Annotated in this window: 58 protein-coding genes (1 of these 58 only partly in view); 26 read left to right on the top strand and 32 right to left on the bottom strand. The window is 68.6% G+C overall.

Translation table 11 applies throughout. From position 1 onward, the window contains the following. The 3 genes from ABZ717_RS05370 to ABZ717_RS05360 form a co-directional block, all read right to left on the bottom strand. Positions 1-917, bottom strand: partial view of a VWA domain-containing protein gene (locus tag ABZ717_RS05370; RefSeq protein ID WP_358505976.1) — the 5' portion only. The gene continues 31 nt to the left of window position 1, outside the view; 917 of the gene's 948 nt are visible here — the first part of the coding sequence; it begins with the start codon at positions 915-917; its stop codon lies beyond the left edge, outside the window. Positions 918-986: 69 nt separating this feature from the next. Next, the gene (locus tag ABZ717_RS05365) at positions 987-1,955 is read right to left on the bottom strand and encodes a DUF58 domain-containing protein (protein ID WP_358505973.1); all 969 of its coding nucleotides are present in this window, start codon (positions 1,953-1,955) and stop codon (positions 987-989) included. A gap of 13 nt (positions 1,956-1,968) precedes the next feature. Further along, on the bottom strand, positions 1,969-3,033 hold the full coding sequence (locus ABZ717_RS05360) for an AAA family ATPase (RefSeq protein WP_358505970.1): 1,065 nt from the start codon (positions 3,031-3,033) through the stop codon (positions 1,969-1,971). A gap of 172 nt (positions 3,034-3,205) precedes the next feature. Between ABZ717_RS05360 and ABZ717_RS05355 the strand changes: the two genes are divergently transcribed. The 5 genes from ABZ717_RS05355 to ABZ717_RS05335 all read left to right on the top strand — a co-directional run bounded on the left by ABZ717_RS05355 (position 3,206) and on the right by ABZ717_RS05335 (position 9,134). Beyond that, positions 3,206-3,910, top strand: coding sequence for a hypothetical protein (locus ABZ717_RS05355; protein WP_358505967.1), 705 nt, complete (start codon positions 3,206-3,208; stop codon positions 3,908-3,910). 473 nt (positions 3,911-4,383) lie between these two features. Beyond that, a complete protein-coding gene (locus ABZ717_RS05350; protein WP_358505964.1) occupies positions 4,384-5,151 on the top strand; it encodes a HipA family kinase in 768 nt (255 codons plus the stop codon). Beyond that, positions 5,148-5,594 carry a DUF3037 domain-containing protein gene (locus ABZ717_RS05345; protein WP_358505961.1) on the top strand — a complete coding sequence of 149 codons (447 nt, stop codon included), beginning with the start codon at positions 5,148-5,150 and terminating at the stop codon, positions 5,592-5,594. Before ABZ717_RS05350 ends, ABZ717_RS05345 begins: the two co-directional genes overlap by 4 nt. A gap of 128 nt (positions 5,595-5,722) precedes the next feature. Then, on the top strand, positions 5,723-6,973 hold the full coding sequence (locus ABZ717_RS05340; RefSeq protein ID WP_358505958.1) for a multidrug effflux MFS transporter: 1,251 nt from the start codon (positions 5,723-5,725) through the stop codon (positions 6,971-6,973). Between the two features lie 130 nt (positions 6,974-7,103). Beyond that, the gene (locus tag ABZ717_RS05335) at positions 7,104-9,134 is read left to right on the top strand and encodes an AMP-binding protein (protein ID WP_358505955.1); all 2,031 of its coding nucleotides are present in this window, start codon (positions 7,104-7,106) and stop codon (positions 9,132-9,134) included. A 76-nt stretch (positions 9,135-9,210) separates the two neighbouring features. On the opposite strand, the gene ABZ717_RS05330 is transcribed toward ABZ717_RS05335, so the two are convergent. Next, positions 9,211-9,870 (bottom strand): response regulator transcription factor, encoded by a 660-nt coding sequence (locus tag ABZ717_RS05330; protein ID WP_358505952.1) that lies wholly within the window; start codon positions 9,868-9,870, stop codon positions 9,211-9,213. Further along, complete coding sequence (locus ABZ717_RS05325; protein WP_358505949.1) at positions 9,819-11,087, bottom strand: sensor domain-containing protein; 1,269 nt, start codon at positions 11,085-11,087, stop codon at positions 9,819-9,821. The genes ABZ717_RS05330 and ABZ717_RS05325 overlap by 52 nt, the downstream gene beginning before the upstream one ends. 226 nt (positions 11,088-11,313) lie before the next feature. Between ABZ717_RS05325 and ABZ717_RS05320 the strand changes: the two genes are divergently transcribed. The 3 genes from ABZ717_RS05320 (at position 11,314) to rnhA (ending at position 13,306) form a co-directional block, all read left to right on the top strand. Beyond that, positions 11,314-11,757: an SMI1/KNR4 family protein gene (locus tag ABZ717_RS05320; RefSeq protein ID WP_067603760.1), complete on the top strand. Its 444-nt coding sequence runs from the start codon at positions 11,314-11,316 to the stop codon at positions 11,755-11,757. A 105-nt stretch (positions 11,758-11,862) separates the two neighbouring features. Further along, positions 11,863-12,528, top strand: a complete 666-nt coding sequence (gene def, locus ABZ717_RS05315; RefSeq protein ID WP_358505946.1) for a peptide deformylase — start codon at positions 11,863-11,865, stop codon at positions 12,526-12,528. Between the two features lie 304 nt (positions 12,529-12,832). Next, the gene (gene rnhA, locus ABZ717_RS05310; RefSeq protein WP_358505943.1) at positions 12,833-13,306 is read left to right on the top strand and encodes a ribonuclease HI; all 474 of its coding nucleotides are present in this window, start codon (positions 12,833-12,835) and stop codon (positions 13,304-13,306) included. A 348-nt stretch (positions 13,307-13,654) separates the two neighbouring features. Here the strand turns inward: rnhA and ABZ717_RS05305 are convergent, their stop codons facing one another. The 3 genes from ABZ717_RS05305 to ABZ717_RS05295 all read right to left on the bottom strand — a co-directional run bounded on the left by ABZ717_RS05305 (position 13,655) and on the right by ABZ717_RS05295 (position 15,464). Next, positions 13,655-14,038, bottom strand: a complete 384-nt coding sequence (locus ABZ717_RS05305) for an MmcQ/YjbR family DNA-binding protein (RefSeq protein ID WP_358505940.1) — start codon at positions 14,036-14,038, stop codon at positions 13,655-13,657. Between the two features lie 234 nt (positions 14,039-14,272). Next, on the bottom strand, positions 14,273-14,773 hold the full coding sequence (gene soxR, locus ABZ717_RS05300) for a redox-sensitive transcriptional activator SoxR (protein WP_358505937.1): 501 nt from the start codon (positions 14,771-14,773) through the stop codon (positions 14,273-14,275). A 10-nt stretch (positions 14,774-14,783) separates the two neighbouring features. Next, complete coding sequence (locus tag ABZ717_RS05295; RefSeq protein ID WP_358505934.1) at positions 14,784-15,464, bottom strand: ABC transporter ATP-binding protein; 681 nt, start codon at positions 15,462-15,464, stop codon at positions 14,784-14,786. Between the two features lie 202 nt (positions 15,465-15,666). On the opposite strand from ABZ717_RS05295, the gene ABZ717_RS05290 reads away from it, so the two are divergent. Continuing rightward, positions 15,667-16,662 carry a DJ-1/PfpI family protein gene (locus ABZ717_RS05290; protein ID WP_358505931.1) on the top strand — a complete coding sequence of 332 codons (996 nt, stop codon included), beginning with the start codon at positions 15,667-15,669 and terminating at the stop codon, positions 16,660-16,662. Between the two features lie 42 nt (positions 16,663-16,704). After that, entirely contained in the window at positions 16,705-17,661 is a 957-nt protein-coding gene (locus ABZ717_RS05285) for a DUF2332 domain-containing protein (protein ID WP_358505928.1), read from the top strand. 58 nt (positions 17,662-17,719) lie between these two features. Here the strand turns inward: ABZ717_RS05285 and ABZ717_RS05280 are convergent, their stop codons facing one another. Beyond that, a complete protein-coding gene (locus tag ABZ717_RS05280) occupies positions 17,720-18,706 on the bottom strand; it encodes an adenosine deaminase (RefSeq protein WP_358505925.1) in 987 nt (328 codons plus the stop codon). A gap of 162 nt (positions 18,707-18,868) precedes the next feature. After that, on the bottom strand, positions 18,869-19,171 hold the full coding sequence (locus ABZ717_RS05275) for an SHOCT domain-containing protein (RefSeq protein WP_358505923.1): 303 nt from the start codon (positions 19,169-19,171) through the stop codon (positions 18,869-18,871). A gap of 135 nt (positions 19,172-19,306) precedes the next feature. Between ABZ717_RS05275 and ABZ717_RS05270 the strand changes: the two genes are divergently transcribed. Together ABZ717_RS05270 and ABZ717_RS05265 are read left to right on the top strand one after the other, a co-directional pair. Continuing rightward, positions 19,307-20,500 carry a histidine kinase gene (locus tag ABZ717_RS05270; protein WP_358505921.1) on the top strand — a complete coding sequence of 398 codons (1,194 nt, stop codon included), beginning with the start codon at positions 19,307-19,309 and terminating at the stop codon, positions 20,498-20,500. Continuing rightward, a complete protein-coding gene (locus ABZ717_RS05265; protein WP_358505918.1) occupies positions 20,500-21,153 on the top strand; it encodes a response regulator transcription factor in 654 nt (217 codons plus the stop codon). The genes ABZ717_RS05270 and ABZ717_RS05265 overlap by 1 nt, the downstream gene beginning before the upstream one ends. A 43-nt stretch (positions 21,154-21,196) precedes the next feature. Here the strand turns inward: ABZ717_RS05265 and pip are convergent, their stop codons facing one another. Continuing rightward, complete coding sequence (gene pip / locus ABZ717_RS05260) at positions 21,197-22,147, bottom strand: prolyl aminopeptidase (protein ID WP_358505915.1); 951 nt, start codon at positions 22,145-22,147, stop codon at positions 21,197-21,199. Between the two features lie 174 nt (positions 22,148-22,321). Between pip and ABZ717_RS05255 the strand changes: the two genes are divergently transcribed. Next, positions 22,322-22,468 carry a hypothetical protein gene (locus ABZ717_RS05255; RefSeq protein ID WP_358505912.1) on the top strand — a complete coding sequence of 49 codons (147 nt, stop codon included), beginning with the start codon at positions 22,322-22,324 and terminating at the stop codon, positions 22,466-22,468. Positions 22,469-22,472: 4 nt separating this feature from the next. Beyond that, positions 22,473-22,658 (top strand): hypothetical protein, encoded by a 186-nt coding sequence (locus ABZ717_RS05250; protein WP_358505909.1) that lies wholly within the window; start codon positions 22,473-22,475, stop codon positions 22,656-22,658. 76 nt (positions 22,659-22,734) lie between these two features. Here ABZ717_RS05250 and ABZ717_RS05245 read toward each other — a convergent pair whose 3' ends face one another. Further along, positions 22,735-23,469: an SDR family oxidoreductase gene (locus ABZ717_RS05245; protein ID WP_358505906.1), complete on the bottom strand. Its 735-nt coding sequence runs from the start codon at positions 23,467-23,469 to the stop codon at positions 22,735-22,737. 505 nt (positions 23,470-23,974) lie between these two features. Next, complete coding sequence (locus ABZ717_RS05240) at positions 23,975-24,460, bottom strand: MarR family transcriptional regulator (protein ID WP_358505904.1); 486 nt, start codon at positions 24,458-24,460, stop codon at positions 23,975-23,977. A 59-nt stretch (positions 24,461-24,519) separates the two neighbouring features. Between ABZ717_RS05240 and ABZ717_RS05235 the strand changes: the two genes are divergently transcribed. Continuing rightward, positions 24,520-26,124: an FUSC family protein gene (locus ABZ717_RS05235; protein WP_358505901.1), complete on the top strand. Its 1,605-nt coding sequence runs from the start codon at positions 24,520-24,522 to the stop codon at positions 26,122-26,124. Positions 26,125-26,401: 277 nt separating this feature from the next. On the opposite strand, the gene ABZ717_RS05230 is transcribed toward ABZ717_RS05235, so the two are convergent. The 4 genes from ABZ717_RS05230 to ABZ717_RS05215 all read right to left on the bottom strand — a co-directional run bounded on the left by ABZ717_RS05230 (position 26,402) and on the right by ABZ717_RS05215 (position 30,484). After that, positions 26,402-27,277: an aminoglycoside phosphotransferase family protein gene (locus ABZ717_RS05230; RefSeq protein ID WP_358505898.1), complete on the bottom strand. Its 876-nt coding sequence runs from the start codon at positions 27,275-27,277 to the stop codon at positions 26,402-26,404. A gap of 183 nt (positions 27,278-27,460) precedes the next feature. Continuing rightward, positions 27,461-28,153, bottom strand: coding sequence for a class I SAM-dependent methyltransferase (locus ABZ717_RS05225; protein WP_358505895.1), 693 nt, complete (start codon positions 28,151-28,153; stop codon positions 27,461-27,463). A gap of 96 nt (positions 28,154-28,249) precedes the next feature. Next, the gene (locus ABZ717_RS05220; RefSeq protein ID WP_358505892.1) at positions 28,250-29,257 is read right to left on the bottom strand and encodes a MerR family transcriptional regulator; all 1,008 of its coding nucleotides are present in this window, start codon (positions 29,255-29,257) and stop codon (positions 28,250-28,252) included. 219 nt (positions 29,258-29,476) lie between these two features. Further along, positions 29,477-30,484, bottom strand: a complete 1,008-nt coding sequence (locus ABZ717_RS05215) for a MerR family transcriptional regulator (RefSeq protein ID WP_358505889.1) — start codon at positions 30,482-30,484, stop codon at positions 29,477-29,479. A 517-nt stretch (positions 30,485-31,001) separates the two neighbouring features. Between ABZ717_RS05215 and ABZ717_RS05210 the strand changes: the two genes are divergently transcribed. Beyond that, positions 31,002-31,541 carry an MOSC domain-containing protein gene (locus ABZ717_RS05210; RefSeq protein WP_358505886.1) on the top strand — a complete coding sequence of 180 codons (540 nt, stop codon included), beginning with the start codon at positions 31,002-31,004 and terminating at the stop codon, positions 31,539-31,541. Positions 31,542-31,587: 46 nt separating this feature from the next. Here the strand turns inward: ABZ717_RS05210 and ABZ717_RS05205 are convergent, their stop codons facing one another. Continuing rightward, positions 31,588-31,785 (bottom strand): tyrosine-type recombinase/integrase, encoded by a 198-nt coding sequence (locus ABZ717_RS05205; protein WP_358505883.1) that lies wholly within the window; start codon positions 31,783-31,785, stop codon positions 31,588-31,590. A 357-nt stretch (positions 31,786-32,142) separates the two neighbouring features. Here ABZ717_RS05205 and ABZ717_RS05200 point away from each other — a divergent pair, with 357 nt between their 5' ends. From ABZ717_RS05200 to ABZ717_RS05190, 3 genes are all read left to right on the top strand, one after another. After that, positions 32,143-32,550, top strand: coding sequence for a MerR family transcriptional regulator (locus tag ABZ717_RS05200; protein WP_358505880.1), 408 nt, complete (start codon positions 32,143-32,145; stop codon positions 32,548-32,550). Positions 32,551-32,707: 157 nt separating this feature from the next. Next, a complete protein-coding gene (locus ABZ717_RS05195) occupies positions 32,708-34,195 on the top strand; it encodes a SulP family inorganic anion transporter (protein ID WP_358505878.1) in 1,488 nt (495 codons plus the stop codon). A gap of 1,035 nt (positions 34,196-35,230) precedes the next feature. Then, positions 35,231-35,677 carry a hypothetical protein gene (locus ABZ717_RS05190; protein WP_358505875.1) on the top strand — a complete coding sequence of 149 codons (447 nt, stop codon included), beginning with the start codon at positions 35,231-35,233 and terminating at the stop codon, positions 35,675-35,677. An 85-nt stretch (positions 35,678-35,762) separates the two neighbouring features. Here ABZ717_RS05190 and ABZ717_RS05185 read toward each other — a convergent pair whose 3' ends face one another. From ABZ717_RS05185 to ABZ717_RS05170, 4 genes are all read right to left on the bottom strand, one after another. Further along, positions 35,763-36,173, bottom strand: a complete 411-nt coding sequence (locus tag ABZ717_RS05185; RefSeq protein ID WP_358505872.1) for a VOC family protein — start codon at positions 36,171-36,173, stop codon at positions 35,763-35,765. Positions 36,174-36,183: 10 nt separating this feature from the next. Next, a complete protein-coding gene (locus ABZ717_RS05180; protein WP_358506213.1) occupies positions 36,184-36,558 on the bottom strand; it encodes a helix-turn-helix transcriptional regulator in 375 nt (124 codons plus the stop codon). A 125-nt stretch (positions 36,559-36,683) separates the two neighbouring features. Further along, a complete protein-coding gene (locus ABZ717_RS05175; protein ID WP_358505869.1) occupies positions 36,684-37,493 on the bottom strand; it encodes a nucleotidyltransferase domain-containing protein in 810 nt (269 codons plus the stop codon). Then, a complete protein-coding gene (locus ABZ717_RS05170) occupies positions 37,490-38,236 on the bottom strand; it encodes a hypothetical protein (RefSeq protein WP_358505866.1) in 747 nt (248 codons plus the stop codon). Before ABZ717_RS05170 ends, ABZ717_RS05175 begins: the two co-directional genes overlap by 4 nt. A 205-nt stretch (positions 38,237-38,441) precedes the next feature. On the opposite strand from ABZ717_RS05170, the gene ABZ717_RS05165 reads away from it, so the two are divergent. Genes ABZ717_RS05165 through ABZ717_RS05155 form a run of 3 tightly spaced genes read left to right on the top strand, consistent with a single transcriptional unit; the run spans position 38,442 to position 41,100 of the window. Further along, the gene (locus ABZ717_RS05165; RefSeq protein WP_358505863.1) at positions 38,442-39,269 is read left to right on the top strand and encodes an alpha/beta hydrolase; all 828 of its coding nucleotides are present in this window, start codon (positions 38,442-38,444) and stop codon (positions 39,267-39,269) included. Next, the gene (locus ABZ717_RS05160) at positions 39,269-40,252 is read left to right on the top strand and encodes an ATP-binding cassette domain-containing protein (protein ID WP_358505860.1); all 984 of its coding nucleotides are present in this window, start codon (positions 39,269-39,271) and stop codon (positions 40,250-40,252) included. Before ABZ717_RS05165 ends, ABZ717_RS05160 begins: the two co-directional genes overlap by 1 nt. Positions 40,253-40,287: 35 nt before the next feature. Next, positions 40,288-41,100 carry an ABC transporter permease gene (locus tag ABZ717_RS05155; protein WP_358506210.1) on the top strand — a complete coding sequence of 271 codons (813 nt, stop codon included), beginning with the start codon at positions 40,288-40,290 and terminating at the stop codon, positions 41,098-41,100. 62 nt (positions 41,101-41,162) lie between these two features. Here the strand turns inward: ABZ717_RS05155 and ABZ717_RS05150 are convergent, their stop codons facing one another. Further along, on the bottom strand, positions 41,163-41,915 hold the full coding sequence (locus ABZ717_RS05150) for an NAD(P)H-binding protein (RefSeq protein ID WP_358505857.1): 753 nt from the start codon (positions 41,913-41,915) through the stop codon (positions 41,163-41,165). Positions 41,916-42,181: 266 nt separating this feature from the next. Here ABZ717_RS05150 and ABZ717_RS05145 point away from each other — a divergent pair, with 266 nt between their 5' ends. Continuing rightward, on the top strand, positions 42,182-43,558 hold the full coding sequence (locus ABZ717_RS05145) for an FAD-linked oxidase C-terminal domain-containing protein (protein ID WP_358505854.1): 1,377 nt from the start codon (positions 42,182-42,184) through the stop codon (positions 43,556-43,558). Positions 43,559-43,620: 62 nt separating this feature from the next. On the opposite strand, the gene ABZ717_RS05140 is transcribed toward ABZ717_RS05145, so the two are convergent. Beyond that, on the bottom strand, positions 43,621-44,331 hold the full coding sequence (locus ABZ717_RS05140) for a MerR family transcriptional regulator (protein WP_358505851.1): 711 nt from the start codon (positions 44,329-44,331) through the stop codon (positions 43,621-43,623). Between the two features lie 168 nt (positions 44,332-44,499). Here ABZ717_RS05140 and ABZ717_RS05135 point away from each other — a divergent pair, with 168 nt between their 5' ends. Continuing rightward, the gene (locus tag ABZ717_RS05135) at positions 44,500-45,168 is read left to right on the top strand and encodes a hypothetical protein (protein WP_358505848.1); all 669 of its coding nucleotides are present in this window, start codon (positions 44,500-44,502) and stop codon (positions 45,166-45,168) included. Between the two features lie 73 nt (positions 45,169-45,241). Here the strand turns inward: ABZ717_RS05135 and ABZ717_RS05130 are convergent, their stop codons facing one another. Further along, positions 45,242-45,850 carry a histidine phosphatase family protein gene (locus ABZ717_RS05130; RefSeq protein WP_358505845.1) on the bottom strand — a complete coding sequence of 203 codons (609 nt, stop codon included), beginning with the start codon at positions 45,848-45,850 and terminating at the stop codon, positions 45,242-45,244. Between the two features lie 174 nt (positions 45,851-46,024). Here ABZ717_RS05130 and ABZ717_RS05125 point away from each other — a divergent pair, with 174 nt between their 5' ends. Continuing rightward, the gene (locus tag ABZ717_RS05125; RefSeq protein ID WP_358505842.1) at positions 46,025-46,567 is read left to right on the top strand and encodes a type 1 glutamine amidotransferase domain-containing protein; all 543 of its coding nucleotides are present in this window, start codon (positions 46,025-46,027) and stop codon (positions 46,565-46,567) included. Positions 46,568-46,628: 61 nt separating this feature from the next. Here ABZ717_RS05125 and ABZ717_RS05120 read toward each other — a convergent pair whose 3' ends face one another. The 4 genes from ABZ717_RS05120 to ABZ717_RS05105 form a co-directional block, all read right to left on the bottom strand. Continuing rightward, entirely contained in the window at positions 46,629-46,742 is a 114-nt protein-coding gene (locus ABZ717_RS05120) for a methionine/alanine import family NSS transporter small subunit (protein WP_084392259.1), read from the bottom strand. Continuing rightward, the gene (locus ABZ717_RS05115; RefSeq protein WP_358505838.1) at positions 46,742-48,358 is read right to left on the bottom strand and encodes a sodium-dependent transporter; all 1,617 of its coding nucleotides are present in this window, start codon (positions 48,356-48,358) and stop codon (positions 46,742-46,744) included. The genes ABZ717_RS05120 and ABZ717_RS05115 overlap by 1 nt, the downstream gene beginning before the upstream one ends. Positions 48,359-48,619: 261 nt before the next feature. Next, positions 48,620-49,636 (bottom strand): DUF2804 domain-containing protein, encoded by a 1,017-nt coding sequence (locus tag ABZ717_RS05110; protein WP_358505835.1) that lies wholly within the window; start codon positions 49,634-49,636, stop codon positions 48,620-48,622. A gap of 93 nt (positions 49,637-49,729) precedes the next feature. Beyond that, positions 49,730-50,152, bottom strand: a complete 423-nt coding sequence (locus ABZ717_RS05105; protein ID WP_358505832.1) for a hypothetical protein — start codon at positions 50,150-50,152, stop codon at positions 49,730-49,732. 145 nt (positions 50,153-50,297) lie between these two features. On the opposite strand from ABZ717_RS05105, the gene ABZ717_RS05100 reads away from it, so the two are divergent. Next, positions 50,298-51,224, top strand: coding sequence for a ribonuclease Z (locus ABZ717_RS05100; RefSeq protein ID WP_358505829.1), 927 nt, complete (start codon positions 50,298-50,300; stop codon positions 51,222-51,224). Positions 51,225-51,285: 61 nt separating this feature from the next. Here the strand turns inward: ABZ717_RS05100 and ABZ717_RS05095 are convergent, their stop codons facing one another. The 3 genes from ABZ717_RS05095 to ABZ717_RS05085 form a co-directional block, all read right to left on the bottom strand. Next, the gene (locus tag ABZ717_RS05095) at positions 51,286-52,287 is read right to left on the bottom strand and encodes an EamA family transporter (protein ID WP_358505826.1); all 1,002 of its coding nucleotides are present in this window, start codon (positions 52,285-52,287) and stop codon (positions 51,286-51,288) included. A gap of 218 nt (positions 52,288-52,505) precedes the next feature. Next, complete coding sequence (locus tag ABZ717_RS05090; RefSeq protein ID WP_358505823.1) at positions 52,506-53,558, bottom strand: Gfo/Idh/MocA family oxidoreductase; 1,053 nt, start codon at positions 53,556-53,558, stop codon at positions 52,506-52,508. A gap of 107 nt (positions 53,559-53,665) precedes the next feature. Beyond that, on the bottom strand, positions 53,666-54,001 hold the full coding sequence (locus tag ABZ717_RS05085; RefSeq protein WP_358505820.1) for a hypothetical protein: 336 nt from the start codon (positions 53,999-54,001) through the stop codon (positions 53,666-53,668). Positions 54,002-54,162 lie beyond the last annotated feature (161 nt).

Here is a 54,162-nt window from a genome sequence, read left to right as displayed (position 1 = left end):
GTCAAAGCGGTGGCCATCGACAACAGGAGCGCGACCATGACGAAGCGCGTGACGATCTCCTCATGGACGTACTCGGTGCCCAACGAGGAACCGATGTCCTCGTAGACCTCGTCCAGTTCGGTTTCGCTCTCGGCCTCGTAGAAGTGACCGTCGGTGTCCTGGGCCAGACCCCGAAGGGCCTCCTTGTCGATGTCGGCCGGCACCTGGTAGCCGTCGATCTCGATCATCGCCGCGCCACTGCCGAAGGCGATCGTGGAGACGGGGACCTCCTGCTCGGCGGCGGCCGCGGAGGCCTGGGCGATGTCGCGGCCACTGGTGTTCTCACCGTCGGAGAGCAGCACGATGGCCGAGGGCGGAGGATCCTCCTCGGCGTCCTCGTCGAAGCCGCGGATGGCCTCCATCGAGGCGAAGACCCCCTCGCCGATGGCGGTGCCCGGGCCCAGGCGCAACCCCTCGATGGAACCGGTGACCGCGGAGTGGTCCTGGGTGGGCGGGGAGACCACGGTGGCGGTGGAGGAGAAGGAGACCAACCCGACGTTGAACCGGTCGGGCAGGGTCTCCACGAACCCGCGCGCCGACTCCTTGGCCGCGTACAGCCGGTCGGGTTCGATGTCGGTGGCGGCCATGGACAGCGACACGTCCACCGCCACGATGATCGTGGCCCGCTCACGCGGGGCCTCCACCGGCATCGCCGGGACCGCCATGGCCGCGATCAGGACCGCGACCGTCATGGCGAACAGGCCGGCCGGGACGTGTCGACGGACGTCGGGCCGGTGTGGGGCGACCTGGTCGAGCAGTTCCAGGTTGGTGAAGCGCAGCGTGTAGTCGCGCCGCTGACGTTGGGCGAACACATAGGCGGCCACCAGCACCACGATGAGCAGCAGCCACCAGAGCCGCTGGGGTTCCAGGAAGGTCATGGTGGCCTCAGTCCCCCGTCAACGTCGGCGGCGTGGGGCCCTCCCACGCCTTGTGCGCGTCGGCGCGCCTCACCGGGGAACCCCCGGGGTGTGGCGGGCCATGTGGTGCGCGGTACGTCGTTGTCCGATGACGAACCGCGCGATGTCCAATACCCAGTCCCGGTCGGTGCGCAACACCAGGTGCTGAACGCCGCAGCGGCGCAGTGCCGCGCGGATGGCCTCGCGTTGGGTCGTGGCGGCCTCACGGTACCGCTCGCGCACCGCCCGGGTCAGACGCACGTCGCGCACCCGACCGGTGGTCGGATCGCGCAAGGTCACGTCACCCACCTCGGGCACGTCCAGTTCACGGGGGTCCAGGACCTCGACCACCAGTACCTGGTGGCGCGCGGACAACTGACGCAGAGGACGTTCCCAGGTGACGGTGCCACCGAAGGCGGGGGTATCCAGGAAGTCGGAGACGACCACGCGCAGGCCGCGCCTGCGCCGGGTGTGCACCAGGTCGCCGACGGCGTCGGCCAGGGTGGCGCTGTCGGGGTCGAGGGCGCGCTGGTCCCCGGTCGGGGCGGCGGCGATGGTGGCCAGCAACGCCAACAGGGCCTCCTTGCCCGAGCGGGCGGGCCAACGGCGCACCCGACCCTGGTGCAGGAAGTGGGCGCCGAAGCGGTCGCCCACCCGTTGGGTCAGCAGGTTGGCGGCCACCAGAGCGCCCACGGCCACCTCGCGTTTGGAGTACATGCCGGTGCCGAAGTCCATGCTCGGGGACATGTCCAACAGGGTCCAGCTCTCCAGTTCACGGTCGGCGACCAGGTCGCGCACGTGAGGGGTGTCGGTCCGGGCGGTGACGGCCCAGTCCATGTGGCGCACGTCGTCCTCGCCGGGCTGGTACAGGCGCGCCTCGGCGGCCTCCGAGCCCGGTCCCAGGCGCAGCCCCAGGTGTTCGCCGTGCAGCAGGCCGTCCAGGCGTTGCACGATGCGCAGGTCCAGGCGGCGCAGGGCGGCCCGGAGCCGGGGATCGGTGCCGATGGCGGGTGCGTTCACGGTCGGCCTCCCCTCATCGGTGCGAGGTGAAGGACGCGGTCTCGCCGGAGGGCGGTTCGTCCCAGATGACCCGCGGCGCCGGGACGGTGGACAGGATGCGGTCCACGACCTGATCGGTGGTGATGCCGTCGGCCAGGGCGTCGAAGGTCAGCACCAGACGGTGGGCGATGACGTCGCGGGCCAGCACGCGCACGTCGTCGGGCAGCACGTAGTCGCGTCCGCGCAGCAGCGCCAGGGCGCGGGCGGCGGCCACCAACCCCAGGGTGGCGCGTGGGCTGGCGCCCACCTCCAGGGCCTGGCGCAGGTCGGGCATCTGGTGGTTCTCGGGTTCGCGGGTGGCCATGACCAGGCGCACGATGTAGTCGGCGATGAGCTGGTGGACGTGCACGCGTTCGGCGTCGGCCTGGAGCTCGCTCAGGGTGACCGGGTCCAGGACCTGGTGCGCGGTGGGCGGCTCGGAGCTCATCCGCCGCAGGATCTCCATCTCCTCGTGGGCCTTGGGGTGGTACACGTCGACCTTCATCAGGAACCGGTCGCGCTGGGCCTCGGGCAGCGGGTAGACGCCCTCGGACTCCACGGGGTTCTGGGTGGCGATGACGATGAAGGGCGAGGGCAGCGGGTAGGTGGTGCCGCCGATGGAGACCTGGCGTTCGGCCATCACCTCCAGCAGGGCCGACTGGACCTTGGCGGGCGCGCGGTTGATCTCGTCGGCCAGCACGAAGTTGGCGAAGACCGGGCCCAGTTCGACGTCGAAGCTCTCGGTGGAGGGGTGGTAGATGCGGGTGCCGACGATGTCGGAGGGCACCAGGTCGGGGGTGAACTGCAGGCGGGAGAACGAACCACCGGTGACCTTGGCCAGGGTGGACACGGCCAGGGTCTTGGCGATGCCGGGTACGCCCTCGATGAGGCAGTGTCCACGGGCGACCAGGGCGATGAGGGAGCGTTCCACCATGCGTTCCTGGCCGACGATGACGGTGGAGACCTCGTGCAGCGCCGCGCGCAGCAGTCGGGTGGGTTCCCCCGGAGCGTTGTCCGGTTTCGGAGCGGAGGAACCGTTCCCGGGTGAGGTTTCTGCCATGTCCCGCCTTCCCAGTACGTCGGTGCCGACCGTGAGGGCACCATGAGGAGTAGGTTTTGGATCACCTGTGGGCGACACTACCTGTTTCCGGGGTCATGGTTCGGTTCCCGGCACGGGTGGTGGCGACGACGGTCGTCGCTCGCGGGGTAGGTCGATGGAAGGGGGTACGTCGATGTCGGTTCCCACGATGGGGCTGCACGAGGGGGACCCGCGCCAACTGGGCGGGTATCGGCTGTCGGGTCGGTTGCGCGAGTCGCGGCTGGGTGTGGTCTACCTGGGCAGGGACAAGAGCGGGCGTCAGGTGAGCGTGGCCATGCTCAACGACGCCGCCGGGATCGACGAACCCACCCGTGAGCGTTTCGCCCGGGAGGTGGACCACAGCGATCAGGTGGTGGCGGCGCGCACCAAGGGTCGGTCGGCCCTGTGGGTGGCCTGTCCCCATGAGGAGGGGGCGCGGGAGGACGCGGGGGCGTTCTTGGAGCGTGCCGGTCGGGGTGGCCCTGTGGTGCGCAGCGGTCCGATGGTGATGCCGCACTGGGCGGGGGAGCGGGGCGTGTCGGCGGTGCGCTGGAGTGCCCTGGCCGGTGCGCGCGACAGCAGGGTGGCCCGTGGTGAGGCCAACTGGTGGCTCATCGGCGCCCTGGGGGCGTTGTTGCTGTTGCTGCTGGTGTTGGTGTTCGCGCTGTACCTGTGGTTGATGCAGTTCCCCCAGCCGGAGCCGCCCCCGCAACCCGAGCAGGAGCAGGCCGAGGAGTCCGAACCCGAGCAGGAGCCCTCACCGGGGGAGGACGCCGAGCCCACCCCGGTGCCGACGCTGCCCGGTCCGGGGCAGGACGGCGAAGAGGAGTGGGGCGAGCAGCCCGAGGACAACCTCTGAGCCGACGGGGAGAGGCGCGGGTGGGGTGGGGGAGTCGACGTGGTCGGGTGCGGGCCTTCCCGGGGAGGGGAGCGCCCGGGCTCCGCGTCCTTCCGGCTCCGAGATCGGCCGAGATCCATCGGAGATGCATGAGATGGTCTCTGTTCCATCAGTATAGATCTACGTCATAAAGGTGGCGGAGCTTTTCTCTAAAAGCATCCCTCGACAAACAAATTCGAGCGGCTACGCCGCCCATCTTTAAGGATTCCGTGTCGGGGAGTGGTTCGGCGTGTCGTGTTCGAGGTGGAATGGTTCTAGAACGTGTTCAGGGGTGGATAGGAGACGTTGCCGTGGCTGTCGGTGGGTGGCGCGGCGAGGGCCGGTCGGCTCGATCCGGTAGTGGGCCGCTGACGCGTTCCTTGTCCGCTGGTTCTGTTCGCGGGCGGCGGTCGGTCGGCTCCGCGGTCCGCGCCGCGCGCGTGATCATCGCAACTATGCTGGCCGGCGTGCTGAAGAAAGTGATCGCGACGCGGTACGTGCTACCGCTCCGCGAAGGAGGTTCGCTCCCCGGTCTGGTCGAGGCCGACGACCTGGGGATGTACGTCGTCAAGTTCATCGGGGCCGGGCAAGGACGCAAGACCCTGGTCGCGGAGGTCGTCACCGGTGAGTTGGGGCGTGCCCTGGGGTTGCCGGTTCCCGAGCTGGCCATGGTGGAGTTCGACGCCGTCATCGGTCGCGGTGAGCCCGACCCCGAGGTCCAGGAGCTGCTCAAGGCCAGTGAGGGATTGAACCTGGGGATGGACTTCCTGCCGGGTTCGTTGGGCTTCGACCCGCTGACCTTCGAGGTCGACCCGGTCTTCGCAGGGCGGGTGATGTGGCTCGACGCCCTGACCGGCAACGTGGACCGTTCCTGGCGCAACCCGAACATGCTGCTGTGGCACGGTGCGCCCTACCTGATCGACCACGGTGCCACGCTGATCTTCCACCATTCCTGGGCCAACGCCGACCGGTTCGTCTCCCGCCCCTACGACGCCTCCGACCACGTGCTGTCGGGTTCCTCCCCGGACCTGGCCGCGGCCGACGACGCGTTCGCGCCGTTGGTGGACGAGGAGCTGCTGCGCGGTGTGGTGGAGCTGGTGCCCGACGTGTGGCTGGAGGAGGAACCCGGGTTCGATACGCCCGAGGCCGTTCGTGAGGCCTACGTTCGCCATCTGATGGCCCGTATGGCCGATCGGTCCTGGCTTCCGGAGGTGGGCTCATGAGCGAGCGCTACAGCGTGGTGACCACCGGGCAGGTGGGCATCGAACGCGATCGGGTGGTGTTCGAGTACGCGCTGCTGCGTGTGGTGCCGTGCCTGGAACGTGGTGAGTGCGTCAACGTCGGGGTGATCCTCTACAGCCAGGAGCGCGCGTTCCTGGCCGCGCGTTGGGACCTGGACGAGGACCGGCTGCGTGCGCTGGATCCGGGTGTGGACGTGGTGGGTGTGCGTCGAGCCCTGGAGGCGGTGGAGCGGATGTGCCGCGGCGGGGAAGAGGCCGGGCAGGCCGCGGGTGTGCGTCCCGGACCACGGTTCCGGTGGCTCACCGCGCCGCGGAGCACGATCGTGCAGGCCGGGCCGGTGCATGGTGGTCTGACGTTGGATCCGGAGAACGAGGTGGAGAGGTTGTTGAACCGCCTGGTGCGGTCGAATATCCCCTCTGGGTAAGGGACATCACAGGTTTCGGTGTGGTCGGGTGGGGAGCGAATCGCGTCCCTTCGGTGTTGCTATGGAGTGGTTCGCACCCTCTGGTGCGCTTCCCGCCTTCCCTTCCCCGTTCCTGAACTGGAGTGCCCGTGCAGACCTCGACCACCCCCACCCCCTCGGAAGAGGCGGCCCGGCCCAAGGTGCGGTCGCGTCGTTCCATCGCGTTGTTGGTGATGGTGTTGGGTGTGCTGACGGCCACGGGCCCGTTGGCGACCGACATGTACCTGCCGGCGTTCCCGCAGATCACCCGGGACCTCGGCACCTCCGAAGCACAGATCGGGTTGACCCTGACGGCGATCATGCTGGGGTTGGCCGCGGGTCAGTTGGTGATCGGGCCGATGAGCGACGCCTGGGGTCGGCGGCGGCCGTTGCTGGTCGGGGTGGCCATGTTTACGGTCACCTCGGTGTTGTGCGTGTTCGTGCCGAACGTGACGGCGTTCATCGTGCTGCGGTTCGCGCAGGGTGTGGCCGGTGCCGCGGGCGCGGTGATCGCGCGTGCGGTGGTGCGCGACATGTTCCAGGGCGATGACGCGGTGCGGTTCTTCTCGCGGCTGGCGCTGGTGATGATGTTGGCGCCGTTGCTGGCTCCGCTGGTGGGTGCGCAGCTGTTGCTGGTGGGGCCCTGGCAGTTGAGTTTTTGGGTGCTGGCGGTGATGGCGGCGCTGAGTTTCGTGTTGGTGTTGTTCTGGCTGCCGGAGTCGTTGCCCGCCTCGGAGCGTCGGGCGCAGGGGCCGCGGGTGTTGGCGGCGACGGTGGGTTCCCTGGTGCGGGATCGGCGGTTCGTGGCGCCGGTGTTGTCGCTGGGGCTGAGCTTCGGGATGTTGTTCACGTACGTGTCGGCGTTCTCGTTCGTGTCGCAGAACGAGTTCGGGGTCTCGCCGCAGACGTACGGGTGGTTGTTCGCGGTGAACGCGTTGGCGTCGATGTTGGGCACGCAGGGCAACGGTTTGTTGGTGGGTCGGGTGGACACCAAGCGTCGGTTGCTGATGGGTCTTGTGTTGGCGTTGGTCGCGGTGCTGGCGTTGTTGGTGTTGGCGTTGACCGGGACGGCCCAGCTGTGGATGGTGTCGTCGCTGTTGGCGGTGATGATGCTCAGTGTCGGGTTCATCATGCCGAACGCGACGGTGTCGGCTCTGGACGGTCAGCCGGTGGCGGTGGCCGGTACGGCTTCGGCGTTGATGGGTTCGTTGCAGTTCGCGTTGGGTGGTGCGATCGCGGCTTTGGCGGGGATGACGCCTTCGGGTGAGGCTTCGTTGGTGAGCATGTCCGTGGTTATGGCGTCTGTGGCGGTGTTGTCGTTGCTTTCGTTCGTGTGGGGTGCGCGGGTAAAGGTGGGATGAGCCGTCGATCGGGGGTTTCTCCTAGGTTGCCGTTCGGTGGAGAAATGGGCACAGTAGGGCTCGATTCCCCGAATGAGGCGGGTGAGAACGGTGTGGCCCGCCTTCCGATGTGGCAGAGGATGAGTTGGTTATGGGCGAGACCCCCGGTTCGTTGGTTCGAGCGCAGTCCGGGTTGGGCGACCACGTCTATGACGTGGCGACTTCTGATGCGCACTCTCAGGTGTTCTCGGTTCTGGTGGAGGAGCACTGGGAGCGTCTGACGGCGGGGGAGTTCGCGACCGAGGTGACGTCGGTGGCCAAGGGTCTGGTGGCCGCCGGGGTGTCCGATGGCGATCGGGTGTTGGTGGTGGCGCCTTCCAATCACGACTGGGTGCGTTTGGCGTACGCGGTGTGGTCGGTGCGCGGGGTGTTGGTGCCGTTGCCGGTGGAGGCCTCGGCGGAGCGGTTGGCGCATGTGGTGCGTCAGGTGCGTCCTGCGGTGGCGGTGGTCGCCGGTGAGCGGGCTCATCGTGTGGTGGTGGGTCTGCAGCGGGAGATGCCGGATCTGGGGCGTGTGTGGCGGTACCAGGAGGACTTGCCGGAGGTGGTGGGTCTGGGTGCGTACATGGACGCGACGGCGGTGCGTTTTCGGCGGGACGAGGTGGTGCCGGAGGATCCGGCGGTGGTGTTGTACCCGGTGAGCACGGAGTCGCGTTCGATGCGTGGTGCGGTGCTCTCGCACGGGGCGTTGTTGTCGTCGGCGGCGGATCTGGTGGATCGGATGTGGCCGCGGTTGTCGGAGTTGGCGGCTGGGCGGGCGAGCGCGGTGATGGATCTGCCGTTGTCGCAGTTGCCGGGGTTGTCGACGATGGTGGCGTGTGTGGTGGGCGGGGTCCGGTTGGGTGTGGTGGAGCCCGGGCGGTTGCGTGCGGAGTTGGCGCGGTTCAAGCCGACGGTGTTGGTGTGCACGTCGAGGGATCTGGAGGGTGTGCACGGGGCGGAGCGGGCTACGGCGCATTCGACGGACTGGGACTCGGTGGGGACGTTCAACGCGGCTATGGACGCCGCGGTGCAGTTCGACCAGGCGAAGAAGAAGGGTGCCTGGGCCCGGTTGTCGCGGTCGATGTACGACTGGTCGTTCTCCAAGATCCGGGATGTGTTGGGCGGTCGGGTGCATCTGGCGGTGTGCTGGGGCGGTGGGTTGACGGAGCGGTTGGACAGTTACTTCGGTGGTGTGGGTGTTCCGGTGATGCAGGTGTACGGCATCGCGGAGACGGGTGGGGTGTTCAGCGCCAACGCGGTGGGCGATCGTGTGCCGGGGACGGTGGGTCGGGTGTTGTCCGATCGTCGTTGGTGGGTTTCGCCCGAGGGTGAGTTGCACCTGCGCGGTGGTGCGGTGTTCTTGGGGTATTGGGCCGATGTGGAGGGGACGCGGGCGGCGTTCCGTGAGGGTTGGTTGGCCACGGGTGTGTTGGCCGATGTGGACGAGGTCGGGTTCGTGAGGGTGCGTGGCCGGGTGCGGGCGCAGGCTTCGTTGGAGCCGGTTCCGGGGCGGTTCGTGCCGGGTCGGGTGGAGGGTGCGCTGGAGCGGCCGGGGATGGAGCCGGAGCGCGCCCTGGGCGTTGCTGAGGAGGCCGTTGAGCCGGTGGCTCCGGTGGAGGAGCCCGGGGGGTTCGAGGAGCCTTGGGTGTCGCAGGCACGTGCGGTGCGGGCCGAGCCGGAACCGGTGAGGTCGGTGGAGTCGGGTGTGGTGGCGCGTGCCGGTGAGGTGGAGGGGGGCTCGGACGCGGAGTTGGTGGCCGGGTTCGAGGAGCGGTTGCGGGCGCATCCGTTGATCAGCCAGGTGTTGGTGATAGTGGAGGGGCGTCCGTTCGCCAGTGCGTTGGTGACGTTGGTGCGTGATCAGTTGGAGTATTGGCGGTTGGTGAACGGGCGGCCGTTGTCGATGGCGCCGGAGGAGATCGCGGGGGATCGTGATCTTCTGCGTGAGGTGCAGGGGTTGGTGTATGAGGCCAATCGGAGTGTGCCGCGGCATTTGGCGGTGCGGTCGTTCCATGTGTTGGCCGAGGAGTTCACGGTGCAGTCGGGGTTGGTGCATCCTTCGGGTGAGTTGCGGCGGGATGCGGTGTTGCGTGCGTTCTCGGAGGAGATCGACGGTTTGTATCGGGTGCGTCGTGATTAGTGGTTGTTGAGTGTGGGTGGTTGCGGCCGCGGTCCCTTGGGGGTCGCGGCCGCTTCGTTGTGTTGGGGGTGGGTGTCTATTGGTGTGGGTCTTGGCCGTTGAGGTAGGCGAGGACGGCCAGGACGCGGCGGCTGTCGTCGGAGGAGGGTGGTAGGTCGAGCTTGGTGAAGATGTTGTTGATGTGTTTGCTGACGGCTTTTTCGGTGATGTAGAGGCGTCCTGCGATGGCGGAGTTGGAGCGTCCTTCGGCCATTTCGGAGAGGACTTCGCGTTCGCGGGGGGTGAGTTGGGCCAGGGGGCCGCTCTGGTCTTGTCGGGCCAGGAGTTGGGAGATGACGGCGGGGTCCATGGCGGTGCCGCCGGAGGAGACGCGGCGGACGGCTTCGATGAACTGGTTGACGTCGAAGACGCGGTCTTTGAGGAGGTAGCCGACGCCTCCGGTGTCGTCGGAGAGGAGTTCGCGGGCGTAGAGCTGTTCGACGTGCTGGGAGAGCACGAGGATGGGCAGGCCGGGGATGTGGGCGCGGGCGGCTATGGCGGCTTGGAGGCCTTCGTCGGTGAAGGTGGGGGGTAGGCGTACGTCGACGACGGCGATGTCGGGTTTGTGTTCGGTGAGGGCCGCTTGGAGGTCGGGGCCGTTGTCGAGGGCGGCGACGACGGTGAATTCGTGGGCTTGGAGGAGCCTTATGAGTCCGTCGCGGAGGAGGGCAAGGTCTTCGGCGATGACAACGCGCACGGGATCTCCAGGGTGATGATGGTCGGTCCGCCTGTGGGGCTGGTGATGTTCATCGTGCCATCGAAGGCGTCGAGTCGGCGTGCGATGCCGTTGAGTCCGCTTTCGGGGGTGGGGGTGGCTCCGCCGTGGCCGTTGTCGGTGACGGTGATGATGAGGCGTTGTCGGCCGTGGTTGATGTGGATCCAGGCGTGGGTGGCGCCTGCGTGTTTGGCGGTGTTGGTGAGGAGTTCGGCGATGGCGAAGTAGGCGGCTGATTCGACGGGGTCGGCGGGGCGGCCGGGGAGGTGGGTGGTGACGGTGATGGGGAGGTGGTGGGTGAGGGCGAGGGCTTGGACGGCGCCGGGGAGTCCGCGTTCGACGAGGACGGGTGGGTGGATGCCGCGGACGAGGTCGCGGAGTTCGGTGAGGGCTTGGCGGGTGGTTTCGCGGGCTTCGGTGAGCATGTCGCGTGCGGCTTGTGGGTTGGTTTCGACGAGGTTTTCGGCCATGCCGAGGTTCATGCCGAGGGCGACGAGGCGGGCTTGGGCGCCGTCGTGGAGGTCGCGTTCGATGCGGCGGATTTCGGAGGCTTGGGTGTCGATGGTGTCGGCGCGGCTGGTGGCGAGGTGGGCGACGCGTGCGGTGAGTCGGGCTTTTTCGGAGGGGGCGAGGATGAGGTGGGAGAGGCGGGTGCAGGCGTTGGTGGTGTGGGGGGTGAGGGTGTGGGCGAGGGTGGCGAGGAGGGTTGCGGGGATGAGGGCGAGGAGGGCTTGGGGTTGGGTGGTGGCGGTGAGGCCGTAGAGGTCGGTTGTGTGGTGCCAGAGGAGGAGGGCGTAGAGGGTTTGGTAGGTGGCGTGGGCGTAGAGGATGGCGGGGATGAGGGCGAGGGCGGTGAGGAGGGGTGAGGCGGTGAGCCAGAGGAGGTCTCGCCAGGTGGCGGGGTCGGTGAGGATGATGCGGACTCGGGTGATGATGCCGGTGGGTGGGAGGGGGCGGTAGGCGGCGGGGACGGGGGTTTGGAGGATTTTGGTGAGGGTGGTGCGTTGGGCGTTGGCGATGGTGCGGAGGGTGAGGGCGGTGAGGATGATGAAGGGGAGGCCGACCCAGAGGAGGGTGAGGAGGGCGGAGGCGAGGACGAGGGGGAGTAGGAGGAGGGCGGCTGTGTTGTGGGAGATGAGGAGGAAGAGGTAGGCCCAGGTGGTGGTGTGGGGTCCGCGGGGTGTGCGGGTGGTGGGCATGGTGGGTGTCTCTTCCTGGGTGGGTGGGTTGTTGGTTTCTATTGTGCGTGGTGGGGGTGGGGTGGGTCGGTGGTGGTGGCTCCTCTGGTTGGTGTGGTGGGTGGTGGGGCTTTGGTGGGTTTTTGTGGCTGGTTGGGGTGTTGGGGGTGGTGGTGTGCGGGGTGGTGTGGTGGATTTTCGGGGCAACTCGCCGGGTGCGATTTCTCGTGTGTTGCCGCGACCTGTGATGATCGTGGGTGTGTGGCGTGAACTGATCTTGGAGATGTATCCGGAGGCCGATCTGAGTGATGCGGCCGATGAGGTGATGCTGGCCGAGGTGGAGAAGCATTTGATGCTGCCTTTGCCGTTCGAGTTGGCGTCGTTGTTGCGTGAGACGGATGGGGTGGTGAACGAGTACGGGGATGAGGTGGTGTGGGGTGCGCGTCGGTTGGTGGAGGACAATCTGGCGATGCGTGGGGAGCCGGATTATCTGGAGTTGTACGCGCCGTTCGATGAGATGATCTTCTTCGGTGATTCGGATATGGGTCCGCAGTTCGCGTATGTGCATACGGACTATGGGCCGGGGATCGTGGTGTGGGATCATGAGAGTGATCGGCGTCGGTTGGTGGTGGTGTCGTTGCGGGACTATCTGGCGCGGTGTTTCATTCAGGGCAATGCGTGGTTCCGGTAGTGGTGGGTGGTTGTGGGTGGCGGGGGTGACCTGCCGGTTCGTGCTATTTTTTCGGGTGTGGCGGTGTTTGTACCGTCTGTTGTCGCCTGTCCGGAGAGTAGAGCCATGTCGGAGCAGTCTGTGCCCGTGCCCGTGACCGTCGTCCAGGGGCGGGAGGTGGCGGATTTCCCTGATCTTGCTCCGGAGGCGGCGCGTGGTCGGGTGTTGCGGGTGACGGTGACCGGTGAGGATGTGTTGCATCGGGCCGGTCGTGATGTGCCCGAGGAGATGTTGGGTGGCGCGGAGTTGTCGCGGTTGGTCGATGACATGTTCGTGACGATGTACGCGGCCGAGGGTGTGGGGTTGGCGGGTAGTCAGGTGGGTGTGGATTGGCGGGTGTTCGTCTATGACTGTCCTGATGATGATGGTGTGCGGCATGTGGGTCATGTGATCAATCCGGTGTTGGATGAGCGTGATGTGGCCGATGCCGTGGTGGTGGATAGCGAGGGGTGTTTGTCGGTTCCGGGTCCGCACGCGGAGTTGGGGCGGGCGGAGCATGCGACGGTGCGTGGGGTGGACAGGGACGGCGCTGAGGTGGTGTTGTCCGGGAGTGGGTATTTCGCGCGGTGTTTGCAGCACGAGACCGACCACACGTGGGGGCGGTTGTATGTGGATCGGTTGTCCAAGCGTGAGCGTAAGCGGGTGTTGAAGAAGATGAGCGAGATGGCCGACAGTGTGTTCGCGCGTCGTGAGGAGCGGGCGCGGGAGTTGGAGGCGTACTCGGCCGGTTAAGTCCACTCTTGTGTGTGTGCGGCGGGCCGCGAACCTTGGGGGGTTCGCGGCCCGCCGTGTGTGTGGGGGGTGGTGGTTCGGTGGGTGTTTTTCCACGGCGGGTGTGGGCATGGGTGCGGTGGGTAGTGGTTGGTGGCCGTGGGGAAGTGGATGGTGGGTCGGTCACGGAGGGTGCCATTGGTCGTCTGTGTGGCTTTTTTCGGGTGCCTGTGGGGCTCCATTGGGGGTAGGTGGCTCTGGTGGTGGCCCTTTTTATGGGGTGTGTGGCCTTTTCGTGATCTTTGAGGGCGGTAGATTGCCCGGCATGCACAACGGGGATCAGGTCGAGCAGACCTCGACACAAAGCGTGGTCATCTACACCGACGGGGCCTGCAGCGGCAACCCTGGACCGGGGGGTTGGGGTGTGTGGCTGCGTTATGGGGAGCACGAGCGTGAGCTGTACGGGGGCGAGGCCCAGACCACCAACAACCGGATGGAGTTGATGGCGGCCATCCAGGCCTTGGAGAGCCTGACCCGGCCGGTGCCGGCGATCGTGCACACCGACTCCTCCTACGTGCGCAACGGCATCACCTCTTGGGTGCACGGGTGGAAGAAGCGCGGCTGGACCACCGCGAGCAAGAAGCCGGTCAAGAACGTGGACCTGTGGCGGCGACTGGACGAGTTGGCCGCACGCCATGAGGTCGAGTGGCGTTGGGTGCGCGGCCACAGCGGGGACGAGGGCAACGAATACGCCGATGAGCTGGCTCGGCGCGGGCGCGATGAGGCCGCCGCGGGGTGAGCCGGTGGGCAAGGGCGGGTGGGCCGTTGTGGCCGGCCCGCCCCCCTTTTTTGTTCGGCGTCGCCGGCAGATGGGGCATCGGGGGTGGGTGCGGCGGGCGTAGGCGTGGGTGGCAAGGGCCGGGCCGATGCGGGGTGGTGTGGGGTCGGGTGGGGGCCTCCCCCTGGGGTGGGGTGGTCTTCCCCCGATGGGGTGAGCCTGGGGGTCAGGTGTACTCACCGGCCGTGATGCCCTTCAGCGCCCGGCGATGCCGCGCTGGAACGGGTCGTTGAGGACGATCGGCCCTTCCAGGAGGTTTGCGGCCGAGGCGGTCGACCTTCTGGAGCCCTGTGTTCGGCAGAGCCCCGCTCATTCGCGGGTCTGGAATCGGTCGGGGTCCACGGGACGCTCGGCGCGCGGCAGGTTGGACACCACCAAACGGTAGGACTCGGCCACCAGCTCCTGGACCAGGGAGGCGTTGATCGAGCCGCCCGGGGCCAGGGTGATCCAGTGCTTCTTGTTCATGTGGTACCCGGGGCTGATGTCGTCGTGGTCTTGGCGCAGGGTCTTGGACTCCTCGGGGTCGGACTTGATGATCACCACCGGCCGGCCCGGGACTTCGGTCATGAGCATGAACACCTTGCCCCGGACCTTGAAGACCTCGTAACCCGGACCGAAGAACTCACCCGAGACCGTGTCTGGCAGCTCGCGAGCACGCTGTTCGGCTCTTTCCTGCAAGGTCGCACCGTCCACGATCGCCCTCCTTGACCTGATCGTTCCCGAGCCCGGACCGGACCTGCGCCCGGACGCCGCCGCGCGTGGCCCCTCGGGACTTCCTACCCTGGTCGACCTGCGCGTTCACCCTTTCGCCGGAGGACCTTGTCGTGTCGTGGACGCGGGCGCCACCGCCCTGTCCGACACCCTGGCCCTGGTGCGGCCCGGCGGCACCGTCTGCTTCAAGGCGATAGATCCGCCCGGTGCGAGGCGCTAACGCGGCCGGTTGTTCGATTGCTGCTCAAGCCCCGTGTCGGGTTCGGTGAGCGTATCGACCATCAGGCGGCGGGGTCCGGGGCCGGCGGCGGCGAGTTCGTCGTCGGGGTTGGACAGGGTGCAGGAGTTCAGGGACAGGCAGCCGCAGCCGATGCATCCGGTCAGGTCATCGCGCAGGCGGGTGAGTTGGGCGATGCGGGTGTCGAGTTCGTCGCGCCATTGGGCCGAGACCGAGGCCCAGTCGGCGCGGGTGGGGGTGCGGTTCTCGGGGAGTCGTTCCAGGGCCTGGCGGATGCGGGACAGGGGCAGGCCCACCCGTTGGGAGATACGGATAAAGGCCACGCGGCGCAGGGTGTCGCGGTGGTAGCGGCGTTGGTTGCCGGCGGTGCGGCGGCTGTGGATGAGGCCTTGGCGTTCGTAGAAGTGCAGAGCCGAGATGGCCACTCCGGAACGTTGGGCGACCTGGCCGACGGTGAGTTCCTTGGTTAGGGGTGCCACGGGGACCAGTTTAGGGGGCCGGTGGTGTGGGAGTGCGGGTGCTTTGGAGGGCGTACAGGCGTGCGTAGGCGCCGCCGCGTAGCAGGAGTTGGTGGTGGTCGCCGGTTTCGGTGAGGCGGTCTTGGTGGAAGAGCAGGATGCGGTCGGCGGTGCGGACCAGGGCGGGGTGGTCGGTGAGGGTGAGGTGGGCGGTGGTGGGTGTGGGGGCCGGTGTGGGGGTGGTGGGGTGGTCGATCAGGAGTAGGTGGGCGCGCGTGGTGTGGGCGTAGAGGGTGCGGGCCTGGTGGATGTGGGGGGCCAGGTGGGGTGGGAGTCGGTGGGTGGGGGTGGTGTGGGGGTGGTGGGCGAGCCCTGAGGTGGCCAGGGCTCGGTGTAGGTAGGGGTCGTGGGGGTCGGGGTGGGTGTGGCCGGTGATGGTTTGGGCCAGGGTGGGGTGGGTGGGGGTGGTGTGGATGCGGGTGTGGGTGGTGATGTGGCCGTTGGTGGGGTGGGTGTGGCCGGTGAGCAGGTGTGTCAGGGCGTGGCGGGCCGGGGGGCTCAGGTTCAGTAGGGCGATGTGGTGGCCGGGGTGGATGGCCAGGTCCAGGCGTGGCAGGTGGGGGTGGGACACGTCGTGTAGGTGCACCAGGGGCCCGCTGGTGGTGGGTGCGGATGTGGTGTGGTGCAGGCGGGTGCGGTCGGAGAGCCTCACGGGTGTCCGTTCGTGTGGGTGGTGTTCTCCTGGGTGGGACTGCTGGGGGTGGTGGGGAGTTCGGATGGTTTTTGTGTGTCGGGTCGAGTTCACAGCGTAAGGGTGGGGTGGTCAAGAGGGGGTGAGGTGGCGTGTGGGTGTGTCCGGATGTTTGGGGTGGGTGACCTTGTGGTCGTTTTCGGGGTGCGGTGGGGTGGTGCGTATGGGAAACGGTGCGCGGCACGAGGTGGTCATCGTGCTTTTCGATGGGATGCAGAGCTTGGACGCGACGGGGCCGTTGGAGGTGTTCGCGGGGGCGGCGCGGGCGCCGGGGGCACGGTATCGGGTGCGGACCGTCTCGGTGGACGGCAAGGCGGTGGTGTGTTCGTCCGGTTTGGGGTTGGTGCCCTCGATGGCGGTGGAGGAGGTGGGGCGGGTGGACACGCTGGTGGTACCCGGTGGGGAGGGTGCTCATGATCCGGATGCGGTGTTGGTGGGGGTGGTGCGGGAGTTGGCGGGGCGGGCCGCTCGGGTGACGTCGGTGTGTTCGGGGGCGTTCGTATTGGCGCGTGCGGGGTTGTTGGAGGGATTGCGCGTGACCACGCATTGGCGGCACTGCGCCCGGTTGTCCAGTGAGTTTCCGGGCTTGGTGGTGGAAGAGGATGCGGTGTTCGTGAGGTCGGGGCGGGTGTGGACGTCAGCCGGGGTGACTTCGGGGATCGATTTGGCGTTGGCGGTGGTGGAGGAAGATCTGGGGCGGGCGGTGGCTTTGGAGCTGGCGCGGACGTTGGTGGTTTTTCTGGTGCGTCCGGGTGGGCAGTCGCAGTTTTCGACCCAGTTGGCGGTGCAGGTGGCCGAGCGGGTGGAGGTGCGGCAGGTGCAGTATCTGGTGGATGCCGAGCCTGGGGCGGATTGGTCGGTGGCCAAGATGGCGGCTCGGGCGGGGCTGTCGGTGCGGCAGTTCTCGCGGGTGTTCACCGCTCAGGTGGGGTGTGGTCCGGGTCGGTATGTGGAGCAGGTTCGTTTGGAGTGGGCGCGGCGGCGGTTGGAGGAGGGGGCGGCGTCGGTGGAGACGATCGCGCGGGGGTGTGGGTTCGGTACGGGTGAGGCGTTGCGTAAGGCTTTCGTGCGGCGTCTTGGGTGTTCGCCTTCGCGGTATCGGGAGCGGTACGCGGTGGGGTCGGCCGTGGTCGGGTGTGGGGGTGGGGGTGGGGGTTAGGGTGCGCGAGGTCGGCTGAGTCTTGGTGGAAGCGGGTGCGCGATGCGGGGTCGGGATCGGGTGGCGCGGGTGTGGGCGCACATGGCGGTCAACTTCGAGCAGGGTGACTCGCCCGGCTATGCGGAGATCGCGCGTGGGGTGGCCTTGGACGCGGAGCTGGTGGGAGCGGTGTCGGCGCTGCCGGAGGGTAAGAGGCAACCGAACCTGTGGTTGGGGGCGGTGCGCTACCTGGGTGGGCCGGTGGGCTCTTTCGCGGCGTGGCGGGCGTTCGTGATGGAGCACTGGGAGCGGGTGGTGCGGGTGGTGATGGAGCGCTCGACCCAGACCAACGAGGTGGGTCGGTGCGCCACCCTGTTGCCGGTGTTGGCGCAACTACCGGGGCCGTTGGCTTTGATCGAGGTGGGGGCGTCGGCGGGGTTGTGTCTGTACCCGGACCGGTATCGGTACTCCTTCGATGGGGCGCCGCCGTTGGGTGAGGGGCCGGGGCCGGTGTTGGAGTGCGCCACCGAGGGTGGGGTTCCTGTTCCGGATCGGTTGCCGCGGGTGGTCTGGCGTGGGGGGATCGACCTGAATCCGTTGGATGTGGGTGATGCGGGTGATGTGGGGTGGTTGGAGGCGTTGATCTGGCCGGGTGGGCAGGAGGCGGGGCGGTTGGAGCGGTTGCGGGGTGCGGCGGCGGTGGTGGCGGCCGATCCGCCGGTGATGGTGGCGGGGGATTTGGTGGCGGAGTTGCCCGATTTGGTGGCGCGGGCGCCGGAGGGGGCCACGGTGGTGGTGTTGCACAGTGCGGTGTTGGCGTATGTGGGGCCTCGGGAGCGGGAGGGGTTCGCGTCGTTGGTGGGTCGGTTGGGTGTGCGGTGGGTGAGTAACGAGGGGTGGCGGGTCTTTCCCGGGTGGGAGGGTGCGCGTCCGGCGCGGGAGGGTTTTTTCACGTTGGCGTTGGATGGGCGTGTGGTGGCTCATGCGGGTGAGCATGGTCGGCGTTTGGTGTGGGTTTGAGGGAAGGGGGCGGGGGGCTTCACGCGTGGGTGTGGAGCCCCCCGGTTTTGTGTGCGGGTCAGTCGAAGCGGTAGGCGTCGACCTCGGCGATGAGGGTGTCGCGGCGCTGGGGGGTGAGGAAGGAGGCGGTGAAGGAGTTGCGGGCCAGGGCGCGCAGGTCTTCGTTGGTCAGGTTCAGGTGTTGTTGGACGCCCAGGTAGTTGTCGTGGACGTAGCCGCCGAAGTAGGAGGGGTCGTCGGAGTTGACGGTGACCAGGAGGCCGGCGTCCATCAGGGCGGGTAGGGGGTGTTGGGCCAGGGTGGGGACGGCGCGTAGGCGCACGTTGGAGAAGGGGCACACGGTCAGGGGTGTGCGGGTGGTGGCCAGGTGGGTCAGGAGTGCGGGGTCTTCCAGGGCGCGGATGCCGTGGTCGATGCGTTCGGCGCCCAGGTGGTTCAGGGCCTGCCAGATGTAGTCGGGAGGGCCTTCTTCGCCGGCGTGGGCGACGCGGCGCAGGCCCAGGTCGGCGGCGGCTTGGAAGACTTCGGTGAATTTGGTGGGTGGGTGGCCGACCTCGGCGGAGTCCAGGCCTACGCCGGTGATGTGGTGGAGGTGGGGGTGGGCGGCTTGGAGGGTGTCCATGGCTTCGGTGGCGGGGCGGTCGCGTAGGAAGCACAGGATGAGTTCGGTGGAGATGTCGTGGCGGGTGCGGGCTTGGTCCAGGGCCGAGACCAGGCCTTGGATGACGGTGTCCAGGGGGAGGCCGCGGTTGGTGTGGGCTTGGGGGTCGAAGAAGATCTCGGCGTGGCGTACGCCTTGGGTGGCGGCGCGGTCGAGGTAGGCGGTGGCCAGGTCGTGGAAGTCCTGTTGGGTGCGTAGGACGTCCATGAGTCGGTAGTACAGGTCGAGGAAGGATTGTAGGTCGGTGAAGTCGTAGGCGGTGCGTAGGTGGTCGACGTCGGTGTAGGGCAGGGTGATGTTGTTGCGTTGGGCTAGGTGGAGGGCGAGTTCGGGTTCGAGGGTGCCTTCGATGTGCAGGTGGAGTTCGGCTTTGGGGATGGCCATGTGAGCCCACGATCCTTGTGGTGTGTTTGTCAGGGTTTTGGTCATTGTGGCTGATGGTGGGGTGTGCCTGGGTCGGGTGGGGGCGCGGCGTGGGACACACCCCCACAACGAAGAGGTGGGGCGACCCCGTGGTGGGGGCGCCCCTTGCTTGTGTGTGGTGGGTCAGTGTTCGTTGTCGCCTTGGCCGGGAGTCCAGTTCAGGGCGCTGGCGCGCTCCATGAACTCCTCGACGGTGATGTCGCCCTTGGCGAAGCGTTCGGCCAGTACGGTGCGGGCCGCGTCCTCCGGTCGGGGGGTGCGCGGGTGGGCCCAGGGCGGGGTGTGGCCCTTGCGGCGGGCGATGGTGAAGACCAGGGCGCCCAGGATGAGCAGGATGAGCACACAGAACATGAGGACTCCGGGAAGGAAGGGTGGTGGGCCGCCCTGCCAGTGCGGGGCGGCGGCGATGAGTGTTGTGGTGTTCATGGTCACCACCCTGGGTGGTGGGGCCCCTCGCGCGCATCGGTGTGGGGGCGGCTGTGTGCCTACGTTGGTGGGCGTAGGTGAAGATACGTCCGCCGCATCAGGTGCGAGGAGGGGGTGGGTGTTTAGGGTCGGGGTGTGGCAGAACGTGTGAGCAGGGGCGCCGTGGTCGTGGACGTGGCCTTGGGTGTGGTGCTGGGTGCGTTGGTGTTGGTGTGGTCCCGGGGGTCTTTGGCCTGGGACCGGACCGGCCAGGGTGTGGGGGGTCCTCCTTGGGCGCGTCAAGGCGCCGGGTGGGATCAGGTGCAGCAGGTGGTCTTGCCTTGGGGTGTGTGGGCGGGCGTGGTGGTGTTGGTGGTGGCGGTGGCGGTGCGGCGGTTGTGGCCGGGGCCCGCGGTCGCGGTGGCCGGGGTGGGTGCGGTGTTGGTGATGGCCGCCGGTGTGGGGATGGGGCCGGCGGTGCTGATGTGCGCACTGGTGGTGTTCTCGGCGGGGCTTGGTCTGACCCCGGGGGTGTTCTTGGGGTGGACGGGTCCGGTGGTGGTGGGTGCGGCGTTGCTCTCGCAGGTGGGGCGGCCCTGGTGGGGGTGGGCCGATGGTTCGGCCCCTGCGGCGGTGGTGTTCGCGGTGGGGGCGATGGCGCTGCCGGCCGGGGCGGGGGTGTTCGCCAGGGCGCGGCGGGCCGGGCGTGAGCGTGAACGCTCCCAGGAGTTGGCGCGTTCGCGTTATGAGGAGCGGTTGAGTATCGCGCGGGAGGTGCACGATGTGGTCGGGCACAGCCTGTCGGTGATCAGCATGCAGGCGTCGGTGGCGTTGCACGTGGTGGATCGGCGTCCCGAACAGGCTCCGGTGGCGTTGGCGGCGATCCGGGACGCCAGCCGGGAGGCGTTGGAGGAGTTGCGCGGCACGTTGGCGGTCTTTCGGGATGGGGGTGAGGTGGGTCGGGGGCCGGTGGCCGGGTTGGATCGGGTGGAGGGGTTGGCCGAGTCGGTGCGCCGGGCCGGGCACCGGGTGGAGGTGGTCTGGGAGGGGGAGCGGTCCGGGCCGGGTTCTGGGGTGCAGGTGGCGGCGTTTCGGATCGTGCAGGAGGCGTTGACCAACGTGGTGCGCCACGCCCCCGGCGCGGGGGTGGTGGTGCGGATCGAGTGCGGGAGGGAGTGGGTGGTGGTGGAGGTGGTCGATGAGGGAAGCGGTGGGGTGGTCGTGGAGGGGATGGGGATCGCGGGGATGCGTGAGCGGGCCTGGGCGGTGCGGGGGACGGTGTCGGTGGGGGTGGCCCAGGGTGGCGGTGTGCGGGTGCGTGCGGATCTGCCGGTGCGGGGGTCGCGGTGATGGTGCGGGTGGTGGTGGCCGACGACCAGGCGTTGGTGCGGATGGGGTTGCGGGTGCTGCTTGAGGCCGAAGGCGACATGGAGTTGGTGGGTGAGGCCGCCGATGGGGTGCGGGCGGTGGAGTTGGTGCGTGAGCTGCGTCCCGATGTGGTGTTGATGGACGTGCGCATGCCGGAACTGGACGGGTTGGGGGCGCTGCGCGTCATCGGATCGGACCCGGATCTGGTGGCCACCCGGGTGGTGGTGCTGACCACCTTCGAGTTGGACGAGTACGTGTTCGAGGCGTTGCGGGGTGGTGCGAGCGGTTTCCTGATCAAGGACGGGGAACCGCAGGAGATGTTGGCGGCGGTGCGGGTGGCCGCCCGGGGGGAGGCGTTGTTGTCGCCCTCGGTCACACGGCGGGTGGTGGCCGCCTTCACCGAGCGCGGGGGCGGGATCGGCGGGGTGGTTCCGGACGTTGGGGTGCTGACCGAACGCGAACGTGAGGTGGTGGCGTTGGTGGGTGAGGGGTTGAGCAACGAGGAGATCGCGCAACGGCTGGTGGTCTCCCCCGCCACCGCCCGCACCCACGTGTCCAGGGCGATGGTCAAGCTGGGGGCCAGGGACCGGGCCCAGTTGGTGGTGTTCGCCTTCCGGGCCGGTCTGGCGCGCTGACCCGTGCCCGGGTGCGGGCGCGGGCGCGGATCAGCGGTGGGTGTCACAGGGCGCGGAAGCGGTCCATGGCCTGGGCGACGATCTGTCCCAGACCGGCGACGTTGGTGGTGTGGGCGGCGTCTTCGACGATGTGCAGCTTCGCGGCCGGCCAGCGTGCGGCCAGGTCGTGGGCGATGTCGGCGGGTCCGCTGATGTCCAGGCGACCGTGGGCCAACACGGCCGGTAGGTGGGCGATGCGTTCCATCCCTTGGAGGAGTTGGTCGGGGGCCAGGAAGCAGTCGTTCGCCCAGTAGTGGGTGACCAGGCGGGCGAAGGTGGCGCGAAAGGCGGGGTCGTGGAATCGGGGGTGGGGTGTGTGGCCGGGGGCGGTGGCCACGTGGGTGTCCTCCCACGCACACCAGGCCTGGGCGGCCTCGAAACGAACCTGTGGGTCGGGGTCGGCCAGAAGGCGTGCGTAGGCGGCCGGGAGGTGGTGGGGGTCGGCGCCCGGGCCCGCGGCCGCGCGGAAGCGTTCCCATTGGTGGGGGAAGACACGGCGCATGGTGTGGGTGATCCAGGTGATCTCCGCACGGGTGCCGGTGGTGATGGCGAACAGCACCAGGGCGCGCACGACCTCGGGGTGGGTTTGGGCGTAGGCCAGGGCCAGGGTGGATCCCCAGGAGGCGCCCAGTAGGTGCCAGCGGTCGATGTCCAGGTGGGTGCGCAGGGCTTCGAAGTCGTCGATGAGGTGGGCGGTGGTGTTGGTGGTCAGGTCGGTGGTGGGGTCGCCGGCGTTGGGTGTGCTGTGTCCGCTGCCGCGTTGGTCGAGCAGGATGAGCCGGTAGTGGTGGGGGTCGGTGAAGCACGACCATTTGTGGGAGGAGCCTGAGCCGGGGCCGCCGTGGATGGCCAGGACGGGTATTCCGTGGGGGTTGCCGGTTTCTTGCCAGAACAGGTGGTGGCCGCCGGGGCGGGGTAGGTGGCCGTTGGTGTGGGGTGTGGTGGTGGGGTGCACGCGCGGGGGTCCTTTCGGGGTCGAGGTGGGTGTGGTCGTTTGGTGTGTTGGGGGATTTGGGTGGGAGAGGTCGATGGGGTGGCCGATCCGTTCTCGTCGTTCTGGTCGCGGTAGCGCTTGTGCACGCCGGCCTCGCCGTGTCCTGGGGGTGGGATCCACCAGGTGCCGGTGGGGGTGACCTATGAGCCGCAGCGGTATCGGGCGCGGGTGTTCACCTTCGCCTGCGGTTGCGTGGCGCGCACCGTGGCCGCTCATCCGGCGGTGGCCGAGGCCGTGCGGCGTTATGGGCGGCGGTACCGGGTGCGCGGGCCCGACCCCTGAGCGGGTGGTGATCGAGATCGTGGTGGATCGGGTGTTGGGTGGGGTGCGGCCCGAACTTGAGGGCATCGCGGCGCTGTGCGAGGACGAGCACACCCGGGGCCGGCTCCAGGTCGATCAGTGTGTGGACGCCGCGGGCGGGCGCATGTTCGCCCGGATTCAGCACGGTGGGCGGTCCGGTCGCTCACCTTGAGCTTGCCGCAGCGGGTCGCGCCGGGCGCATGTACTGCCCGTTGCCCTCTCCCGGCTTATCTTGTGGGCGGTCCAGGTCAGGCCAGCCCGCCGCCCGCGCGCAGGTTCTGCCCGGTCATCCATCGCCCGTCCGGCCCGACCAGGAAGGCCACGACGTCGGCGATGTCGTCGGGTCGTCCCAGCCGACCCAACGGGGTGATGGGGATGACGACATCGGCCACGTCGACTCCGGGGTTGTTGCCGTGCAGTAGGTCGGTGTCGGTGGCTCCGGGCGAGACGCTGTTGACGGTGATCCCCCGGGCGCCGAGCTCGCGGGCCGCGCCGGCGGCGAACTGTTCGACGGCGGCCTTGCTGGCCGCGTGCACTCCGGTGGCGGCGGTGGGCGCCACAGTGTTGATCGTCGAGATGTTCACGATGCGTCCGCTGTCGCGCAGCCGGGTTCCGGCCTCGCGCATCAGAGTGAACACCGCGCGGGTGTTCACCGCCATGATCTGATCGTAGTCGGCGTCGCTGGTTTGCGAGATCGACGCCGGCACGGTGCTCGACCCGGCGTTGTTGACCAGGATGTCCAGCCCGTTCAGTTGCTGCTCGGCCGCGTCGTACAGCGCGACCGCCGCGGTCCGCTCGGCCAGGTCGGCCTGCACCGCGGTCGCTTTGGGCACGTCGGCCTCCAGCGCCGCGGCGGCGGCCTCGTCGCGGGCGAAGCTGAACACCACGCTTGCTCCGTCACGCGCCAGGCGTTGCACGATGGCCCGCCCGATCCCGCGTGACCCACCGGTCACCAGTGCGGTCTTCCCGTCCAATGCGCCCATGACTGGTCATCTTGACATGTCGGACCAGCGTGGCGCGAGAGGTTCGGCCCACGCGACGGCTTCGTCTGGTGGGGAAGCGTGCCCTCTTTTGGTGGTACTTCAGCGCGAGTGGCACCGCCGGCAGTGCTTGAGGGCTGTTGGTGTGTTCGCGTGTCCAGGCGATCTCATTGTTCTGTGGGGTGAAGGGCCCGTGCGGTATCCGTGTGGAGGTCGGCTTCGTGAGGCGGGGGTGGGCCGTGCGCTCGATGCAGGTCACCGGAGGTCTTCTTCGGCCAAGGGGTGATGAACGCGCACACCGTGGTCGGGAGCCGAACGGGGCCGCAGCGGGTTCATCGAACCGCGATCGGCCGAGGAGGGGCTGTGGCTGCTCAGCGGCTCAGGAGGGCCCCGCAACGTCGTTGCCCCTTTTGAGCTTATTTGGTTCATCTCGGTAAGGCTCAGGCAGGTGGGCCGGGGTGATGTGGCTCAGAAGCCCGTGGTGGTGGGTGTGGTCCCGGTGTCGGGGTCAGGTGTGGTCGATGGGGGTGAGCACACGGGCCAGTAGGGCGGCCAGTTGGGTGCTCTCGTCCTGGCTCAGGGGGGCGAGCAGGTCGGTGTCGATGCCCAGTTGGCGGGCGAAGAGGGTGTCGGCGAGGGTTTCGCCTTCGGGGGTCAGGCGCACCAGGGTTTCGCGGCGGTCGCGTTCGATGCGGGTGCGGGTGAGCAGTCCGGCTTCTTCGAGGCGTTGGAGGCGTTTGGTGGTGGCGGCGCCCGAGGAGATGGTCTCGCGGGTCAGGTGGCGTGGGCGTAGGCCGCCGGGGGAGCGGCGTAGGGCGGCCAGGATCTCGAATTCGGGTCGGGAGACGCCGGTGTCGGTGAGGGCGTCGTCGGTGCGGTTGTTGGCCAGGGCGGCCAGGCGGCGGACGCGGCCGATGGCTTCCATACCGGTCAGGTCCGTGCCGGGGTGTAGTTGGGCCCAGTGTTCTTGGAAGCGGGCCACGGCGTCGCTCAAGGTGAGGTGTCTTTCGCTGGGTGGCGTTGGGATCGTATCCACCCTATAATAATTTACTTGTGAACTACTTTTCTTCTTTTTGGGGGCGGTCGAGCACCCTCTTCGACTCCAAAGGCTCCCTCTCGCCCCGCCGCGTACGCGGCAACGTCGTCGTCACCGCCACCCGAGTGGGCCTATGTCTGCTGGCGGTATTGACCACCCTGTACCTGGCCGGACGCATGGACCTGGCTCCCTACGCCGCCATGGGCTGCTTCACCGCCCTGTACGCGCGCGATGACACCTACCGTCGCCGCGCACCGATCCTGGCCCTGGTGGCCGGCGGACTGACCCTGGCGGTGGGCGCCGGCGCGCTGACCTCGGCCCTTTCGACCTCCATGCTGGGGCCCATCGTGGTGGTGGCCCTGGTGGCGGCCGCGGCCAAGTACACCTCCGACACCGTGAACCTGGGCGCCCCGGCCGGGCTGATGTTCGTCTTCGCCGCCGGAGTGGCCGCCTACGCCCCCCAAACCCTGGCCGGGGTGCCCATCAACACGGCGACCATCGCCGCATCCAGCGCCCTGTGCTGGGTGATGGCCATGGTCGGGGTGTTCTTCCACCCCCGCGCCGGCCACCGCCTGGTCGTGGCCCGAGCCCTGCACGCGGTCGCCGACCACCTGCACGCCCCCACCCCCGCGCGAGGCCAGGGCGCCGAAGCGGCCCTGCACCGGGCCCACCGGTTGTTGGGCACCACCACGCGCACCGACACCGTGCTGACCCTTGAGGTGATGATCGCCCGCGCCCACACCCTGCTGGCCACCGGCGGCGACCGGGTACTGGAGGGGCGCCGGGCCGCCGAACTACGCGAGCTGGCCCGCCGCGTGCGCACCCGCCGCCACCTGGACCCGCTGGTCACCGACGAGGAACTGCGCACCTTCAGCGCCCACGCCGACCGGATCCGCCTGGTGCGGCCCGGTGAGCCCGGACCGCGCCCGCGCATGCTGTGGGCGCTGCGCGTGGCCCTGGCCTCCCTGGCCGCCGGCGCGTTGGCCTGGTCCTTGGGCATGGGACACGGCTACTGGGCGACCGTTTCGGCGGCCTCGGTGTTGCAGGCCACCAGCGTGACCGTCACCTGGCACCGCACCCTGCAACGAGCGTTGGGCACCGTGGCCGGTACGGTCGCGGCCGCCGTGCTGTTCGCGGTGGTGGACACCTCCTCGGTGTGGACGCTGATCGCCGTGGTGGTGCTGTGCCAGGTGGGCGCGGAGTTGTTGGTGACCACCAACTACGCGTACGCGATCGTGTGCGTGACCCCGTTGACGTTGGCGCTGTCGGCGTTGGCCCACCCCGGCGCGGGAGCCTCCGACCTGGTGGGTGAGCGGTTGGCCGCCACCGTGCTGGGCGCGGTGGTGGGCGTGGTGGTGCCCCTGCTGGTGCGCGACAGGTCGCTGCACCGGCGTCTGGAATGGGCCCTGGCCGAATGTGAACGCGCGTGCGTGGCCGCCGAGAAGGCGGGGATGGAGGTCGGGGCGCGCCACCGGTTGGTGGAGGCCCACGCCCGGGCGCGCGAGGCATTGGCGGTGGCCGCCGGTGAGGTCGGTGGGTCCGGTTCGCTGGAGCACGCCGAAGCGGTGTGCGCCCGCGCCCAGGCGTTGTTGGACAGGGACCGCTCCTACACGAGGGTGTGAGCGCCAAGGTGGGGGCCGGGGTGGGTGGCATCCGCACATGCGCCCGCCCTCCCCGGCCCCGGTGAGGGAAATGGTCCTTGCCGGGGGCTCGCAGGGGGATGAACGCCGACGCTATCCAAAGTGTCGTAACGCACGGTGAACGTGGCGGGGCGGGCCGTGGCGGTGGGGTGAACATCGCTGGTGGGCGCCTGGGGGGGCGGGTGTTGCCTCGGCAGCCATCGGTCTGGCCCGTTCGGGCGCCCGAACACACCGGGGCGGTGGCGCTGAACAACGCCGCTCAGGTGGGGGCCCAGTGGGGGTGGGTGCTCAGCAGCCGCATCAGGGCGAGCAGACGGGAGGTGGGCGGGGCGCTCCAGTGGCGCCGGCCCGGTCGGGGGTGGGGTTCGCGCAGGCGGGCCAGGGCCCAGGTCAGATGGTGGAGAAGGATGCGCGAACGCCAGGCGTGTTCTGTTCGGGGTGGGTGCGGGTAGCCGGCCAGGACCTCGGGGAGCCAGTGCGGTGGGAGTTTGGCGAAGTCCACCGCCGCCTCGGCCAAGGCCGCGTCCCCCAGGTCCACGATCCCCGACAGGGCACCGTCGGGGGTGGCGAGCAGGTTGGTGGGGGTCAGGTCGCCGTGGATCAACACCGTCCCGGGGCGGGGGTGGGCGTCGTTCAGGCGGCGCAGCAGGCTCGTGCACCAGGTGGTGGTGTGGGCGTCGAGCATGCCGATGTGGTGCAGGTGTTGGAGCAGATCGGCCGGATCGGTGGATTCGCCCTGTCGGGGTGGGGTGCGAAGGTTCGCGGTGGGCAGATGGTGCAGGCGTCCCATTCTTTGGCCCAGCTCCCGCAGCAGAGCGGGTGCGGGTGTGGGTGTGGTGGCCAGGTCGGTGCCGGGCAAGCGGGTCTGTAGCAGGTAGGGCACGGGGGTGGTGGCGTGTTCGACCAGGGCCGGGGTGCCCACCCGGGCGGTGTGGGTCAGGGGCAGGAGTTCGGCCTCCTTGGCCAGGTCCTGGGCGTGTTCGCGGAGGCGGGGAACGCGCAGGACCAGGTCGGGGCCCAGGGCCAGGACGTGGTTGGCCTCCCCCACCGGCAGCGATCGGATGCGGTCGGGGGTGATGCGGTGGCGGGCGGCCACCGCGCGCACGAGTTCGTCCGCCTGTGGGCGGGTGCTCACCGGCGTGCTCGGGTGGGGGCCTGGCCCAGGGTGCCCACCACACCAAGGCCCGACGACTCGTGCAACCCGGTGGCGCGGGTGTTGGCGATCGACATGGGAGGAGCATGTCGGGTGGGCGGCGGGGGTCGCCACGGGTTTTTCGGCGGGGGCGGGGCCCGGCCACGGAACGTGCGCCGCTGGGGGTCAGTCCTTGTGCAGTACGAAGAACAGGAAGCTCAGGAAGGAGGTGCGTCCCGCCAACTCCGAGGGGATGAGTTCTGCCGGGGTGTGGGGGGAGTAGGGCGGTTCGCTGATGCGGGTGATGCGAAAACCGGCCTGGGTGAAGGCGTCGGTCATCGCGTGCAGGGGCCGGTGCCAGTAGGTGAGGGTGGCGGGTCGTCCGTTGAAGGTGTGGGTTTGTGACCACTGGGCGATGGCGAAGTAGTCGGACTCGGGGGCGATCATCTTGTGGATGATGGGGTGGTTGACCGAGGCGATCAGACGCCCGCCCGGTTTGAGCACGCGGTGGAGTTCGGCCAGGGCACCGCTCCAGTCCTGGAGGTAGTGCAGGACCAGGGAACAGACCACGTCGTCGAAGGCTCCGTCGTTGAAGGGAAGGGGTCCGCCCAGGTCGGCCACGTGCAGCTCGGTGCCTGGCCCCAGGCGTTGGCGGGCCAGTTCGATCATCTTGGTGCTGGCGTCGAAGCCGGTCACGGTGGCGCCTTGGTCGCGTAGGGCCGCGGACAGGGGCCCGGATCCGCAGCCGGCGTCCAGGATGTGTTTGCCCCGCACGTTCGCCGCGAGGTCGATCATGGCCGGGCGTTCGTAGTGGCCGTTGGTGAGGTTGTTCTCGTTGTCGATGGAGTAGGCGTCGGCGAAGTCGTCGTAGTTGTTCACGTGTGGTGACCTCGAATCGGGTGGGGGGTCGCAACCGGGTGTGCGGCGGTTTGGGGTGGGGCCGCACCGGTCGATGATGCCGGCTTTTCGGGGTGGTCAGTGGGTGCTGATGGCGTCGGCCATCCACAAAAGGTGGGCGGGCTCATCGATGATCTCGTCCTGGTCCTGTTGGCCGTTGATCCGCTGCACCAGGTCCCGGTAGCGGATGAAGGCGTCCTGGTGCGCGTCCTGGGAGGTGGAGTCCTGCTCTTGGTCCTGGCGGATCAGGTCCGAGAGTTGCCGGTAGCTTTCGGCCATGCGATCGCGTAGCTGCGGGCCGGGGCGCTGGTCGGTGTACTCGCAGATCACTTCCAGCATGTGGTCGATGACCTGTTGCACGTTCGCGGACCGGGGGTCCTGGCCCGCGTGGTACAGGTCCAGAACCTTCTTGAAGATGGGAGGGCCGACCTCGTGTATGAGTTCCTGGATGGGTGGGGCGGCGATTTTGCGTCCGGTCTCGTTGAGGCCGTGGTCCAGGTGCAGGCCGGTGCGGACCTCCTCGCAAAACAACGGGTTGCCCACCAGGTCGCCCAGTTCGATCCAGGCCTGGAGCTGGTCCAGGGTGGGTTCGTCGGGTAGCCGGGGGCGTAGTTCTCGCAACCGGTCGAGGAACCCCTCGGGTACGTCCAGACCGCGTGCGATCTCGTTCCAGAAGTCGTCGATGGTCTGTTCGCGTTCCTCGTCGGTCATGGAAAGGAGCTTGTGCATCAGGTCGGCTCGGGCCGTGGTGCCCCCCTGCTCGATGAGGGTGCTCAGGACGGCTCGCCTGGCCCGGAAGGTGCGTTCCTGGTTCTCGACGATGGCCAGGTGGGTGGTGAGCAGATCGTGCAGGGTGGTTTCGCCTTCCAGGAGGCGACGGATCTGCTGCAGGTCGGTGTCCAACTCACGCAGGGTGCGCACCAGTTCCAGGCGGGCGATGGCGTCGATGGTGTACATGCGATGGCCCGCGCTGTTGTGGCCCTCAGGTGGGATGAGTCCTTCGTTGGAGTAGAAACGCACGGCGCTGACGCTGAGGCCGCTGCGGCGGGCGGCGTCGGTGATGGTGTGTAGTTCTTTGTCGTCCATGGAGCCCACTGTGGCGGTTGAAGCCGCTTGAGGCGCAACCTGTTCGCTCGCCGGTTCCGGCTCGACCCGGTGGAAGCGTTGGGGGTGGGTGCCGGCGCCTCATCTACGGTCGTGTCGGGCCCTGCGATGGATGGGGGCGTGGTCCGCTCACTGTGTCGTGGCCAGTGGCCCTGCGGCGGTGGCCGACCTGTGCCGCCGCCGGGCGTGTGGGTGGGCTGCTCAGTCGTCGTCGGTCGGGGCGCGCATGGCTTCGGCGATCCAGTCGTAGGGCCCTGTGTCCTCCTCGGGAGCGGACCCATTGATCACCGCCACCAGGGACAGGTATCGACCGTGGGTCTGGTCGTAGACGGGGCCTTGGGAGTGGGCGTCCTCCTCGGCGATCTGGCGCTTGATATCGGGGATGTGCCGGTAGGCGTCGGCCAACCGGTCGCGGACTTGATGGGTGAGTGGGGTGTTGGACACCTCGGCGACCGCCGCCAAGAAGCGGGTGATGGCCTTTTGCGTCCAAGGGGAGCGAGGAGACTCACCGGCGCGGTGTGCGGCCAGGACCTCCTCGAAGAGCCCGGCCCCGCTCTCGTACACGAATTCCTGGAAGGGCGGGCTCGCGATGTTCCTGCCCACGTCCGTGGAGTAGGTCTGGTGCAGGTAGGTGCGGACCTCGTCGCGAAACGCCGGGTCCTTGACCAGGTCGGCCAGTTCGATCCACGCCTGTAGCTGGGTGGCGGTGGGGTCGGCGGGCAGGAGTGGGCGCATCGTGCGCAGACGGTCGACGAAGCCGTCGGGGACGTCGAGGCCTTCGCCGACCTCGTCCCAGAAGTCGTCGATGGTCTGTTCGCGTTCCTCGTCGGTCATCGAGACGAGTTTGTGCATCAGGTCGGCCTGCGTGGTCGTGGCGCCCTGCTTGATCAGGGTGCGCAGCACCGCCCTCCTGGCCCGCAGGGTGCGTTCTTGGCGTTCGACGATGGCCAGGTGGGTGGTGAGCAGATCGTGCAGGGTCGTGCTACCTTCGAGCAGGCGGCGGATCTCGTTCAGTTCGGTGTCCAACTCGCGCAGGGTGCGCACCAGTTCCAGGCGGGCGATGGTGTCGATGTCGTACATGCGGTGGCCCGCCTGGGACAGGTGTGTGGGCTCCACGATTCCGGCGTCGGCGTAGAAGCGCACGGCGCTGACGCTCAGGCCGCTGCGGCGGGCGGCGTCTCCGATGGGGTACGACTGCTGGTTGTCCATGGGGGTAACCGTGCACTCTCAAGCCACTTGAGATGCAAACCCCGAGGGGTCGTGGTGGTCCACCCCTTGGGCTCGGTGGTGGTGGAGAGCGCCCCCCCGATGTGCCAATGACATGGGTGGCGCGTGCGACCCGAGGACATCAGGGCAGGTCACAGGGCTTTCGAGGGTTGCCCAAGGTCGGGGACTCAAGAGGGCGGGCTGTCACAACCGGTCGCGAATCGGGCCCCGGATCGGCTCCGCGTGATCTCGATGGTCGTGGGGCGGCGATGCCTGCCGCGTCCTTCGTTCTCGCCATCGACTGAGAACCCGGATGCTCAAGGACGCGGGTGATCCGGCTCGCTCCTGGTGGTTCCCCGGGGGTTGAGAAGGAGTGCCGCGGAATTCAACGATGGGCGCTTTCCCGTGTGAGCGCCGTGAGTCGACCCGGCCGGGTCGGGCAGGGGGCGATCTCCGGTCGTCCGTTCCGGGGTGTCTAGGCTGAGGGGCCCGTTGGAACACGTGGTAGAGGAGGGTGGCCATGGCCCCCGTCGTGGAGTCGGTCGGTAGCAGCCCCGAGCACACCTTCGGTAAACCCCTCCGGGCACGGATCCGTCTTCTGGCCGGGTTGGGGGTGCAGGGCGACGCGCACCTGGGCAGGACCGTCAAGCACCGATCGCGGGTGGCGGTCGACCCCACCCGCCCCAACCTGCGCCAGGTGCACCTGATCCACGCCGAACTCCTGGAGGAGGTCGCCCTGGCCGGGTTCGAGGTCGCGCCCGGGCAGATGGGCGAGAACATCACCACCCGGGGGATCGACCTGTTGGGACTGTCCCGGGGAACCGTGCTCGGGTTCGGAACGGCACGGGTGCGGATCACCGGGTTGCGCAACCCGTGCGCGCAGATCGACGGGTTCAGTCCGGGGCTGCTCAAACAGATGGTGTACCGGGACGAGCAGGGTGTGCTGGTGCTTCGGGCCGGGGTGATGGGTGTGGTGCTGGAGGGGGGCGTCGTCGAGCCCGGGATGAAGGTGGGGGTGCGCGAACCGGAGGGGGCGCACGTGCCCTTGGGGCGGGTCTGACGTAGGGACGGCCTCGAACATCGGCCTTCGCCGAGGGGCCACCTGATCACCGTGTTCCGTTGGCCGATGCGCGAGAGCCGGCCGTGGTGGACAGTCGCTCTTTGCCGCGCACACGCACGCTGCCCTTGCACGTGGAGAGTCTGATGTCGGCGATGTCCAGGGCGACGATCTCGGTGATGCGCGGGCCCGTGTAGTAGGCCAGGTGGCAGAGGGCCCGAGCCCGGGTCGAGGCGTGGTGGGCCACGGTGTGCAGGAACCGCGACAGTACCCGTTGCTCCAGGGCTCGGGGGGCCGGGGCGGGCCAGGTGCTCGGGCACCACTTGGGGTCGGCCCGAGCCGTGTAGGGCGAAGAAGGTGTCCACGGTGGCCGGCCGGTTGTTGATGGTGGCCGCGCCCGGGTCGGTGGCCGAGATCAGCCGATCGGTGGGTGTGCCGGGCCGGCCGGTCCGTGGGTTTCCAGGAGGCTTGACCAGACCACGGGTGCCGCGCTGCGCCGCTACTGTGCAGCCCCTCAGCTCGCGTCCTCAAAGCGGGCAAGGCAGCGTTAACGTTGCACAACAGGGTGCCCCGCCAAGGGGCGTGATGCGAGGAGGGTGCGGTCATGGCCGACGGTGGACACATGCAGATCGGTGAGGTCGCCGAACGTACAGGGCTGTCCCTGCGGACCATCCGGTATTACGGGGAGGTCGGGCTGGTCGAGCCCTCGGCGCGTTCCCAGGGAGGGTTTCGGCTCTACACCGCCGAGGACGTGGACCGGTTGCAGCTGATCAAACGGATGAAGCCGCTCAATTTTCCTTTGGAGGAGATGCAGAGGCTGCTCGCCACTTTGGACTTGTTGGCCGAACCGGAGACCACGGTGCGGGAACGCACCGAGTTGGACGCTGATCTGGACGAGTTCGAGACGTCGATCGCCACGCGGTGCCAGGCCCTTCGTAAGGAGCTGGCGATGGCTGAGGAGTTCGCCGAGCGTTTGCGCCTTGCGCGGGCCTCCGAGACGGGGCGGATCTGAGACGGCCTCGGGGGAGGGCGGTGATGGTCGTCACTCCACCTCTCGCAATCCCAACCCTAACGTGAGGGTAGAGTTCGTGTGGGTCGGCCCCCGAGTGGCTTCGACCTGCACGTTTCGCGACCCTTTGCCCGGGTCGCCTGCACTCTGATGGGTTCCCTTGATCTTTTCTGCCCGAAAACACCGACCCCGCCACGTCCTGCCCTCGGCGGCCCAGCTCCGCATCGACGTCCTGGCCGGACTGGTGGTCGCCCTGGCGTTGATCCCCGAGGCAATCGCATTCTCGCTCATCGCCGGGGTCGACCCCCGGGTGGGCCTGTACGCCTCCTTCATCATGGCCGTCTCCATCGCCTTCCTGGGCGGACGCCCCGCGATGATCTCGGCCGCCACCGGTGCCATGGCCCTGGTGGTCGCACCCCTTTCGATCGAGTACGGCGTCGACCATCTCATCGCCGCCACCCTGTTGGCCGGTCTCATCCAGATCGCCCTGGGCCTGGCCGGTGTGGCGAAGTTGATGCGGTTCGTCCCGCCCAGCGTGATGACCGGGTTCATCAACGCCCTGGCCATCCTCATCTTCCTGTCCCAGATGCCCTACCTGGCAGGCTTCGACGTCCCCGTCTACGTGATGGTCGCCATCGGGCTCGGCGTCATCTTCGGCCTTCCCTACCTGACCAAGGCCGTCCCGGCGCCTTTGGTGGCGATCGTCCTCCTCACCGTCGCGACCGTCACCATGGGGATCTCCACCCGAACCGTGGGCGATGAGGGCCAACTCCCCGATGCCCTGCCCATGCCGTTGCTGCCCGATGTCCCCCTCACCCTGGACACGCTGATCCTCATCGCGCCCTATTCTCTGACCCTGGCGCTGGTCGGGCTGATGGAGTCGCTGATGACGGCCAAGGTCGTCGACGACCAGACCGAGACCCGCTCCGACCACGGCCGCGAGGCCCGAGGCCAGGGCATCGCCAACATCCTGGTCGGGCTCTTCGGCGGCATGGCCGGGTGCGCGATGATCGGCCAGACCATGATCAACATCAAGTCCGGTGCCCGTACCCGGATCTCGACCTTCCTGGCCGGGGTGTTCCTGCTCATCCTGTGCGTGGGCCTGGGTGACATCGTTGGCCTGATCCCTATGGCCGCCCTGGTCGCGGTGATGATCTTCGTGTCGGCGGTGACCTTCGACTGGCACAGCATCGCCCCCGCCACGCTCAGGCGCATGCCTTGGACCGAGACCCTGGTCATGGTCGTCACCGTGGTCGTGGTGGTGGCCACCCACAATCTCGCCCTGGGCGTGATCGTCGGCGTTGTCGTCTCCATGATTCTCTTCGCTCGCAAAGCCGCCCTCCAGGCCCGAGTCACCAGTGTCCTGGACCCCGAGGGCGGCACCCGCGTCTACACGGTCAGCGGCGAGGTCTTCTTCGCCTCCACCGGCGAGCTGGTCGAATGCTTCGACTACACCGAGCAGGGCCTGACCAAGGTCGTGGTGGACCTGTCCGGCGCCCACGTGTGGGACTCCTCCGCTGTGGCGGCCTTGGATCAGGTGAGCGAACACTTCCGCCGTCACGGCGTCCAGGTTCAGATCACCGGCCTGAACGAGCCCAGTGCCAAGCTGCACACCGAACTGTCGGGCACTTTGGCCGGCGGCCACTGACCTCGATCTCCCCACCGGGGGCTCCGAAGATCTTCGGAGCCCCCGCTCTCGTGGGTCGAGCCGGACCGAAGAGGTCCAGCCCCTCAGACCTTGGACCATTCCTCGACGCACGCCGGCACCTGGTCGGTGTCGTCGGTGTCCACCGCCCGTACCCGCTCACGCAGGCCTACCACGCGATCTTGCCATCGGTCCCGGTCAGGGGACCTGGGCCGCGTCATGCAAGGCGATGAGGTGACGGGCCGGGCGGTTCGCAGCCCCTCGAACATCATCAGGACGACAAGGCATGTCGGCCCAGCGGGAGCGGGCCTGGCGGGCGATCTGCTCACCGGAGAGGAACTCACCGGGCATGGGCCAGAACGTATGGCCCTGAAGGTGCCCAGAATCGGCCCGTCACCGAACCGAGGCGCAGGTCAGGCCGCTAACGGGAATTTCTTCGCCGCTCCTCCTCGCCCCCCGAACTCGAACGGCATGCCCACAGACGGTGCGAACCCGTGGGAGAAGGCTTAGCGCGGGTTCCTGTTCCAACGCTCCGCGATCCCCGTCTCGACCCCGATCCGCCGGGCTGATCGGTCAGTGCCGTGTACCCGGATGGGCGTAGCCACTCCAGCGAGTACAGGGAGGCGTGGTGAGAGTGGGGTGGTGGCTCTTGGGGATCTGGCCTCGGGAGCGTGGAGGGGTGTGACCCGCTTCGGTGAGGCGCCCCCAGTTGGTACAGCGGTGGGTGTATCCATCGCGTTTTCGCTGCTTCGGGCCTTGCGCTGAATAACGTTGGCGGACCCCTGCGGGGTGGCGGGTGGACTCTGAGAGCCCCTGAGGCCCTGACTTCCTAGAACATTGACTTATCGGGGGTCAGGATTCGAGGCTTTCCGGAGATCTGTTTCGTTACCATAGATGCGTAACGTTATTGAGTAACGTTACAAACCAAACGTTTCAAAGAGGGGAAAGGTGAACCTCGCCCCGGACCCCTCCTCGGGCCGAAAAAGTAGGCCTGTGGATAATCCGATCGGAGGCCTCGCGGCGGCGCATACTGCCCCTATGTGCCACCATCAGGCCTTCCTGGCTCCCCTTTTGGCCCCCGCCCCCGGCGATCTGCACCTGCTCACCCTCAGAATCCGCCCCAGGGTGAGCACCGTATTGCGGCGCCTGAGCACACGCGTGGTGATCGAGGACCCCACCGTGATCACCGAACTTCGACGGGCGGTGTCCGGTCACGAACGCGTGGGGGTACTACTGCGCACCTTCACCACCGCCATCGGACACGTTCGGCCCGACGGGCGACCCGTTCCACGCAAACACCTGTGCGGTTGGTGGGTGCACGCCGGCCGGTTCCACCCCCTGGAGCGGGCCGAGTTGGTGCGGTCGGTGTGCGTGGACACGCGCACCGACCGGTTGCTGCCACCCGAACAAGGGGTGGAGTACGCGCCCGCCTGGCCCGTGCGCCCACCCGCGACCATCAAGGACGCTCCACCATCCACCGGATGAGGACGTCACTCCCTTGACCTTCTGATACGTGGTTCGGGTTCGGTGGCTGCGCACCCCGTGTCCGGGGGGTGGAGCCGGGGCGCCGCTAACCGGCCTGGTTGAAGCGGAGCATGTTGCCGGCCGGATCGCGGAAGGCACAGTCGCGTACCCCGTAGGGCTGGTCCATGGGCTCCTGCAGCACCTCCCCGCCGGCGGAGCTGATGCGTTCGAAGGTGGCGTCGACGTCGTCGGTGGTGAAGATGACCCCGCGCAGCAACCCCTTGGCCAAGAGCTCGGCCAGGGCGAGCCGGTCCTGTTCGGAGGCGCCCGGGTCGGCCAGGGGTGGTTCGAGCACGATGCTGGTGTCAGGTTGGTCGGGAGAGCCGACCGTGACCCAACGCATCCCTTCGAAGGAGACGTCGTTGCGCACCTGGAGTCCCAGGACGTCGCGGTAGAAGGCCAGGGCCTTGTCGTGGTCGTCGACGGCGATGAAGCAGGTGGAGAGTGTGATGTTCATGGACTCGATGCTAGGAGTGGGGGCCGGTTCGGGCTTCTCTTTTCCTGATCGGTCGTGTGCCGGTCTTGGCCAGGCACGCGGGGATGGGCGCGCCACTTTCGTGGTCCTGGGCGCGGTAGGTGCTGGGGCTGAGACCGACCAGTTCGGTGAAGCGGGTGCTGAAGGTGCCCAGGGAGGTGCAGCCCACGGCGAAGCACACGTCGGTGACCGACATGTCGCCGCGGCGCAGGAGCGCTTTGGCGCGTTCGATGCGGCGGGTCATCAGGTGGCTGTAGGGGGGTTCTCCGTAGGCGGCGCGGAAGCTGCGGGAGAAGTGGCCGGTGGACATCAGGGCCTGGCGGGCCAGGGCGGGTACGTCCAGGGGCTGGGCGTAGTCGCGGTCCATGCGGTCGCGGGCGCGGCGTAGGCGTACCAGGTCGTCCAGGTCGGGGCGTTTCACGTTGTCAGTTTCGCACGGGGGTGCGACATGGGCCCGTGCGGGCGTGGGGTGGTACCTGTCGCAGGTGGTGTTCAGGGCGTGCTCTTGCGACCGTGGGTGGCGGTGTAGGTGGTTTCCAGCCAGGGGGCCAGGTCATCGAGCAGGTGGTGGAGCGGGGCGGGGTCGGGGCCCGGGTGGATGGCGGTTCGCAGGGCCAAACGCATGAGGTCGGCCTGCTCGGGGTGGTAATGGGTGAACACGTCGGTGGCCAGGCGCAGGTCGCTGGTCCAGCCACCCCAGGTGGGCATGGTGAGGGTGAATCCGGTGCGCACCAGACGTCGTCCGATGCGGCGGGCCAGGGCGCTTCGGTCGGTGTCGGTGCGGGCCTGGGACAGGGCGTGGCGCCAGCGGGGCAGGACCAGGTGCAGGTCGCCGTTGGTCTGGCGGGCCAGCAAGGTGGTGGGCCGGTAGGCGGGCAGGTGATGGGCCAGATCGGAGCCGGTCAGTGGTGTGCACAGGCAGGCCACGAAGAAGCCGCCGTCCTGGGCGGTCAGGGGACGCAGGATCTGATCGGTGTGTTCCAGGAGGATGTCGCCGCCGTCGATGGTGGGGAAGGTGGCGTTCAACTCCCTCATCAGGGCGCCGGCCCGGGCGTGGTCCTCGTGGGTGGGTGGGGTGCGCAGCAGGGCCAGGGCGTCCAGGTCCGAGACCGCGGGTGTGGCGGTGCCGCGTGGGATGCCGCCGTACAGGTAGGCGCTGTGCAGGCGGGGCCCGAAGGTGTGGGGTAGGTGGGTGCGCAGCGCTTCGATGAGCGGGGCGAAGGCGGGTGGGACGTGGGTGATGGAGCCTTCGCGGGCGATGGTGCCGTCGGGGTTGAGGCCGGTGGGTGGGGGCGCGCTCACGGGGTGGGCTCCAGGGGGTGCCAGGCCCACAGGTTGGGTTCGGTGTAGTGGCCGTGGTCGGCCTCGACGTCGATGGTGACGGGGCTCAGGGCGCCGTCGATGATGTGTTCTCCGCTGCCGGGGAGGTCTTTTCCGGCCCATTGTCGCCATTGGTGCAGGGTGCCGGTGACGTGCATGGATTCTTCGCAGGGGTGGAGGATGTGGGCGCCCAGGCGGTGGTGGGTGCGGATCCAGGGGTCGAAGTGGGTGCCGTCGGGGCGTTTCCAGGTGGCGTACTCGGCCATGGGGATGAGCGGGTAGTGGTGTTTGAGGGTGGGGCGCAGGGGTGCGGCCAGCGCGGTGAGGCCGTGGGAGGCGGCGTTGGCGCGTAGGGCGTTGGCCATGTGGGCGCTGAGGCCTTCGCCCTGGTGGGTGGGGGTGATGGCGATGTACAGGGCCACGGCGATGGTGGGGGTGCGTTGGTGGGCGTGGTCGTCGAAGGCTTGTCGTAGGGCCCAGGCGTAGCCGCCTTGGGGGAGGTCGTGTTCGTCGTGGTGCCAGGCGAGGGGGACGCTGTTGGCTCGGGCGATGACCTGGCCGTTCTCGACCAGGGCGAGTTGGTGTTCGCCGAAGGTGGTGGGCAGGTGGGGCCACAGGTGGGTGGAGTCCTGGTCGTGGAACATCACCTGGGGTCCGGGGTTGAGGTGGGGGTGTTCCAGGGCGGGGGTCAGGTCGGGTCGCTGGGCCAGGGTGTGGATGGGCATGGGGGCATCCTGGCAGAGGCGCGGGTGGTGGGGCACGGTGTTTTGGCCGGTGGTGGGCGGTGGGGTGGTGCTGGCACCACTTCGGGGGGTGGGCGGGGGTGGAGGTGTAAGCGGGTGGTGACGTCATGGTGGTTCCCGGCGGTCGAATCTAGCGTTTGAGGAGCCGGGGAGGACCCGGAGGTTTTCGGTCTCGTCGAGGAGAGTCATGATCGCGGTGAACCCCCCTTCCTGCGGTGTCGTTGAGGGCCCCTTGCGTTATGGGCGTGGTGTGCGACGTGGTGTTCGGGTGCTGGCCTTCGATGAGAGTGGGCCGGGGCGCATCGTGGAGGAGTTGGGGGATGCGGCCGAGGCCGATCATGTGGCGGTGGTTGTTCCGGGTAACGACAACGACCTGGGTAACTACTTCGATCAGGCGAGGTTGACGCGGCCGCGGGCGAACGCGGCGATCCTGCTGGAGGAGATGCGTCGTCAGGCGCCCACCGAGCGGGTGGCGGTGGTGGTGTGGGTGGGGTATCGGACTCCGCGGGGGTTCGGTGAGGCGGTGATGCGCTCCCCGGCCGAGCGGGGTGCGCGTGATCTGGTGCGGTTGACCCGGTTCTTGCCGTCCTCGGCGCGGGTGACGTTGGTGGGGCACAGTTACGGTGCGGTGGTGTGCGGGCTGGCGTTGTCGCGGGCCCGGGTGGATGAGTGCGTGGTGTTGGGTAGCCCGGGGTTGGGGGTGCGTGATGGGGACGCTCTGGGGTTTTCGGGGAATCTGTGGGCGGCTTTGGGGCCCAAGGATTGGATCCGGTTCTTTCCGCGCGGGTATGTGGGCGGGGTGGGGCATGGGCCTTCGCCGTTGCGGTCGGGTTTTGGGGCGCGGGTGTTCGCCACCGGTGACATTCCCGGGCACTGCTCCTATTACCGGTCCGGGAGTGAGTCGGTGCGCAACATCGCACGAATCGCGGTGGGACGGTATGAGCGGGTGAGTGTGGTGGGTGGGCGCGGCGAGCCGGTGCCGGCCGTTGAGGTGCCCGGTTCGGTGGTGGCCTGATGGATACGGACACGGCGATCCTGGCGCGGGGTCTGCGCAAGGGCTACCGGGGCGGCAAGGTGGCCTTGGACGGGGTGGACCTGCGGGTGGGGGCGGGGACCGTGCACGGGTTGTTGGGGCCCAACGGTGCCGGTAAGACCACCATGGTGCGGGTGTTGGCGACCTTGTTGTCCTTCGATTCCGGGCGCGCGTGGGTGGCGGGGGCCGATGTGGTGGCCCGCCCCTGGTTGGTGCGTGAGCGGATCGGGTTCGTTGGCCAGTACGCGGCGGTGGACGAGGTGTTGAGCGCGCGCCGCAACCTGGAGATGTTCGGGCGTTTGTACCACTTGGGGCGGGTGCGTTCGCGCTCGCGTGCCCAGGAGTTGTTGGAGCGTTTCGATCTGGTGGGGGCGGCCGATCGGCCGGTGCGCACTTTCTCGGGTGGGATGCGTCGTCGGTTGGATCTGGCGGCGGGGCTGGTGTTGGATCCGCGGGTGCTGTTCTTGGATGAGCCGACCACGGGGTTGGACCCGCGTAGCCGCGGTCAGGTGTGGTCGATGGTGCGTGAGTTGGTGGCGGGTGGCACCACGGTGCTGTTGACGACCCAGTACCTGGAGGAGGCCGACCGGTTGGCTGATCGGATCTCGGTGATGGACGCCGGAGGGGTGATCGCCCAGGGCACGCCGGGGGAGTTGAAGGAGCGTGTGGGCGGGGGCCGGGTGGAGGTCGTGGTGGGTCGTGCCCAGGAGTTGGGGGTGGTGGCCCAGGTGTTGGAGCGTATGGCCGGTGCGCCACCGTCGGTGGACGTGGACGCGTTGTGTGTGCGGGCGCCGTTGGCGGGACGGGGTGCCGCGTTGACCAAGGTGGTTCGGGCCTTGGACGAGGCGGGGCTGGACGTGGAGGACATCGCGTTGCGTAGGCCCACGTTGGACGAGGTGTTCTTGGCCTTGACCGGTCAAGAGGGCGATGGTCCGGGTGATGGGGCCGGGAGGGGTTCGTGGTGAGCGAGGTCGAGTGGGCTCCGGAACCGGTTCGTGGGGTGGGGGTGTGGTCGCGACGTCTGGGGTGGGCGGTGGCCGACTCGGTGGTGGTGGCCCGCCGTTATCTGGCGCACCTGGTGCGCAAACCCGATGAGCTCGTGGGCACGTTGATGATCCCGGTGTTGGCGGTGTTGCTGTTCGGGTTCGTCTTCGGTGAGGCGATGGGCGCCGCCATGGGGGTGGGCGGTGATGAGTACCGGGATTTCCTCATGCCGGGGTTGTTCGCGTTGACGATGGCGTTCGGGATCGGTAACACCACGATCGCGGTGGTCTCCGATGTGGGGCGGGGGGTGGTGGACCGGTTTCGGACGTTGCCGATGGCGCCCTCGGCGTTGTTGGTGGGCCGGTCGATGGCCGATGTGGTGTCGGCGTTGATGGATCTGACAGTCCTGGTGGGGATGGGGTTGTTGATCGGGTGGCGTTGGCACCTGGGTGTGGGGGCGGCGCTGGCGGCGTTGGGGTTGTTGTTGCTGTTGCGGTTGGCCTTCACCTGGGTCGGGATCTGGTTGGGGTTGATGGTGCGCAGCCCCGAGTCGGCGATGAAGTTCTTCTCGTTGGTGTTCCCGTTGGCGATGGTGGCGGAGACGTTCGTGCCCGCGGAGATGGTGCCGGTGTGGGTGGCTCCGGTGGCGGAGTGGAATCCGTTGTCGGCGACGGTGTTGGCGTGTCGGGAGTTATTCGGCAACACCGTGGTGGCCGGTCAGGGGTGGGTGGCGCAGAACGCGGTTTTGATGGCGTTGGTGTGGCCGTTGGTGTTGTTGGCGGTGTTCGTGCCGTTGTCGGTGGCGCGTTATCGCCGGTTGAGTCGTTGACATCCACCGGGGGTGGGGCGGGTGTGCGGGGGCCACTCGCCCCACTTTCGTGTGCGGGATGTTCAGTGGTGGGTGGTGTCGTGCAGGTATTGGGTGAAGGTGGTGCGGCCCACGACGTGTTCGGGGCTCAGGTGGTCGCCGGCGCGGAAGGCGGCGAAGATGCGGCCCGGGGCGCGTAGCGGCAGGCGGGGTTTGTTCAGTCGGTGGGCGCGCAGGTAGGTCTGGGCCAGGTCGGCGAAGAATTCGATTTGGGGTCCGCCCATGTCGTCGACGCGTCCGGCGGGTTCCTCTCGGGCCAGGCGGGCCAGGCGTAGGGCCACTTCGGTGGGGTCGACGGGTTGGACGTCCACGTCGGGGTAGGGCATGACGGGCAGGCGTGCCATGCGTGCGCACAGGTCGTTGATGAGTGTGTGGAATTGGGTGGTGCGCAGGATGGTCACGCCCAGGTCGCTTGCCTGTAGGGCCTGTTCGACGGTGTGTTTGGTCTTGTAGTAGCCCAGGGGGATGCGGTCGACGCCGACGATGGAGATGTAGACCAGGTGGTGCACGCGTGCCTTGCGGGCGGCGCCGATGAGGTGGGTGGCGGCTCGCAGGTCGCCTCCGGTGGGGGTGGAGGCCAGGTGCAGCAGGGTGTGGACGCCGTCCAGGGCCCGGTCGAGTCCGGTGCCTTGGCGTAGGTCGACGGCGTGGGCGTGGGGGTCGGTGGGGTCGGGGTTGCGGCTGAGGGTGCGTACGTGGTCCTGGCCTTGGCGTAGCAGTTCGGTGACGTGGGTGCCCAGTGCGCCTGTGGCTCCGGTGACCAGGATCGTGCGCATGTTCCACCTCCGAGACCGGCCGATGAGAGGTTCACGTTAACACCGTGTTGGGTGGTTTTCGTGGGTTTTCAGGAGGGGTGTCGGTGTGGGCGGGTGGTCAGGGGGTGTGGGGTTCTTCCCGGGGCGGTGACCCGGGCCGGGGGTGGGCTTTGGTGGGTGGTGTGCGAATACGAGCAGGTGGTGACCGGTGGTGTGGGATGTCCGGTTAGAGTGCTGGACATCGTCGGCGCAGACGGTGCCGTCACAGCGTGGTGAGGAGTGTGTCCATGTCCGCTCTCGTGCAGGAGTTGACGGCCGCCTTGGGCCAGGGGTCGGTGGTCACCGATCCACAGGTGATGGCCGGGTACGCGCACGATGAGGCCGAGTGGGCTCCCTACGGTGGCCCGGTGGCGGTGGTGCGCCCCCGAGAGACGGCGGATGTGGCGCGGGTGGTGCGCGCTTGTGTGGAGCACGGGGTTCCGGTGGTGGCGCGCGGTGCCGGTACGGGTTTGTCGGGTGCGGCCAACGCCGGGCAGGGGTGGGTGGTGGTCTCCTTCGAGCGCATGGATCGGGTGTTGGAGGTCGACGCGGTCCAGCAGAGCGTCACGGTGCAGCCGGGTGTGGTCAACGATGACCTGCGGGAGCGGGTGGCCGCCGACGGGTTGTGGTATCCGCCGGACCCGGCTTCGGCTCCGTGGTCGACCATCGGTGGGAACGTGGCCACCAACGCGGGCGGGTTGTGCTGCGTCAAGTACGGGGTGACCCGTGACTACGTGCTGGGCATGGAGGTGGTGACCGGGACCGGTGAGGTGGTGCGGTTGGGGCGCACCACCGCCAAGGGTGTGACCGGCTATGACCTGGCCGGGCTCATGGTGGGTTCGGAGGGCACGCTGGGGTTGGTCACCGAGGTGACGTTGCGTCTGGTTCCGTTGCGCACCGGGGTGGAGCACACGGTGGTGGGCTACTTCGACTCGTTGGTGGAGGCGGGTCGTGCGGTGGCGGCGGTTTCGGCGGCCGGTGTCGTGCCTTCGGCGATGGAGTTGATCGACCGGTTCTGTCTGCGTGCGGTGGACGAGTGGAAGAACATGGGGCTCTCGGCCGAGGGCGAGGTGTTGTTGTTGGCCCGCAGTGACCTGCCCGGTGAGTCGGGTCAGGCCGAGGCCGACCGCATCCTGGAGTGTTTCGAGAAGGAGCGTGCGGTGTACGCGGTGCGTTCCACCGACGCCGAGGAGGCCGAGGCGTTGTTCTCGGCGCGCCGGTTGGCCTACCCGGCGTTGGAGCGGTTGGGTCCGTTGTTGACCGAGGACGTGTGCGTGCCCAAGGCGCGGGTGCCGCAGATGTTGGCGGCCATCGAGCGGGCGGCGGAGCGTTTCGACACCCACATCGGCAACATCGCCCATGCCGGTGATGGGAACCTGCACCCCCTGTTCATCGTTCCGGCCGGGGACGAGGCCGCCAAGGAGCGGGCCAAGCAGGCCTTCGAGGTGATCGTGGACGAGGCGTTGGCGATGGGCGGCACGGTCACCGGTGAGCACGGGGTGGGGTTGCTCAAGATGCGAGGGGCCGCCCAGGAGTTGGGGCCCCAGGTGGTGGAGATGCATCGGGCGGTCAAGGCGGCGTTGGATCCGCACGGTGTCCTGAACCCGGGCAAGGTGTTCGCCTGAGTCCTTCGGTGTTGTGCGGGGGGCGTTCTCGATGAGGACGGCCCCCCTTTTTTCGTTCGGGATCAGGTGTGGGTGAGGTGGTCGTGCAGGTGGGCGGCGGCGGTGAGCATGGCCCGGGAGCGGCCCAGCAGGTCGTGGGAGCGCTGATCCAGGGCCTGGTTCAGGGCGGTGGTGTCGCCGCTGTGACGCAGTTGCTCCAGGACGGGGCCGATGTCGGGTAGGGGGTAGCCGACCTGGCGGAGCAGGTGGACGATGCGGGCCAGACGCACGTCGGCGGGGGTGTAGGTGCGGTACCCGGTGGTGTGGTCGCGTTGGGGGGTGAGCAGGCCGGCCTGCTCCCACACGCGTAGGGCCGAGGTGCGCACCCCCAGGTGGGCGGCGACCTCGCCGATGCGCAGGTCACCGGAGGGTGGGGCGGGGGCGTTCTCGGTGTGGTGGGCGATGGCGGACAGGGCCTGACCTGCCTGGTTCAGGGCTTGGCGGTGTCGGTGCAGGTCGGCGTGGGCGGCGTCGATCAGCTCCAGGGCACGGTCGGTGTCCTGTGCGTGTACGGCGTGCATGATCTCGCGGGAGGTGTGGCTACCGAAGGCGGCGTACAGGGCCCGGTAGGTGAGCAGGGCGCGGCGGTGGTGGTGGGTGAAGACGCGGTATCCGGACGCGGTGCGTGGGGTGGGTGGTAGCAGGCCTTCGTCGGCGTGGTTGCGGACCTGTTGGGTGGAGATGCCCGCGGCGCGGGCCAGGTCGATGGGGCGCAGGCGGGCCGGCTCGTCCACGCGGTTCCTTCCGTGAAAGGGGTGTGGGTGGTGGGGCCAGGATAGGGCGGGCGGGGGTGGGTCGGTGGTGTTCGGGTCGGGGTGGTGGGGTGTGCGAATCGGAGGGAACCGGGGAGGGTGTGGGGCGCGTCTCACCTGTAGGTGAGCCGCTCTGAAAGGATGTGCCCCATGTCCGGTGGCGTTTTGGCCCTGTTGGCCATCGCGGTCGTGATCATCATCGCGATCTCGGTGATGAGTGCCGCGGCCGAGCGTGAGCGGGCCGGGGTGTTGCGCGGGTGGGCCGGTGGGCGCGGGTGGGGTTATGACCGTGAGCGGCCCGAGTTGGCCGACCGGTTCGCCGGTGCGCCTTTTCGGCGGGCCCCCTCCAACGCCAGGGCGGTGCACGTGCTCTCCGCCGAGCATCGGGGGCATCGGGTGTTGGCCTATGAGTACACCTACACCACCTGTGGTCAGGATGGGCGTTCGGCTCCCAGCACGCATCGTTTCCCGGTGGTGGTCGTGCCCACCCCGTGTACCCCGGTGTTGCAGGTGTGCGCCGAGGCGGGGCCGACCCTGCCGGGTGCGGGGCGGGTGCGGGTGGGCGAGTCCACCTTCGATGAGACCTTCGAGGTGCGTTGCGCGGATGAGGCCTTCGCGCGGGCGTTGCTGGATGAGCGGGTGCGCGCCTGGTTGTTGGAGGCGCCGGGGGAGCGGGCGGGGTTCCGTTTCACCGGTGAGTACCTTCTGACCTGGGGTGAGGGCCGGTTGGAGGGGGATGAGGCGGTGGCCATGGCCGACCGTCTGATCGATTTGTTGGAGCACGTTCCCATCGGGGTGTGGGAGGGCGCCCGGCCTTGAGCGGCGGGTGAGTAGGGTTCGGGCGCGGCCGGCGGGGGCCGCGCCCGACTTTTGTTCCCAGCCCCTTGGTGGGTCAGGGGCGCCAGGTGGGCAGGTCGGTCCAGCGCAGCGGGTCGGTGAGGTGGGCGGTGTCGTTGAGGACCACGACGGAGGCCGGAGCGTGGGGGCGGTAGCGGATCACGGTCAGGGCGGCATGGGCCACCGGGATGCTGATCCACCGCCATGGTGGTGCGTCCAGGGCGTGGGCGATCAGGTAGGCGATCAGGTAGGCGTGGGTGATGACCACCTCGCGGCGTGGGTGTGACCCTTGAGCCGGGCCGGTGAAGCGTTCCAGGGCGCGGGCGGCCAGGTGGGGTGCGTGGTCTTGGGGCGACAGGTGGGAGAGGAAGGCCAGGATCTGCTCGGTGTGCCGGGGCGGGAGTTCATCGCGGGTGGGCAGGTGAGGGATGTGGTCGTCGGCCTCGGGTGCCGGGGTGGCGGTGAGTCCGGGTAGGTGGGTGAGGGCTTGGTGGGCGGTCTGTGTGGTGCGTGGGGAGGGGCCGTGCCAGAGGGTGTGGGGTTCTGAGCGGCTCAGTCTGCGCCCCAACAGGTCGGCTTGTTGGCGGCCGATGTCGGTGAGGTTCGTGGTGGTGGGGTCGGCTTGGCCGTGGCGGGCCAGGTACAGATCGCGGGTCGTGGGCACGGGTGACCTCCTGGTCGGATCGGTGATGGTGGGATGTGCGCGGGTGTGATCCGGTTCTCGGTGTGGAGGTGCTGATCGGTGTGAGGAAGCAGGGGTGGGCGGGTAGGGCGGACGACGTGGCGCCGGGTTCTGCTCGGGGCCCGAGCGAACGCGATGTTCAGTGAGGGGGAGATCATGGCTGGAGAGCTCAACGGTCGGACGGTGGCGATCTTGGCCGCCGATGGGGTCGAACAGGTGGAGTTGGTGGAGCCGCGTCGGGCCTTGACCGAGGCGGGGGCCCGGGTGGAGTTGGTGTCGCTGAAGTCGGGGTCGATCCAGGCGATGAACGGTGACATCGAGCCGGCCGACCGGTTCGACGTGGACCGTGAGGTGGCCGGTGTGGGGGTGGATGACTACGACGCCCTGGTGGTGCCCGGTGGGACGGTCAACCCCGACAACCTGCGTCTTGACGGTGACGCGGTGTCGTTCGTGCGTGACTTCGTGGCCGGTGGGAAGCCGGTGGCGGCGATCTGTCACGGGCCTTGGATCCTGGTGGAGGCCGATGTGGTGCGTGGGCGCACCGTGACCTCCTACCCCAGTATCCGTACCGACATCCGTAACGCGGGGGGCACGGTGGTGGAGGAGGAGGTGGTCACCGATCACGGTGTCACCACCAGCCGTGACCCCGATGACCTACCGGCGTTCTGTGCGCGGATCGTGCGCGAGTTCGCGGGCTGAGGGAAAAGCGAGGTGGGGCCACCCGATCGGATCGGGTGGCCCCACCATCTTTTTCGGGGTCTTACTCGGCTTCGGGTTCGTCGGGGTGGCGGCGCAGGTGCAGTACCGCGGTGATGAGGCCGCCCCAGAGCACGGTGATGGAGATGACCATCATGACGATGGCGCTGGTGGACATCAGTGGTCCCCTTCCTTGTCACGGGTGTGGTCGGTGGCCGATTCGGTGCCGACCTGCTCGGGCTCCTCCAACTGCACCGGGGCCCGGCCGTCCTCGTCGCGGGTGCGGGCGGCGTCGTCGCGGGCGATGGCGTCGGCCTTCTTCCAGGGGAAGCAGGCCACGATGATGCCGAAGACGATGGCGCCGATGGCCACGCCCCATCCGGCGGCCAGCAGGAACCCGGTCGGGTAGCTTTCGTAGTTCTCGGTGAGTTCGATGCGCAGGCTGTCCCACATCATGATGCCGAGCAGGATGGGGGTGACCACGCCCAGGGTGATACGCCACCAGGTGCCCAGGTGGATGGAGGAGACGGCGTTGACGTGGGCCTGGAAGAGCTTGAGTCGGCGTACCCCCCAGGCGATGAAGACGACCAGGACCAGACCGGCCAGTGCGATGCCGTACTGGTTGATGAAGCGGTCGAAGACGTCGAGGAAGTGCAGTCCCTCGTGGGTGGGGAAGAGCAGGATCGAGGCCAGGGCGGTGGCGCCGCCGACCAGGAGCACGGTCTGGGTGCGGCCCAGTCCGGTGCGGTCTTGGACGGCGGAGACGATGACCTGGACGATGCTGATCAGTGAGGTGACGCCGGCGATGGACAGGCAGGCGAAGAACAGTACGCCGAACAGTGGGCCGCCGAAGGGCAGGCTGGAGATGATCTGTGGGAAGGCGACGAAGGCCAGTCCGATGCCGGAGGTGGCGACTTCGTCGACGGCGGTGCCCGCGGCGGCGGCCATGAATCCCAGGGCGGCGAAGACGCCGATGCCGGCCAGGAGTTCGAAGGACGCGTTGGCGAACCCGGCGACCATGGCCGAGCCGGTCAGGTCGGACTTGCGTTTGAGGTAGGAGGCGTAGGTGACCATGATGGCGAAGCCGATGGACAGTGAGAAGAACACGTGTCCGTAGGCGGCGATCCATACCTTGCCGGTGAGCATGGCCGACCAGTCGGGTGTGAAGAACGCGTTCAGGCCGGTGGCCGCGCCGTCCAGGGTCAGGGCCTGGATGACCATGATGCCGAACAGGACCACGAGTAGGGGGATGGTGATCCTGTTGATGATCTCGATGCCGCGGCGCACACCGATGATGAGGATGGCCAGGGTGACCAGCCACACTCCGATGAGCGGCCAGGCGACCCCGGAGACGTAGCCCGAGACCGGTCCGGGTTCGGGGTTCATTTGGAGGAAGTCGTTGAAGAAGAATCCGTCGGGGTCGTTGCCCCAGGCCTGGGTGATGGAGAACCAGGTGTAGCGGATCGACCAGGCGATGATGACGGCGTAGTAGATGGCCACGACGAAGCAGATGGCCACCTGCCACCAGCCCAGGGCTTCGGCGGGGCGCCAGATACGCCGGTAGGACAGGGGCGCCGAGGAACGGTACCGGTGGCCGATGCCGTATTCGAGGATGAGCAGCGGGATGCCCGCGGTGAGCATCGCGATCAGGTAGGGCAGCAGGAACGCTCCGCCCCCGTTCTCATAGGCGACGTAGGGGAATCGCCAGATGTTGCCCAGTCCGATGGCCGATCCGATCGCGGCCATGAGGAATCCCGCGCGTGTTCCCCATTGCTCGCGAGGCTGTTGCCCCATGTTCAGGTCTCCTAAATCATCCCGTAGTTCGCGACCCGCACGGTAGCAGGATTTGGCTATCCGAGCATCGTTGAGGCTGGTCTTGTGGCTGGATGTCGTTTCTGTAGGGGCTTTTGGTGTCGTTTTGTCTTGGGTCGGTGCGGGGGTGGGGAGCCAAGGGGCGCTAACCGGGCGTGTTCAGGTCGGCTGTGCTCGGGGCCTTCGCGCCTGAGGGGGCCGGCGGGGGCGCGCACGGTGTGTGTCGGGTGCGCGCCCCGGGGGTCACCAGCGCATGTGGACCTGTTCGGCGAAGCCGTTCAGGTCACTCACGGTCAGGGTGGTGCCGTCGTCGGTGCGTACGGTGCCCCGGTAGTGGCCGAAGCATTGGTGGGTGTCGCTGACGATCAGGCCGGTGTCGGTGCGGTCGACGCGTTCGTGGAAGGGGGTGAAGACCACGTCGACCTTGTCGGAGGCGGGGGTGTACAGGCGCCAGGGGGCGAGGAAGTCGTCGGGGTCGTAGTCCCAGACGAGTTCTTCACCGATCTTGGTGAGGCGGCCGTCCACGCACAGGGCGTTCTCGGTCAGCCCGGTGCCCTTGGTCCATTGGCCGCCGAACTGTAGGCCCAGGGTGTGGCCGTCGGTGTGTCCGGCGGCGGCACCCCAGTTCCAGTTGATGTCGTAGGGCCAGCGGCCGCGGCCGTGGTCCAGTACGCCGAAGGCGTCGGTGAAGTCGTAGGTGTGCTCGCCCAGGCGGACGGTGCCCGAGGCGGGCAGGGCGGTGTTCTTGGAGGTGTACTGGAAGCGGGTGGGACTCCAGGGGATGACCACGCTCATGGATTCGTGGCCCGGGGGTGGAGTGATGAGCAGGTCGGCGTGCAGGGGCCCGTGGTCGGTGGTGCAGGAGAAGCGCAGCCGGGTGCCGGTGGGAGTGTCGTCGATGTGGGCGCGGATGGGACCCAGGGCGGCGGTGGGGCCGGCGCCCAGGCTGTGGGGTACGCGCACCCCATGGCCCAGGGGGCGCAGCGCGGTGCGCGAGACCTCCACGGGCGCGGCGGGGTCTGAGTGGTCGAGGAGGTAGACCGAGGTCAGGCCCAGGTAGTCGATGTCGGCGACGGTGATGGCGATCAGGTGGGTGGGGGTGCTCACGCACCAGTATTCCCAGCGTTTGGTGCGTGACCAGCCGGGGATGTGGGTGCGGTGCAGTGGGGTGCGCGACCAGCCCACCGCCCCGGGGTTCAGGCGCCCCTGGGGGGTGCACAGGTCCACGGGTGAGGTGATCTCGCGTTCGTGTGTGGGCATGGCCGTCAAGCCTACGGTGCTCAGCCATGGGTGTGGTGGTGCGGGTGTTGAGGATGAGGCCGGGCCGGGCCCTCGGGTCGGCCCGGCGGGGGCTCAGCCGGGTTCGAGGTCGTTGATGCCCAGCCGGGTCAGGCGGGCGCGGATCGCACCGGTGTTGCGCCCGAACTCCTCTGCGAGCGCGGCCAGGGTCGTGCCCTGGGCGGCGTGTCGGGCCAGGAGTTCGTCGTCTTCGGTGCTCCAGGGCCGGTAGGCGTTGGGATGGTGGCGGCGTTGTTCCCGCACGAACCCGGCCGGCGCCTGGCCGGTGGCGGAGCTCTGCAGCATGAGCCACCCCAGGGTGGCCATGATCTCCGCCGGAAGGACCCCGGACAGGTTCGTGGTGATCTCGCCGTCGTCGGTGAATCCGACCGCTTCGATGGACACTCTGCCATCGGGGGTGGGGGTGGTGGTGAACCGGAGCCGCTCGGCACCCTGTTCCACGGTGATGGTGGTGGGGCGGTGGGGTTCGTCGGGCACGGTCCTCCTCGGTTTTGTGGGCTGGGGCGGGCATAACCTAGCCGGGAAGAGCAGGGGTCGGGGTGGTATGGCCTGTTGTGGACAGAGTGGGTGGAGGCGGTGTTCGAGGCGGGTGGGGCACCCGGGGGATGGGACAATGCGGGCCATGTCGGTTCGTGAACTCGTGGTCTTGGGTAGTTCCAGCGCGGTGCCCACCCGTCGGCGCAACCACAACGGGTACTTCCTGCGTTGGGGGGATCAGGGGGTGCTGTTCGACCCCGGTGAGGGCACCCAGCGACAGATGCGCATGGTGGGGCTCGCGGCCTCCGACATCACCCGCATCTGTGTGACCCACTTCCATGGCGACCACAGTCTGGGGTTGCCGGGCATCGTGCAGCGCATCGCCCGCGACCAGGTGTCGCACACGGTACGGGCCACCTATCCGGGGGCGGGCCAGGAGTACTGGGAGCGGTTGCGCCACGCCACCTCCTTCGTGGACACCGACGTGATCGTTGCCCAGCCGGTGGGCGGCGCGGGCGGCTGTGTGCTGGGCGAGGACGAGCCCTTCACCATCACGGCGTTGCCGCTGCGCCACTCGGTGCCGGCCTATGGGTACCGGTTGGTCGAACCGGACGGGTGGCGGATGCTGCCCGAGCGGTTGGCGCACTTCGGAGTGCGCGGGCCCGACATCGCCCGTTTGCAACGTCAGGGAAGCATCGAGGTGCGGGGGCGCACGGTGGAGTTGGCCCAGTGCGCCCGACCCCGACCCGGGCAGGTGTTCGCGTTCGTGATGGACACCGGCGAGTGCGAGCAGGCCGTGGAACTGGCGCGGGGCGCGGACATGCTGGTGATCGAGTCGACCTACCTGGACGAGCACGAGGAATGGGCCGAGCGGTACGGGCACCTGACGGCCCGGCAGGCGGGGCGGATCGCGGCACGGGCGGGGGTGCGTCTGTTGGTGCTCACCCACCTGTCGGAGAGGTATGAGCAGGACCAGGACGGGTCGTTCGTGGCCCAGGCCGCCGAGGAGTTCGACGGGCCGGTGGTGTTGGCCGCGGACCTGGACCGGATCGCGTTGCCGGCCCGACGCTGAGCCGCGGGGCTCTGAGCCCGGGTGTTGACGCTTCTGTGTGTGCGCCCCAGATGGGGTGGGTTCAGTCCCGGCCCAGGGCCCGGGACCGTGTCGGGTCGTCTTCTTCGGCCGGGGTGGTGGCGGTGGGTCCGTCGGGATCGCTCGCCGCGGTGGCCGGGGTGGTGGGCACCGCGGTCTGGGCGATGAACGCCCCGGTCACGATCACCACCGCCCCCAGAAGCTGCATGGTGTTGAGCGCCTCGCCCAGCAGGATCCAGGCCAGCACGATGGCGGTGACCACCTCCAGGTAGGCCACACCTCCGGCGACCTGCGGGGACAACCGTTTGATCGCCGATACCCCGGTGAAGTAGGCGATGGCGGTGCACACCAGGGCCAACCACGAGGCGATGGCCCACCCGGGCAGGATGACACCGCCCAGGGACAGGGGCGCGCCCAGAAGTTCCCAGGGCAGGGTCCAGGGGCGGGCGAGCACGCCCAACACCACACCGGCGATCAGCGCGCCGAAGGCGATGACGGCCAAGGGGTCGGCGTCCTCTCCCATGGCGTCTCCCAACAGGAAGAACGCCGCCTGGGCCGCGGCCGCGCCCAACGCCAGGCCCACCCCGATCGCGTCCAGGCGCATGCCGGCCCACACCTCCAGCAGCAGACCCAGCCCGGCCACCGCCAACACCACGCCGATGACGGCCGCGGGGGAGACGCGCCTGCGGCGTACCAGACGTACCCACAACAACACCAGGACCGGGCCCAGGAACTCCAACAGCAGGGCGATACCGACGGGGATGCGGGCGACGGCGGCGAAGTACAGGGCTTGGACCCCGGCCATGGGGAAGAGGCCATAGGCCAGCAACAGCAGGGGGCGGCGCAGGACCAGACGCCAGTGGCGCAGGGCCACTGGCAGCAGGATCAGGGCGGCGCCGGCCACGCGCAGCCAGGTGACGTGGAGCGGGTCCATACCGGCGTCCATCAGGGGGCGGGCGAGGACCCCCGAGCCACCGAAGGTCAGGGCCGAGGCGAAGGCGAAGGCCAGCCCGGAGGGGCGGTGCCGGGTGGGTTGGGCGGACACGGGGGACACTCCAGGAACAAGGTGGGATGAGGGGATCACCAGGGGTGGATTCGAGGTCGCCTTGAGCTTAGAGGAGAGCCTTGGTCGTGGCCGATGGCAGGTGTGCCCGGTCGGCCGTCATCGACGGGGTGTCCTGGGTCGAATGCGGGCCGTTGGAGTGATGCGCTCGGCCTCCGGCACGGGATCGTTCGGAGGCCGGGCATTGGGGGCGGGGCGATTCAGGTCCAGGGCAGGGGGACCGGCACCGGTATCGAGCCTTCCTCCAGGGAGCGGGCGCCGGCGACTCCGACCAGGGAGGCGGCCACGGCCTGGCGCACCCCCACCGGTGGTGGCGCTCCCTGTTCCACGGTCGCGCGTAGTCCTTGGAGGACGAGCACCGTGCCCTCCTGCCCTCGTTCCACGGCGACGCCGTCCACGAGTACCGGTGGGGCGATGTGTTCGGCCTCGTGGGTGCGGCCGTCGGCGCGTGTCCATCCCGGGTGACGCACCCGCACCGACCAGGCGCTCTCGCTGAGGCTTCGCCCCGCTTCGGCGGCCGCGCGTGTGCCGTGCACAGAGATCCGGCTCCAGTGCGAGTCCGGTTCCCCTTGGAGGAAGCCGTTGCGGGTCAGGGCCAGAGCCCCGGTGGACAGGCGCACCGCCATCACCGAGGCCTGTCTGGGGGAGGCGGTGTGCACGGGCAAGGCGGTGACCTGCACCGGCATGGCTTCGCTGATCGCCAGGATCGGGGACAGGGAGTGCGTACAGTAGGCGGTCGGGGGGATCCGGCCGCGCCAGTGGTCCGGGTCCCCGATCAGGCCTTGGACCGCTTGGGGTGCCATGGCGTGCAGGTAGTCCGCTTCGATGAGGTCGATCTCGCCCAAGGTTCCCTCTTGGGCCAGTGTGCGCAGGAGCCGCGTGTGCGGGTGCAGGACGTAGTTCTCCGCGAAGGAGTAGGTGGCCGTGCTCGCCTGGGCGGCGGCCAGGAGTTCGGCGCCTTCCTGGGCATTGGTGCAGGCCGCGGTCTCGGAGAGTACGTGGACGCCGTGTTCGAGGAAGGTCATGGCAAGGGGTGCGTGGGCGTCGAAGTCGTTGGTGAGCAGGACCGCGTCCAGATCCTGATGGAGCAGGTCGCGCCAGTGCGCGACCAGGGTCAGGGTGGGCAGTCGTATGGCGGCCCGCCGTGCCGTGGCGGGGTCGACATCGCAGCCGGCGACCACGTCGATTCCGATCCGCCGCGCCCAGTCGGCCATGTGCAGTCCCTGACGAAGACCCACCACTCCCATACGCATGGGTCGATGATCCCCGCACCGGTGGCGTGGGGCCACCGGTTTTCCAAGGCGGGGCGCGGCAGATGGGATCCGTTCATCGGGCGGGGCCCGATCGCGAGCCGATGGTTTCAGGCACGTGTGGTCGGCAGCTCCAGCAGGGTCTGGCCGGGAATGGAGGCGTCGGGGCGGCGATAGCGTGCCAGGCAGCGGCGGCAGTCGACCCCGGTGGTGGCGGCGCGCAGGCGAAGTGGGTCCACGGCGGCGTGGCATCCGGTGGCCGGTACCGACACCCCTGCCCACAGGTGGCTGGTGAGGGTGTGCACGATCTCGCCGGAGCCGATGGTGACGCCCTTGGCGCCGGTCAGGCCGGCGCGGTGGCGGTTCAGGACCGCCATCAGGTGTTCGACGTCGGGCCGGCCCACCTGCCGGGTGGGGCCGGTGGGCCCCAAGACGGTGTTGTCCATGGTGGGGAGGATGCCCGCGAAGTGGGGTGGGAACACGTCGACAGGCCGTGCCCGTGGACAATGGGGTTCAGCCTGATCTAGCGAGGAACCCCGGGCGTTCACGCCCGGGAGGAATCGCTTCTCAAGATAGCGGTGACCCGCACCAGAGCACGGGTTCGCAC

It is taken from the genome of Nocardiopsis sp. NPDC006832, assembly GCF_040635885.1.
Classification (GTDB): Bacteria; Actinomycetota; Actinomycetes; order Streptosporangiales; family Streptosporangiaceae; genus Nocardiopsis.
The sequence above is the reverse complement of the archived record's forward strand: the minus strand, read 5'-3'. Positions and strand labels throughout refer to the sequence as shown.

Excerpts from the sequence above, each read along its gene's own strand:
- ABZ717_RS05360 (WP_358505970.1), bottom strand. The coding sequence starts at position 3,033 with ATGGCAGAAACCTCACCCGGGAACGGTTCCTCCGCTCCGAAACCGGAC.
- ABZ717_RS05355 (WP_358505967.1), top strand. The coding sequence starts at position 3,206 with ATGTCGGTTCCCACGATGGGGCTGCACGAGGGGGACCCGCGCCAACTG.
- ABZ717_RS05350 (WP_358505964.1), top strand. The coding sequence starts at position 4,384 with ATGCTGGCCGGCGTGCTGAAGAAAGTGATCGCGACGCGGTACGTGCTA.
- ABZ717_RS05345 (WP_358505961.1), top strand. The coding sequence starts at position 5,148 with ATGAGCGAGCGCTACAGCGTGGTGACCACCGGGCAGGTGGGCATCGAA.
- ABZ717_RS05335 (WP_358505955.1), top strand. The coding sequence starts at position 7,104 with ATGGGCGAGACCCCCGGTTCGTTGGTTCGAGCGCAGTCCGGGTTGGGC.
- ABZ717_RS05325 (WP_358505949.1), bottom strand. The coding sequence starts at position 11,087 with ATGCCCACCACCCGCACACCCCGCGGACCCCACACCACCACCTGGGCC.
- ABZ717_RS05320 (WP_067603760.1), top strand. The coding sequence starts at position 11,314 with ATGATCGTGGGTGTGTGGCGTGAACTGATCTTGGAGATGTATCCGGAG.
- def (WP_358505946.1), top strand. The coding sequence starts at position 11,863 with ATGTCGGAGCAGTCTGTGCCCGTGCCCGTGACCGTCGTCCAGGGGCGG.
- rnhA (WP_358505943.1), top strand. The coding sequence starts at position 12,833 with ATGCACAACGGGGATCAGGTCGAGCAGACCTCGACACAAAGCGTGGTC.
- ABZ717_RS05290 (WP_358505931.1), top strand. The coding sequence starts at position 15,667 with ATGGGAAACGGTGCGCGGCACGAGGTGGTCATCGTGCTTTTCGATGGG.
- ABZ717_RS05285 (WP_358505928.1), top strand. The coding sequence starts at position 16,705 with ATGCGGGGTCGGGATCGGGTGGCGCGGGTGTGGGCGCACATGGCGGTC.
- ABZ717_RS05280 (WP_358505925.1), bottom strand. The coding sequence starts at position 18,706 with ATGGCCATCCCCAAAGCCGAACTCCACCTGCACATCGAAGGCACCCTC.
- ABZ717_RS05275 (WP_358505923.1), bottom strand. The coding sequence starts at position 19,171 with ATGAACACCACAACACTCATCGCCGCCGCCCCGCACTGGCAGGGCGGC.
- ABZ717_RS05265 (WP_358505918.1), top strand. The coding sequence starts at position 20,500 with ATGGTGCGGGTGGTGGTGGCCGACGACCAGGCGTTGGTGCGGATGGGG.
- ABZ717_RS05245 (WP_358505906.1), bottom strand. The coding sequence starts at position 23,469 with ATGGGCGCATTGGACGGGAAGACCGCACTGGTGACCGGTGGGTCACGC.
- ABZ717_RS05220 (WP_358505892.1), bottom strand. The coding sequence starts at position 29,257 with ATGGACGACAAAGAACTACACACCATCACCGACGCCGCCCGCCGCAGC.
- ABZ717_RS05215 (WP_358505889.1), bottom strand. The coding sequence starts at position 30,484 with ATGGACAACCAGCAGTCGTACCCCATCGGAGACGCCGCCCGCCGCAGC.
- ABZ717_RS05210 (WP_358505886.1), top strand. The coding sequence starts at position 31,002 with ATGGCCCCCGTCGTGGAGTCGGTCGGTAGCAGCCCCGAGCACACCTTC.
- ABZ717_RS05200 (WP_358505880.1), top strand. The coding sequence starts at position 32,143 with ATGGCCGACGGTGGACACATGCAGATCGGTGAGGTCGCCGAACGTACA.
- ABZ717_RS05190 (WP_358505875.1), top strand. The coding sequence starts at position 35,231 with ATGTGCCACCATCAGGCCTTCCTGGCTCCCCTTTTGGCCCCCGCCCCC.
- ABZ717_RS05185 (WP_358505872.1), bottom strand. The coding sequence starts at position 36,173 with ATGAACATCACACTCTCCACCTGCTTCATCGCCGTCGACGACCACGAC.
- ABZ717_RS05180 (WP_358506213.1), bottom strand. The coding sequence starts at position 36,558 with ATGGACCGCGACTACGCCCAGCCCCTGGACGTACCCGCCCTGGCCCGC.
- ABZ717_RS05170 (WP_358505866.1), bottom strand. The coding sequence starts at position 38,236 with ATGCCCATCCACACCCTGGCCCAGCGACCCGACCTGACCCCCGCCCTG.
- ABZ717_RS05165 (WP_358505863.1), top strand. The coding sequence starts at position 38,442 with ATGATCGCGGTGAACCCCCCTTCCTGCGGTGTCGTTGAGGGCCCCTTG.
- ABZ717_RS05160 (WP_358505860.1), top strand. The coding sequence starts at position 39,269 with ATGGATACGGACACGGCGATCCTGGCGCGGGGTCTGCGCAAGGGCTAC.
- ABZ717_RS05150 (WP_358505857.1), bottom strand. The coding sequence starts at position 41,915 with ATGCGCACGATCCTGGTCACCGGAGCCACAGGCGCACTGGGCACCCAC.
- ABZ717_RS05145 (WP_358505854.1), top strand. The coding sequence starts at position 42,182 with ATGTCCGCTCTCGTGCAGGAGTTGACGGCCGCCTTGGGCCAGGGGTCG.
- ABZ717_RS05135 (WP_358505848.1), top strand. The coding sequence starts at position 44,500 with ATGTCCGGTGGCGTTTTGGCCCTGTTGGCCATCGCGGTCGTGATCATC.
- ABZ717_RS05125 (WP_358505842.1), top strand. The coding sequence starts at position 46,025 with ATGGCTGGAGAGCTCAACGGTCGGACGGTGGCGATCTTGGCCGCCGAT.
- ABZ717_RS05120 (WP_084392259.1), bottom strand. The coding sequence starts at position 46,742 with ATGTCCACCAGCGCCATCGTCATGATGGTCATCTCCATCACCGTGCTC.
- ABZ717_RS05115 (WP_358505838.1), bottom strand. The coding sequence starts at position 48,358 with ATGGGGCAACAGCCTCGCGAGCAATGGGGAACACGCGCGGGATTCCTC.
- ABZ717_RS05110 (WP_358505835.1), bottom strand. The coding sequence starts at position 49,636 with ATGCCCACACACGAACGCGAGATCACCTCACCCGTGGACCTGTGCACC.
- ABZ717_RS05100 (WP_358505829.1), top strand. The coding sequence starts at position 50,298 with ATGTCGGTTCGTGAACTCGTGGTCTTGGGTAGTTCCAGCGCGGTGCCC.
- ABZ717_RS05090 (WP_358505823.1), bottom strand. The coding sequence starts at position 53,558 with ATGCGTATGGGAGTGGTGGGTCTTCGTCAGGGACTGCACATGGCCGAC.
- ABZ717_RS05085 (WP_358505820.1), bottom strand. The coding sequence starts at position 54,001 with ATGGACAACACCGTCTTGGGGCCCACCGGCCCCACCCGGCAGGTGGGC.